The following is a 56,245-nucleotide window of genomic DNA, read 5'->3' on the forward strand; positions in this document are numbered from 1 at the left end:
TCGACTGCGTCGCGACCTCCCCCCTCAAGGGGGAGGTGGAAGAGCTACCACCCCCCGCCACCGCCACCGCCACCGCCGCCGCCCGAGAAGCCGCCGCCGCTGGAGAAGCCGGAGGAGGACGAGCTGGGGGGTGGGGGGAGAGATGAGGACATGGTGCTGGCCATGGAGCCGGCGAAACCGCCCATGCGATCGCCAAAGGAGCCGGCGGCGAAGCTGTTGCCGGAATACCAGGCGGGCTGGTAGGCGGCGGCACCGGCGGCAGCGGCCAGAAGCCAGCGGTCGAAGGTGTCCGACCAGGGTCTTTCGACGCCCAGCGCCACGGCATAGGGCAACAGCTTCTCGAAATGCTGCGGCGACATGTCAGGGGCGCCAGCCATATTCATCCGCTCTTTTTCCGCGAGCGTCAGATATTGCCGCAGACCATCGATGCCATCCATCATCTTTGCGCCGATCGGCGTCGGCGCGCCCATCAGATGGAAGAACAGCATGTTGACCAGCACGATACCGCCGACGCCGATCAGAAGCGGGATCTGATGGGCGCTCAGCGCCATGCTGATAACGACAGCAGAAACGCTGAGCGCGCCTGCGACGGCAAAGAATGTGAGAAAGGCCGCGGCAATCAGCGCGCCAATGCGGGTAAACAGGCTGCCGCGCTTGTTGAACAGGCGGCCGATGGCGAGTGCAAACAGCGAGATGATCACCGAGGCTACGACCGGCAGAAGCACCAGTGCGACCGTTGCGCCATCGACAAGGCCCGCGACGAAAATGGCGAGCAGAAACAGAGCCGAGATCGCGATGCCGCCGGCCACATAGGCGGTATTGGCGTGATAGTATCTGTTGCGATGTTCCTTTTCCATGGCAGTGCGGAACTCGGCTCCAGCCTTCTGCACGGCCGGGCCATTGTCCTTGTCGATCGCAAGCTTGCCGCCATTGCGCTGGACAGCCGCCAGAACCGCCGCCTCGCCGGTTGGTAGCGACGGCGGCTTCGGCTTGTCGGTGCGGGTGATCTCCAGCGCGTTCTTAAAGTCCTTGAGGACGACATAGCCTTCGACGGCGAGATTGAGGGCGGCGGCCGACAGCGCTGTCCAGCCCTGGCCGGAAAAACCCCTGTTGTCGATATAGTTGACCAGCGCCGGGGAGATCCCGTCGGGCGCATCCCAGCGCGGGACGATGACGCCGCGGGCCGGATCGCGGCCGACCTTCAGCCACATGCGGGAATAATAGAGCGCGGCGATTACGAAACCGGCGATGGCCAGGATCGCCGGCAGATGATCGTAGAACCACCAGGTCCGTTCCTGCGATACCGACGGCGGATCGATGCTGCCCTTTTGCATCTTGACCGCGATGGTCAGCCCCTCGTTGGCCTCCAGGCGGCGCGTCGTGGTAAAGACCAGCCGGTCGCCATCTTCCAGCGCGCGGGCGTTCTTGTCGGTCGCGCCCTGGCCGCCGGTGAAGATATCCAGCGCCTGCGCCTTCACGCCCGCAGGCAAGGCGACCGTGGCAGAGGCCTCCTCGATCGGAAACGCCCATTGATTGCCGGTCACATTCCAGTACAGCTCGTCATGATCGGGAAAGAAGCGGATCTGGCGGGCGGTCTCGTAGGTAAACTGGAACGTATGCTCGCCATCTTGCAGGAACACGTCCTTGTCGCCGGTATAGATGCGGATGCCACCACTGATATTTTCGGTGCGATAGGGCTCGGCCGCACCGTCGCGCTCAACGGAGATCAGCTTGAAATCCACCTTGACGACGCGGCCAGCCGCATCGGTGACGGTCAGCGGAAAATCGCGGTAGATGCCGCGCTTGATGCGGTCTCCCTCGACATTGGCGGTGATCGTTTCCGTGACGCTCAGCACGCCGCTTTTGGCAACGCCGATGACCGAGCGATAGGATTTAAAAACCTCCTCGGCGCGCGCCAGTCCTGCGGTGGACAACAGGATGGAGAGCAGGAAGAAGATCCGTGCCAGCGCCGCGAAAACACGTGTCATGCGATCGATCCCTCCCCGGCCGGAACAGCCTTATTCGCCTAAACCTTAAGGCCGGTCGCCCTCAAGCCCGACGCCCAGCGATGCAAGCTCATCCCAATAGCGCGGATAGGTCTTGGCGACGCAGCCGGGGTCGAGAATGGCGATGCCCTTGATCTTGAGGCCCGCCAAAGCAAAGCTCATGGCAATCCGGTGATCGGCGAATGTGTCGATATCGGCCGGCAGCGTCTGGCCGGCAAGCGCCGGATCGGAGGCAACCAGCAGATCATCGCCCTCCTCGATGCCGAGGCCTGGGCGGATATTCGAGAGGCCGGTGGACAGGGCGCGCACGCGGTCGCATTCCTTGACACGCAGGTTCTCGATCCCGACGAAACGCACTGGCGTCTCGTTGAAAGCGGCCAGCACGGCAAGTGTTGGAATGGCGTCCTGCATCTGCGAGCCGTCGATGACGGCAGGCATATGCGGGAACGAGGCAATGACCTCATAGGCCTTGGCATCGGGCTGCGAAAACGACGCGGCCGCAACGCCGAGATCGATCCGCCCGCCGGTCAAGACTTCCGCCGCCCAGAGATAGGTCGCAGCCGAGGCATCCGGCTCGATCAGATAATCGGTTGCATGATACCCGCTCGGGGCCACCTGCCAGATCGACGGGCTAACCTGGGTGACTTCGGCGCCAAAGGCGCGCATCGCGGCAACCGTCAGATCGATATAGCCGCGCGCGCCGATCTCCTCGCCGGCAAGCTCGATATTGATGGGGCGGGAGGCACCGGCAGCGGCCATCAACAGGGCGGATACATATTGGCTGGAAAGGCCGGCATCGATGGTGACATGGTCTTCGGCGAAATCGCCGGTGCCGGCGATCGTCACCGGCGGGCAGCCGGTTTCAGCGTCCACCGTCACACCGAGCGAACGCAGTGCCGTGACCAGCGGCGCGATCGGCCGCTTGCGCATATGCTGGTCGCCATCGACCACCACCGTGCCATCAACCAGGGCAGCAGCGGCCGTGAGAAAACGCGTCGCAGTGCCGGCATTGCCGAGGAAAAGCGGCTGTCGCGGCGCCAGAAGCTGGCCGGAACCGGTGACGATGAAGGTGGTATCGTCGGGCTCGGAAATATCCACGCCCATGGCGCGCAGGGCGTCCGCCATATACCGGGTGTCGTCGCTCTTCAAGGCGCCGGTCAGGCGGCTGGTGCCCTTGGCAAGGCCGGCCAGAAGCAGTGCCCGGTTGGTGATCGATTTTGAGCCTGGGGGGCTGACGCGGCCCTCAAGCGGATGGCCTGATGGAAGGATGGTGAGTTTCTGGTCTGCGGCGTTCATGCTCTCGTCTCTTCATGCCCAATGCACGGCCCCTGCGTGGCTGCGCCTGCTCTATCGATCGTGGATAGCCGTCTACGACGGAATGTCTTTTGCGGCTAGATCAAAATTTCACCACGGGGACTGCGCGGTCGGCCTCGTTGGTGATTTCGAAAAAGGCGGCCTTGGTAAATCCGAAGGGACCGGCAATCAGGTTTGACGGGAAGCTTTCCACCTTGACGTTAAGGTCGCGGGCGGCACCGTTATAATAGCGGCGGGCCATCTGTACTTCGCTTTCGATGCTTTCCAGCGACTGCTGCAGTTCGGAGAAGTTCTGATTGGCCTTAAGGTCCGGATAGGCCTCCGCCAGCGCAAACAGCTTGCCAAGCGCCTGGCTGAGCAGGCCCTCCGTTGCTGCGCGGCCGGCAACGTCACCCGCCGGCAAAGACTGCGCCCGGTTTCGAAGCGCGATGACCTCCTCCAGCGTGCCCTTTTCATGGGCGGCGTAACCTTTGACGGTCTCGATCAGATTGGGAATCAGGTCGGCGCGGCGTTTCAGCTGCACGTCGATACCCGACCATGCCTCCTCCTTCACCTGCCGCGCCTTGACCAGGCCGTTATAGACGAAAATCAGGTAGAGGATCACGACCGCAGCAATAGCGAGACCAATCATCAGGGGTTCCTTCCCGAAACCTATGTTTCGCGCAGCTTATGGATCGAATGCCGCCGGTGAAAGACAAATTTCAACCGACTGCCCCAGCCTCCGGCTTTTCTGTGTTTCAACAGGTGAGCCTGTTCCGCCGGGAACCGCGCAAAGGCGCCGTCTGATCGATAGTGCGGTCATCAGATCAACGCCGAACCCCGCAAAGTACCGCCCCCATGAAACCGCTCGCCACCTTCATCAACGTCATCGCCTTTTCAGCGCTGTTTTTCGCCTATGCTCATATCGGCGCGATGGAAAAACCGGCAGGTGTGCGGCGCGCCTTGCAGACCTATGCCGGTCAGCTGCCGACTGGCGCCTTTGCAACGTTGAAGCCTGTCTGGACGATTGGTGTCGAAGCGACCGATCTGATCTAAAGCTGGTCGTTGGAGGCTCTCGCTGGTCCCCATTGCATCTGGTCTTCCGGCGAGGGAACCGTTTCCAGGATCTGCCCGAAACAGACGACGGCCACCCGCTGCTCGCTGGTCTTGGCGATATACATATATTCGTCCGCCCTGCGCACGAAGGACGCGACGGTATCGTCCGGCTTCAGGAACGTCACCCCGACGGCAGCACCTGTATAGGTGACCTTTCCCTCGATGGCGATCGGCTTGAAAACCCGCTCCATCGCATCCTGGATATTCTGCTGTACGTCGGCCGCCAGCTTCAGGTCGATATCGAGCAGAACGACGAATTCATCGCCGCCAATGCGCGCAATGAAATCGGTGGCGCGGAAACTTTCGCGCAGGCGGCTGGCGATCGTTCGCAGCACCTCGTCCCCGGCAGCATGACCCAGGGTGTCGTTCACGGTCTTAAAATCATTGAGATCGACGAAGGCCAGCGCCAGCTTGCGATCGTTCTGCATGCTGCGCGCCACGGATTCGATGACGACTTCGTCAAAACAGGCCCGGTTCGGCAGGCCGGACAGAGCGTCGGTGCGCGCCGATGCCCGAAGCGCATTCTCGATTTCACGCTGCTGGCGGACACGCGCCGAAACATCGACGATGACCTCGACATCGAAGGAGACGCCGTCGACAACGGTTCGCTGCGCCGAGATCAGCGTCGGGATGATCGTGCCGTCGGCATAGACGAGATCGACCTCTTCCAGCTCGTAGGATCCCACTTCCGCAAGCAGGCGGTGGCGGCGATCGCGGGCGGGATTATCGATGGCAGCACCATCAGAGGTCAGCTTCTTGCCGCGGATGTTTTCCCATTTCAGGCCGGTCAGCTTCAGATAGGCATCGTTGACCTTGGCATAGCTCGACGTCCGGGTATCACTGGTTGTGATCGCCATCGCAATCGGTGCGAATTCGAACATCCGCATCAACATCGAAGCCAAAACTTCCGGGGGCAGAATATCCTCGTCGTCCATCATCCGTCCTGAACCTTGTCACTTGAACAAAGCTTAGAACAAACTCCTTAAAAGCTTCCTGAACGCCCCAATGGGCTCAAGCACTTGATTTCGCTTCTTTAAAGAGAGTCATGTGACAGCTCTCGCAAAGATTGCATTTTCGTGACAGATCGCGCGCGTTTATGTTGATTGTGCAGCCCGATCGTCAGGCAGCCGTTTTTGCCAGATTGATGCCGCCCGCGTCCGTCAGAAGGAACGCTTCGCCACAGGCGGTCGCCAGCGTGCGGACACGCAGGATATAGCTCTGGCGTTCCGTCACGGAGATGACGCCGCGTGCATCGAGCAGATTGAACACATGGCTGGCCTTGATGCACTGGTCATAGGCCGGGAAAACGCATTTGTGCAGGATGGCGTTGGCGCCGGTATCGGGCGCGCCGGCCGCCAGAAGTGCCAGGCATTCCCGTTCGGCATCGACGAAATGCTGCTGCAGCATCGCCGTGTTGGCATATTCGAAATTGTGCCTCGAATATTCCTGCTCTGCCTGCAGGAAGACATCGCCGTAGCTGATCTTCTCGTCGCCCTCGCGGCCGTTGAAATTCAGGTCGTAGACATTGTCGACGCCCTGCACATACATGGCGAGACGCTCGAGACCATAGGTCAGCTCTCCCGAAACCGGCGCGCATTCGATGCCGCAGACCTGCTGGAAATAGGTGAACTGCGAGACCTCCATGCCGTCGCACCAGCATTCCCAGCCGAGACCCCAGGCACCCAGCGTCGGGCTTGCCCAGTCATCTTCCACGAAGCGAATATCGTGCAGCAGCGGATCGAGACCGATCGCCTCCAGCGAACCGAGATAGAGTTCCTGCAGGTTCGGCGGATTGGGCTTCAGGATGACCTGATACTGGTAATAATGCTGCAGCCGGTTGGGATTTTCGCCGTAACGCCCGTCGGACGGGCGGCGCGATGGCTGCACATAGGCTGCCCGCCACGGCTTTGGCCCGAGCGCGCGCAAAGTCGTTGCCGGATGGAATGTGCCGGCGCCGACCTCCATATCATAGGGCTGCAGAACCGCGCATCCCTTGTCCGCCCAGTAGGCGTGCAGCGTCAGGATCAGCGCCTGAAACGAGCGCTTGGGGTTCATATGGTCCGGGAGAGCGGCGGCGGTCATGGCATCAGTCCAGGTTGGGATTATCTGGCTGTCTGGTGCCATGATGGGCGCAGAGGGTCAAGGGGCGGGCTTATGGGAACTCCCAGTGCGCGTTGCCTCGTTGCAGGCAATTCACCCGATGTGGTAAGCTAGACAAGAAACCAAGGGACCGGCACATGACCGTCAAAATCCATATCGAACTGGACGACACCCACCGGGAATTTGCAGAGAAAATGGTGGCGGATGGGATCTATCCCTCCGTATCCAGCGTCATCCAGGCCGGGATCGAGCATATGATGCACAATGACGCCGTCACGGCCGACCCATTGGCAGGCATGGCGGATGAAATAAATCGGCGGATGGAACTGCCGAAGGATCAGTGGATACCTTGGGATGGAGACACGCTTTTCCGTGAGATTCGAAGCAAAATCGCCGAAAAATACAAAAGGTAGCCGCAATGGTTTACCGCATCGTCAAGCACCCGCTCATTGATCGCGACATTTATGACATAGCCGATCTTGTCGCGAACTATGCGGGACCTGCCATCGGCGTGGCAAAGGCCAACGACATCGTTCGTGTCATTGATAATCTCGCAGACTTTCCACATATCGGTTCGACGCGGGACGACTTGCGGACGGGCCTACGTGCAATCCCCGCTGGAGAAAAAGGCGTGGTTTGTTTTACCGTCAATGAACGCGATCAAAGCGTTTTCATCATCTGCGTCACCTATGCCGGCGCCGACTGGATGGCGCGGGTCAAGGATCGCGAGGAATAAACTCATTCCGGCTTCTTCAGCCGGTATTCCCCCGTCACCGGGTCCTTGACCAGCGTTCCCTGCGTACCGTTTTCCTGCTGGCGGCGGGCTTCGTTTTGGCGGCGGGTCAGTTTTTCCGCGTCTGCCACGAATTTGCGGTAGCCGATCCAGGCGATGGCTGCAAACAGCAGCAGTATAATCAATTGCGGCATGCGCCTCCCCGTTTCAACTGGAGCTTCAAAGCCCGAAGCGGCCCCATAATGCCTTTTCCTCCGCCACCTCGGCAAGACCAGAAACGGCCGTTACAGCAAAACGCTCGGCCATTCCGCTTGCGATTGCTGCGCCAGGCTGGCGGCGTCCGAACAGGCCGCGCGAGGCGGACACCAGCTGCAACTCGGTCTTTGCGCCGAACCGCTTCTTCAATTCGCTGCGCATGTCGCCGAGGCTATCGACCAGCCCCAGTTCCTGACCGCGCTTGCCGGTCCAGAACAGGCCGGAGAAAATGTCGGGCGTATCAGCCAGCAGATGGCCGCGCCGCGCCTTGACCATGCCGATGAAAATCTCATGGATTTCGAGCTGCAGCCCTTTGAGGAACTCGATATCCTTTTCCTTTTCAGGCTGGAAGGGATCGAGCATCACCTTGTTGGAACCGGCGGTGTAGACACGCCGCTCGACGCCGATCTTCTTCAGAAGTTCCGGAAACCCGAAACCGCCCGACACCACGCCGATGGAGCCGACGATCGAGGTCGGATCGGCAATGATCTCGTCGCCGGCCAGCGCGATCATATAGCCGCCGGACGCGGCCACATCCTCGACGAAGATCAGCACGCGCTTCTTCTTTTCGTCCGCCAGATCACGGATACGCTGGTAGATCAGCCGCGACTGGACGGGGGAGCCGCCGGGAGAATTGATCGATATGGCGACGGCCGGCGCGTCCTTCATCGAGAAGGCCTTTTCGAGCACCGGCGCCACCGTCGCCAGATTGAGCGCCGGACGAAACTGGCTGCCGCCTGCCATGATCGCGCCTTGCAGGCGCACGACGGGGATCGTTAAACCTTGCTTGCGAAAACGTTTCGGCAACAGCTTCCTGAACAGTCCGGCCATCTGAACTCCCTGCATTCATTCCATCATTCTTCGTGTTGGCATGTATGTATTGACGCGGCAAACGCAATGGCCGGAGCGATCATTTCTCCTTCGCATCCCCGCCGCCACTGGAAAGCGCGTTGCGGCAAGCCATGCGGGATTGGCAAAAGATTTCACTTCAGGCCACAAGATTAAACGGCTTGGCCTGTGCTGAAATCGATAAAATTTGTAGATTTCAGACAGCAGTTCCAGCAGGAGACTTTCATGGCAGCCCAGACGGCAACGGTCATCGACTTGCAATCCTATCGGCAATCGCGCGCCAAGGCGGCCTCCTTGCCTGCTGTGGCGGTTCCACATGCCGTGCCGATGCAGCCGATGTTGGTCTGGGTGCCCTATTGGGGCTTCATGCCGGTCATGATGATGGGTCATGGCGCCTAGTCCGCTATTGCAGTTGGCGGAAGAGCTGAAGGTCGATCCCGCCGATGAAATAGCGCTTCTGACCGGACGCAATCTGCGTCGGCTGCGAACCCGGCGCGGGTATTCGCTCGACCGGCTGGCCAAGATTTCCGGTGTCAGCCGTGCCATGCTCGGCCAGATCGAAACCGGCAAGAGCAGTCCGACAATCAGTATTCTGTCCAAGATTGCGCTGGCCCTTGACGTTCCCTGCGGCTCGCTGATCGCCGAGCGCGATGAAACGACATTCTTCTCGCTGAGCCGGGCAAAATCGAAAATCCTGTCCTCGTCCGAAGGGAAATTCCAGACCCGCGCGCTGTTTCCCTTCGAGAGCGAACGACGGGTGGAATTCTACGAGCTGAGGATTGCACCGCATCACGCGGAAAGTGCCGAAGCGCATCAGCATGGCACGGTGGAGAACCTGATCGTCTCGAAAGGGACCGTGGAAATCATCGCCGGCAAGCATCCGCCGCAAATTCTCGGTGAAGGCGATGCGGTGCTGTTTGATGCCGACGTCGTCCATACCTATCGCAACATGACCGGCACCGAAGCCATCCTCTACCTCGTCATGACCTATGCCGAGCAGGTGGGCACCTGAAACACGGCGCCGATTGCGGCAAGATCGTAAACCTTATAGGGCAGACACAAAAAGGGCCCCCGTAACCGGAGGCCCTGAATGGCGTCAGCTTAGGGTGCCTTAGGCAGCCATCGTGCAGCACATCATCATGCCGCCGCACATCATCATCATCGGCATGCCGCCGGACATCATGGACATCATGCGCTTGCAGCATTCCATGAACATGTCCTTGTCCATGCCGTCCATCGGCTTCATTTCGCAGGTCATGCCGTCTGCCGTCATCGTGCAGGACATCATGCCCATCATCATCGCCATCATCATGCCGTTCATCATGGGCATGCCGCCCATCATCGGCATCATGCCGTTCATCATGGGCATGCCACCCATCATCGGCATCATCGGGTTCATCATTCCACCCATCATCGGGTTCATCGGCATCATGTTGTTCATCATCGGCATCATGTTCATGGCGGGGTTCATTGGGCTCTCTCCGGGTTGAATTCACGTCATTTCGTGTCTCAGTGATTTTTGAGATAGATCAACCAATTCAGCGCCACAATATAAAAAATAGTTCTATTATTCTTTCCTCCAATAGAACGGACGCCGCATCCAACAGGACTCCAATATCGCTTAGGATCGCGGATTTTCGTCTGTTATTGCGGAAGCTTCTGGTGCCGCACAGGCGCTTGCCGGCTATACCCGGCGCGGCCGTTGTTCATGTCATCGACGGCACCGGCGAATCTGTGCGTCTGCGCTTCATGCACGATGAGCGGCGCCCGCAAGGTCAGCCGCGCCCGGCTCTGCTTGATGGCGGTGACAAGGATACGGACGGCATTTTCGCCGTCGCGCGGATGCAAAGGCGTGATCTCGATGCCGCCGAAACGGCGGCTGCAGGCGGACATGATCTCGGCGATCGATTGCGGCCGGGCGATCAGCGACAGCTGCCCGCCCGGCCGTGCAATGGCACTGGCCGTGCGGATCCAGGTGTCGAACAGGCCATCGGTCATGGCATGCGCCTCCGCCTTAAGCGCATCCGGCGTCTTGCGGTCTGCTGCATCGTTGAAGGGCGGGTTCATGATCACATGGTCGAAACTGTTATCGGCCAGACCGGCGGCAGCCCTTGCCCTGCCCGTCAGCGAGACGTCGGCCTCCAGAACCGATATGCGCGTGGCCAGCCGGGTATTGGCTTCCAGCGCGAGGCTCCGCCTGGCAAACTGCGCCATCAACGCCGACCGTTCGACCAGGAGCACTTCGGCATGGTCCAGCCGTGAGGCAACCGCCATGCCGGCAGCACCGGCGCCTGCGCCGAGATCGGCGACGCGGCAGGGCCGTTTCGAAACGACCAGAGAGGCAAGCAACATCGCGTCCATGCCGGACCGGTGTCCCTGCCCCAGAGGCTGGATCACTTGAAATTGACCGCGGTGAAAGCTGTCGATGGTTTCGGTTGCCGCCGTCGTCATTCGTCCCGCAATTCCGCCTCAAGTCCAGCGTCGATCAGAAGCTGCCGGGCATCCTCCTCATCGTCCTCGCTGACCAGAAAACGCCGGGGCAACAGGCCCAGCGAACCTTCAAGGATGCTCATGCCCTGATCGGCGATGAAGCAGCCGATGCCGGCATCCTTCATCAGACTTTCGGCAAACGAGAGCACGACGGCGTCGTTGGTGCGGATCAATTCCTTCATTACGGGTCGTTTTCCTGCCTTATTTGGGCAAGCGGGACAATTCGCCTCTTGCCGCCACAAGCCCCCCTTTCTATTGTCCGAACTGGAATTTGAACAGGAGTCCCTTGTGTTGGGCGTAGTGATACCGCTGGAAGACAGCAAAAACAAACAGGCATCGGTCAAGCCGCTCGTCGACCTGACGAAGGCGGACATGGAGCGCGTCAATCAGCTGATCCTGTCCAAGGCGGGATCCGACGTCCAGATGATCCCGGAGGTGGCCAATCACCTGATTTCCTCCGGCGGCAAGCGCCTGCGCCCGATGCTGACGCTCGCGTCCGCCGCGATGTTCGGTTTCACCGGCGATGCCCATATCAAGCTGGCGACCGCCGTCGAATTCATGCACACGGCCACGCTTCTGCACGACGACGTGGTTGACGAGAGCGACCTGCGGCGCGGCAAATCGACGGCGCGGATGATCTGGGGCAACCAGGCCAGCGTGCTGGTCGGCGACTTCCTGCTCGGCCAGGCTTTCCGGATGATGGTCGATGTCGGTTCGCTCGATGCGCTCGACGTTCTGTCGACGGCGGCGTCCGTGATTGCCGAAGGGGAAGTCCTGCAGCTGTCGGTCGCCAAGAACATGGAGACGACGGAGGACGACTATCTGTCCGTCATCCGCGCCAAGACGGCAGCCCTGTTTGCGGCCGCCGCCGAAGTCGGCCCGATCGTTGCCAAGACCGACAAGGCCAGCCGCAATGCGCTGAAATCCTACGGCATGAACCTGGGCCTTGCCTTCCAGCTGGTGGACGACGTGCTCGACTATGGCGGCAAGGCCGCCGATCTCGGCAAGAACACCGGCGACGATTTCCGCGAAGGCAAGATCACGCTTCCGGTCATTCTCTCCTACCGCCGCGGAACCGCCGAGGAGCGCAGTTTCTGGCGCGCCGCCATCGAAGGCGGCGAAAGCAACGATCAGAACCTGGAAAAGGCATTGGGCCTGATCACCCGCTATGGCGGCCTGACGGACACTATCGCGCGGGCACAGCATTATGGCACGATTGCCCGCGATGCGTTGGCGCCGTTGCCGGCATCCCCTTGGAAAGATGCGCTGCTGGAAGTGATCGATTTCTGCATCGAACGGGTCAGCTGAGCCGCCGCTGCAGGGACGCGTTGCAACCTTGAGGAATTTCTTGCCGCACTGCGCCAAAAAAGCCATTCTGTCCTTCCATGCTGTGGCCGCCGGATAGTATCGCTCACGATCGGGTGAGCGAAAATTGACGGCGGTATGTCGAATTGCGTCTTGCCTTGCGTTCAAACCTTTTCCGGTTTGCCGGGTTTTGCGTTATTGATTTGGGACTGATTCCGCGCGAATCCGTGTCGGCGCCAAGGGGTGCCGCCCGTAACGAAAGGCTTGTCATGCGGCAAAAACACCTTCTTCGCCTGCTCAGCGGCGCTGCCTTCCTGGCCTTGGCGTCGCTTTCCGGCGCAGCACCCAGCTTTGCCGAGGAAAAAGCTGCGGTCGAAGAAAGCAAGCCATTCGACTTCAATTCGGTCAACAGCTTTTCGGGCGCGTTTCTCGCTGCCCGCACCGCCGATGTCGACCACGATCTCGACACGGCCACCAAGCTCTACCGCACGGCGCTCGAATTCGAACCCGACAATGTCGATGTCAAGCAGCGGCTGATGATCACCTCGCTGATGAATGGCGATTTCAACACCGGCGCCAAGATTGCCGAAGAGTTGAAGAACGACAGTTCCGTCGAGCGCATCACCACGATCACCCGCGCCGTCGAGGCGATCCGCAAGCGGGAATACCGCCACGCGCAGAAAATCCTCAATTACGAGGGCCCCAACGATCTCGACCGGCTGATGAACGGCCTGCTGCTCGGCTGGGCGAAGGCTGGCGAAGGCAAGCCGAAGGACGCAATCGCCGATATCCAGAAGATGGAAGGACCGGACTGGTTCCGCATCTTCAAATCCTACAACCAGGGCGCCATTGCGCTGGCTGCCGGCGACAAATCCACCGCCCGCTCGAAGCTGAATGATGCCGTGCTCGACCGCGAAGGCGGCGCTGCCGCCCCCGACACGTTCATGCGTGCCGTTATCGCGCTGGCAAAGCTTGAGGCCCGCGACGGCAACAAGCAGAAGGCGCTCGATGCGGTTTCGGTCGGCGAAGGCTTCATCAGCAACTATGCACCGCTGAAGGCCTTGCGCACCTCCATCGACGAGGGCAAACCGCAGGAGCAGCAGGTTCGCAGCGCAACGCAAGGGGCAGCTTCCGTGCTGTTTTCGATCGCTGCCGCGCTCAACCGCGAAGGCGCAGAAGACATCGTCTCGCTTTATCTGCAGACCGCACGGGCGCTCGATCCGGAAAGCGCCGATATCCTCGTCATGCTCGGCGGGATCGCCGAGAACCTGAAGAAGCCGGAACGGGCAATTGCGCTCTACAAGAGCGTGCCGGAAAATTCGCCGATGCGGCGCCTGTCGGAAATGCAACTGGGTCTCAGCCTCGCCTCGATCGGCAAGGTCGATGAGGCCAAGGAACATCTGAAGGAACTGATCGAGCTCGATCCGAAGGACGTTCGCAGCTATCTGGCCTATGGCAGCGTGCTGTCGGATGCCAAGGATTACAAGGAGATGGGGCTGATCTACGACCGTGCGGTCGAGCAGATCGGCCCGGTGCCGCAGCGCAGCGACTGGACGATCTTCTTCCAGCGCGGTATTGCCTATGAGCGCCAGAAAATGTGGGACAAGGCCGAGCCGAGCTTCAAGAAGGCGCTGGACCTCAATCCCGACCAGCCGCAGGTACTGAATTATCTCGGCTATTCTTGGGTCGATATGAATATCAATCTCGAAGAAGGCCTCGGCATGATCCGCAAGGCGGTCGATCTGAAGCCAGATGATGGCTATATCGTCGATTCGCTGGGCTGGGCCTATTTCCGGATGGGCCGTTTTGACGAGGCGGTTGGCGAACTGGAGCGCGCTGTCGAGCTGATGGCCGGCGATGCGACGATCAACGACCATCTGGGCGATGCCTATTGGCGCGTCGGCCGCAAGCTGGAAGCGGTATTCCAGTGGAACCAGGCCTTGGCTCTGAAGCCCGAGGAAGCGGAAATCCCGAAGATCAACGCCAAGATCGAAAGCGGCCTGCCGCCGGTCGAAGCCAAGGTTCCGGCCGCTGCCGAAGCGGGCGACACGCAGCCGAAGAAAGTGGCTCCGGACGTTGCCGGCAAGAAATCCTGATTTCGCCCACCCATGGCACATCAGGACGGCATTTCCGGATTTTCGCTGACGCGGATCGCGCCGGCGAAAATCAACCTGGCCCTGCATGTCGTTGGCCAGCGGGCTGACGGCTATCATCTTCTGGAAAGCCTTGTAACCTTTGCCGATGCGGGAGACCGCATCGGCTTTTCCACATCCGGTGAAGACCGCTTCACCCTGTCCGGCCGTTTTTCCGGCGCACTGCCGCCAACCGGCGACCCCGCTGGAAATCTGGTGCTGAAGGCGCGCGACCTGTTGCGGGCGCATCTCGGCGAAAAGGGCATTCAGGCAGCACCAGTGCATCTGCATCTCGAAAAAAACCTGCCGGTCGCCTCCGGCATCGGTGGCGGCTCGGCCGATGCGGCGGCGACGTTGCTTGGCTTGCTGGAGCTTTGGGGCGTTTCCACCCGGCTTGAAATCCTGCAGGCGATTGCGCTGAAACTGGGCGCCGATGTGCCGATGTGCCTTCGCGGCGAGCCGCTGGTCGCGCGCGGCATAGGGGACTATATCGAGCAGGTCGCAGATTTTCCGTCCTTTCCCATGCTGATCGTCAATCCGCTGAAAGCGGTCTCGACGCCGGTGATTTTCCGGCTTTTGACGAACAAGACCCAGCCGCCGCTGATCATGCCGCAGGACCGGCCGTCGCGCGACGGGTGGATCGACGTTCTCAAAACCCTGCGCAACGATCTGGAACCGCCGGCGCGCACGCTGGAGCCGCAGATCGGGTCGGTCTCGAATGCGCTTGGCCTGACCGGCGCGCATCTGGTGCGGATGTCCGGATCGGGCGCATCCTGCTTTGGGCTTTACGCGAGCCTTGAGGCTCGCGACGAGGCGGCGGCTCTGCTTTCCAGGCAGAACCCGGGATGGTACGTTCTGGCCTGTAACAGTGTTTCCAGCCACAGCTTTGACGGAGAGGAAGAGCACGATGACCGAGGTTAAGGATCAACGGCCCTTCGTTCCGGTCGGGATTGCGATTCTCACTGTTTCTGATACGCGCACGCCGGCCGATGACCGTTCCGGCGATACGCTCGTCGCCCGCATCACGGACGCCGGCCACAGATTGGAAGCCCGCGCCATCGTTGCCGACGACAAGGACAGCATTGCGGCGCAGGTGAAAGCCTGGACGCTGGATGAGGCGATCGACGTGGTGATCACCACCGGCGGAACGGGCTTTACCGGACGCGATGTGACGCCCGAGGCGCTGGAGCCGTTGTTTGAAAAGCGGATGGACGGCTTTTCCGAGGTCTTCCACCGGATTTCCTATGACAAGATCGGCACCTCGACAATCCAGTCGCGGGCCACCGGCGGTGTGGCAAACGCCACCTTCATCTTCGTCCTGCCGGGATCACCCGGCGCCTGCAAGGACGCCTGGGACGGCATTTTGAAGCAGCAGCTCGACTACCGCCACCTGCCCTGCAATTTCGTCGAGATCATGCCCAGGCTGGACGAGCATCTCAAACGCGGCTAACCGCCAAGGGTCGTCAACACCCAACCGTCCCTGTTCCATCCGTAACAGCGCATCACGATGCAGCATCGTAGAACTGTGCCTACCGGAGACGGACACGAGGCGGGCGAAGGACGGGATTACGGAACGCCTCAGTCTCTATCCCGGTCACGGCAGACACCAGGAAAGCGGCGGATTTCACCTCATGAAAGCCGCCACGGCAAGCGATACGACGCGACGGCTGGGTTTCACGCGGCAAGCCATTTTGACGGTCATTTTTTCAATGAAGACAGGGCAGGCTCGCAAGGGCCTGCTCTTTTTGCTGCCTGCCGCTATTCCGCATCCGGACGATTGGCGATTGCCACCCAGGCCGGCACGAGTTCGCTTCCAAGCTTGCGCACCGCCCGTCCATTGGCAAAATCGGCGAGCTGCATCGAGGATTTGGCAATCGCTGCGGCCTGTTGCTTGGAGAGCAGCAAGCCCAGCTCCAATGGCGCCGGCCGCTTGACGATACGCTGCAGGATGGGGCGGCGGTATTGCCGCGACGCAGAAAAGCGCGCCGGCATCTTGTTCAGCGACATATATTCCGCGACATCATCGATCCAGCGCCCTGCAGGCCTTGCACCCGCTTCAAGCAGAAGCAGCCAATCGCCGCGAGCCGAGCGCACGATATCGGTCATGTCCCAGCTGCTGCAGAACCGCGCACCGGCGGCATCCGCCACGCGGCTTGAACCATCCTGCGAGGCATGATCGAGGACGATAACATCGCTCACCAGACCTTCCACGGCACCCGCCACCAGCGCCGACAGCGTCTGCGCCAGTTCAGCCTCATTGTCGCGGGTTTCGGTGATGATCGTCAGCATCGCCGTCCATACCGCATTGCACACAGATTTTCCAGAAGCCCTTCCTATCGCGGTGATTAACTTTTGATTCATGATGAATGCTGGCGCCCTGGCGGCTTCGCGCAACGGCGTTTCGAATTTTTGTTCTTGCATTGTTCTCTTTTTCGCGATAGGAAAATAATCAGAGGATATCGGAAAGTCCGCAAGGACCAGTCCACCGGAGAAACCCATGAACGAGCTGTCTCAGATCAGGCAGGGTGCTTTGGCGCCTGCCAATACGGCAGATATGGCCGAGGCGATGATTGCGGGCTCCGGGCTGCGCATCGAGATCGACCGGCGGCGCGGCCGGGGCGCTGCGATCAATTCGTCCGGCCGGTTCGAGCCGCTGTCGCGCCAGCTGGAGGATGACGGCTGGAACTCGCTGGAGGACTTGCCGAACTTCAAGACCGAGGTTCAGGTCGAAAAGCCGCGCTCGATCATCAGCCGCAACGATTCGCCCGACATCCCGTTCGACCGCTCGGTCAACCCCTACCGGGGATGCGAGCATGGCTGCATCTATTGTTTCGCCCGGCCGACCCATGCCTATATGGGCCTGTCGCCGGGTCTCGATTTCGAGGCCAAGCTGTTTGCCAAGCCGGATGCGGCAAAGCTTCTGGAGCGGGAGCTAGCCAAGCCCGGCTACAAGGTTCGCCCGATCGCCATCGGCACCAATACCGATCCCTACCAGCCGATCGAGAAGGAATGGCGGATCATGCGCCAGGTCCTCGAAGTGCTCAAAGCTGCCGATCACCCGGTGATGATCGTCACCAAATCGGCGATGGTGATGCGCGATATCGATATCCTGGCGCCGATGGCCGAGAAGGGGCTGGCCAAGGTCGGCCTGTCGGTGACGACGCTCGACCGCAAGCTTGCCCGGTTGATGGAGCCGAGAGCATCGACGCCGTCGAAACGCCTGGAAGCGATCAAGGCGCTCGCCGATGCCGGAATTCCCGCAACGGTGATGATGGCCCCGGTCATTCCGGCGCTGAACGACCATGAGATCGAGCGGGTGCTGGACGCCGGCAAGGCGGCGGGTGCGATGAGCGCCAGCTATGTGCTCTTGCGCCTGCCGATCGAAGTCAGCCCGCTGTTTCGCGACTGGCTGCTGCGCAACTATCCCGATCGCTACCGCCATGTCATGTCGCTGGTCCGTTCGATGCGCGGCGGCAAGGATTACGATGCGGAGTTCGGCAAGCGCATGAAAGGGGCTGGGCCCTATGCCTGGCAGATCGGCCGCCGGTTCGAGCTTGCCGCCAAGCGGCTGGAACTGAACGTCACGCGGCGCCCGCTGAACTGCGAGCTGTTCGTGCCGCCGCTCGGTACCGGCGTGCAACTCTCGCTGCTCTGACGGCGGACAAGGATTGCTCCGGGACTGTCCCGGAGATCGAAATACCGGTGCTGCACACCCGCAGCAGCAGCGGTCATCCTCCGGCAATTGCCTCCTTGCCGAAGGACTTGCAGGGAATCGGGCTTGTGTGCGAGTTTCGCCGCATGTCACGACGCACACAGTCCGATTCCCCTTTTCTTTTCGAGACGATCGAAGGGCCCGATTTCAGCTTCGAACTCGCCGGGCGCCGCGATGGGCTCTGGCCGGTCGCTGGCACGGATGAAGCCGGACGCGGCCCGCACTTACCAGCTGGGAATATACGATTACTTTAAACTGTATGATCGCCACGCATTATGGCGTGGTATATATACCATTTGCCTGTACGATTAGGTTGCGCGAGAAATCACGCGTGCATCAAGCGAAATCTGTTGGTGAGCTTATCTTGCGTCACGACTCCCCGAATAAAATGCGTGGCACATGACAATTACATGGTCGTAGTACGGGACGACAGCGCTCAAACGGAGCAACATTACGAGTTGAGGAGGTCGCTTCGGGTTTCATCCTGACGCCTCGCTCCAGTTTCCAGGCGTTCCTCAAGAGTATTTCCAACGCCTAGCTTTCTCAGATGACAAGCGTGATGGGGTGGTGCGCTATCATTCTGCATTCTACGGGGAATAGTCACTTTTGGCATAGCCCTGCCGAGGCCTTGGTCTGCAGTCGGCCAAACAGGTCATCTGCTTGCTCTAATAGCGGCAGGCGCACGCCGTTCAAGGAAATAGCACTACGCCTGCGGCTCTCCAACCGACAATCCTATCGAGACTTCAAAACGGCATCCTTCGATGGTTTGGCACCTTCGACCAGGATCACGTTGGGAGATGCTGACGCTTCACCCGCATTGACGATCGCGCGTGTGGGGCTGGTTGCGGATGCCATCGCGGCCCCCTTGGCATCGGTCTTGAAGGCGACGATCGGTTCCGGCTGGCCTTCGAAGAGCAGCGTGTAAGTGGTGTCCGGCTTCAGCTTGGAAACGCTGACGTCGACGATATCGATCAAACCGAGATTGCGCGAAACGATCATGCCGCTGCCCTCCATATTCTCTGCGGGCTTGAGCCTGAGGGTGATGTTCTCGGGCATATCCTTTCGCGGCTCCAAGTTTTGACGGCCATCACCGCCCACAACTGCGTCGGGAACATAGATCAGGGCCTGCGGAGCTTGGCCGGAGGGGATGTGGGCGATCTTCGTCTGCTTTTCGGTGTCGATGACATCGATCGCATCGCCATTCTCCAGTCCGACATAGATACGGCTGCCGTCTCCGGAGCCCCAGATGCCATGCGGAAGCGCACCGACCGGTATGGTCGAGACCAGTTTGGCTTCATCATCGAGTGTGTAGACTTTCACGACATTCTCGCCGCCAATGGTCACGTAAGCGAGGGTGCCAGCGGGTGTCTTGGCAAAGGCCAGATGGTTTGTGATCGGGCCGGTATCGATAACACCCTTGACCTCGAGGGTTTTGGTATCGATCCGCGTTACCTTGCCGACGTCCTTGTGGGTCAGCCAGGCTTCCTTGCCGTTGGGCGTGACCTGTATGAACGGTGAGAAGGGCGACACGACCGGGATGGCAGCTAGCAGCTTTTTCGACGCCACGTCGAAGACCTGGACGACGGGGTTGAAGCTGTTTGCGACGAAGGCGCGCTTGCTGTCGGGCGCGAAGATCGTCATGCCGGGGCCACTCTCCGTCTTGATCCGATCGGTCTCCTTGAACGTCTTGGCGTCGATGACCGACAGGTAGTCTTCTCCACGCACCGTCACCCAGACATGCTTGCCATCGGGTGTGAAGAAGGCTTCGTGCGGGTTGCGGCCGATATAGGTCACACCCTTCACCTTGTTGGTCGCGGTATCGATGAAGGTCACCGAATTGGTAACGGTGGAGACAGCAACGATTGTTTTATGGTCCGGCGAGAAGCCGAGACCGTGAACATTGACCTCGCCCTTGTAGAGAGGGCTCAGGACGTTCGGCCTTGGATCACCCAGCTTGATCAGACCCAGAAGCGTGTTCGTCGAGGGATCGATGACGGAAACCGTGTTGCTGTTCTGGTCGGCGGCATAGACTCGATCCTTGGCGTCCGGAAGAGCCAGGGCGGGAGATGCTGCGAGTGCGGACATCAGAACCAGGATGGAACGTTTCATTTTACTGTCTCCGGAGTTGCGGCAGGTTGATTGCCCGACTTATCAAGCATCGCGTGCATCAGTTGAATCTCATAGGTCTGCTCGGTGATGATCGATTGAGCGAGGTTTCGAATTTGCGGGTCTTTCGTGCTGACCAGAACCGCCTTGGCCATATCGACAGCGCCCTGATGATGCGGGATCATTTGCGCCAGGAAGTCCCTGTCCGGATTTCCGCTCTCCGAAACCGACATCATGCCGGCATGCATCTTTTCCATTGCAGCCTTCATGCTTGCCGAGAACGCATCTGCTGTTTCATTCTTGCCCGCCGGTTCGGGCTGATGATGCTGGTGCTGCTGTTCTGACAAGGCGGGGCTGAGGGAACAGAGGCTTATGCCGACCGCCGTTGCGATAAGAACTGTGACTTTGGCGCGCATGAGGTCTTCCTTTCGACAATAATGGGTAAGAACCCCTGGAGGCGGGATTCATTCCCACGTGACGGACAATCCGTGCTCACGTTCCCGTGACTGGGCTCCGGGTGCTCTGCATCGGGCCTTTCTGATCAGCCGGCTTGTGCGGCGGCGACAGCATCGGAGACCTCGTCGAAACTGCGCTTCACTTCGACCCGCTCGCCGTTGACAAAGAACGATGGCGTGCCGGCCACACCGAACTTCTGACTGGCCTCGGTCGTCACGGCATTGAGCTTGTCCAGATAAGCCTGATCGGCAACAGCGCGATCGAAGCCCGCCCGGTCGATGCCCATGCTAGCGGCGATCTCGCGCAGCACATCCTCGGCGTTTGAGGCCGAAGCAATCTCATCGGACTTCGACATAAAGGTCGATACCGTCTCATCGAATCTGTCCTGGCCCCGCGTATTCGCCAGCATGAAGATGACGGCATCCGCCGAATTTCGCACGAAGGGCCGGTAGGCGATCTTCAGCTTGCCTGGTGCCACATACGTCTCCTGCAGCTTCGGCAAGACTTTTTCATGGAAGTCGATGCAGTGACTGCAAGTCGGGGAGGAATAGACGACCAGCGTGACCGGGGCCGTCCTCACTCCAACGATACTGTCCTGGAACACAGCCGGATTCATCAAGCCCTGCACGGGGTCGGCCTTGGCGGACCCTACACATCCCAACGCAATGCCGCCGACGATCACGGCCATAATACGAAGCGTCATATCTTCTCCTGCTCGGTTCGAGAAAACACTCCGACATGGGCAGACGCCGGAGTGTTTCGATCATCAGTCTGCCTTGAGGCAGGGCGCGATAAAGAGCGAGCGGTCGAGTGCACCCTTGATCGTCTTGGCCGCAACCAGCAGCCACATGCAGGCAAGGGCAGTGACCAGAACCTCTCCGAAAACTGCGATGGCCGACATTGGCACCATCGTCGACAGACGAAGCGTGGCCACGGAAAACACGCCGAGCGGGAAGGTGTAGCCCCACCAGCCGATGTTGAAGGGCAGGCCCTCGCGAAGGTAGCGCAGGGTGATCAAGACGGCAGTGGCCAGCCACCAGATGCCGTAGCCCCACAGAAGTATCGCGCCCAGGAAACTGGCTCCGCCGAAGGCGGGAGCAACGCTGGCCAATCCATTGGCCGCGAGCACAGCGGGGCCGGTCTGGCTCATCACGAGAAGGCCGAGGGCTCCGGTTCCGATCGGGCCAAGCGCCAGCCAGCTCGAGGCGGCCATGTTGACATGCGGAAGCTTGTGGACGGCCATGCGCAGGAACAGGATGACCAAGACGCTCATGGCGAGCGGGACCGAACAGGCCCACAGAACCAGGCTGGTCATCAGCACCGTCAACTGTGTCTGGGCGTCGGCGATATGGGGCAGAAGCAGACCACCGCTGACGGCCGCCACCTCGCTGGCCACGATCGGCAGCAGCCAGACTGCGGTCATCTGGTCGATCGAATGCGACTGGCGGGTGAACATCATGAACGGTATGGCGAGGCCGCAGGCAAGCGACATCGAGACGTCAATCCACCACAGCGTCGTTGCGATTGCTACCGCCGTGTCGCCGATATGCGGGATGCCGTAAATCAGAAAGCCATTGATGATCGTGGCGAGGCCCATAGGGATGCAGCCGAAGAACATCGATACGACCGAATGGGAAAAGACCCGGCTTGCCTCATGGAAATAGAGCGTCCACCTTGCAGCGTAGAGCGCCGTGCAGGTGGCGAACAGCAGGATGTTGAACAGCCAGAGCGCCTGGCCCATGGCGAACAGCCACGAATGCCCCGGGAACTGGGCGAGAGCGACAGACAGGATGCCGGTGCCCATCGTGGTGGCGAACCAGTTCGGGGTAAAGTTGCGGATGATATTGCCCTGCATAGGCACATCTGCGACGTGTGTGATGGGCTTAGTGGTGGCAACAACCCGTTGCATGGCTTCTCTCCTGATTATTGAGGAGAAAATACGCGACCACGTCAATCAGTTCCAACGCATAGTTCAGGATGTTTCAATCGACATTTTCGATTGATTGAGGATTGCGGACAACGTTTCGAAGGCCTCATGCAGACGGTGACGCTGCGTTATCGAGGTATTGATCAGCGTCGGGCTCGGATGAGGCGACAGGATCACCTTGATACCGAAACTCTCGAGCAGTTCCATCGCTGCACTCGCCACCGATCCCGCGAGAATGGCAACCTCGACGTCCGGCAGCAGCGGTAAGAGGCCAGAAAATTTCTCCTTGCCGTCGCGCCGCTCGCTGGCCGTGATCGACGTTCTCGTCGCACGGACCCACGGGACCGCATTCCACAGAACGATGTTATCTCTCGATATGCCGGTCTCAGCCAGCGCCTGTCGCAGGTTCTTCGCCGTGCCGGTCGGGTTATCGATTGAGACGAAGCGGCGGTGGCATTCGACCTCACTTGGCCCGGGTGTCTCGAGGAGGATCAGCAGTCTCGCGTGGACGCCGCCATCGAATGGATCGAAGTTCGGCACATCCCGGCCGGATGCAAGCTGAAGGCGGTCTCGGTAGTCATTCAGTGCTCGCGTATGCGGTCTGTCGAGTGCGGCCAACCGCTCGTCGCGACGGTGCTCGTGCCAGAGTGTCTCAGGCCCGCGATAGGTCATCAGACCTGCTCTGATAGCAGAGTCTCAAACGCATCGGCTGCCTTCGAGCGATATCGTTCCTTGTGCCGGATCAGGAAGAACGGACGTGGAAGCGGAGGATGGTTGGCCTCGACCAGCATGTTGCTGTTGAGTTCTGTCTGGGCGGCACTTCGCGAGGTCAGCGTTACCCCCATGCCCGCTTCGACTGCGCCGAGCACAGCCTCATTCCCCGGCAGAACAATCGCAACATCTAAGGCCTGAAGCTTCAGCTTCTCTTTGGCCATCATCGCCTCGAAGGCGAGACGCGTGCCCGACCCGGGTTCGCGCAGCACCCATGTCGCATCTGCAAAATCCGCCTTGCCCAGCTTTTTGCCTTTGGCCCAGGGATGGGTTGGTGAAACAACGATGATCATCTCGTCCGTGGCGATCACGCGTGAGGACAAGGTCGAGCGATCTATCACGCCCTCGGCCAAACCGAGCTCGACCCGCCCAGTCTCGACAGCATCCGCCACCGCCTCCGTATTGCCGATTGAGACATCAAGACCGAGACCCGGATAATACGCATGAAACCTCGCAAGCCGTGACGGCAGCCAATAGGCACCGACGGTCTGGCTGGCCATGACCGACAGATCACCGCGTAACAAACCCGTCAAATCCTTGAGCGCGGTTTCGGCCGCCTTCGCCTCCGCGAGCACCTGAAGCGCGTGTTCGCGAAAGATCGTTCCCGCCTGGTTGAGAACGATCGAGCGTCCGATCCTGTCGAACAGCGCTACGCCATGACGTTCCTCCAGCGCGATAATTGCCGCACTGACGGCCGACTGCGTCATGTGCATCGCCTTGGCGGCTTTGGTGATGTGCTGATGGCGGGCGACTTCGGCGAAGATGCGCAACTGGTCTAGGGTCATGGGGATCGCAGTCTTGAATTCGTCCAGTCCAACAATCGAATTTTCCGAATGTTCGGTATGACTTTAAGCGATGCAAGTGATGTTGCACAGTGCTGCTGAATGGCAATCGAGGGGGCATCGGTTCCTGTAATTTTGCCACTTCCCACCCCAGATGCCCGTCCTAAAAAACACCTAACGGATTACACGATAAGTCGGACCCGAGATGACCGCTATTGGCGCATTCTTACCATCAATGTCGTAGCGACATTTTTCGAAATGCCCAATCAACCTTGGTCAATGTGCGAGGAAAACACCGCTTACCGTGTTAATCGCCTTTTTCGCGCATCGCGAATTCGGTGAAAATATGGCTTGGGCCGCCGAAGCGCCCCTTGGCGACGAGGGCATCGAGCGCGCGCTCGCAATTCGAACTTCATCCGTTGTTTTGTTACGCGTGGCTTGGAGCGGGATGTTTTGGAACGCGGTTTCCACCCTACTTCATCAAGACCTGATCCACACGGAGGCGCGCCGTCATCTTGGCAGCCAATTCTCAGTCTTTCGTCCTTTTGACAAGGCAATATCTCCTGTCAGTCTTGCGGACTAGATCACGCCCCAGCGTCTCAGCGCTGCACCTACCTCCTTGCGAATGTCGTCCGCATGAACACTGAGCAACGCCCCCCAGGCAACTCGAACCGTGTCGTCCGGCCGATCGGCTTCCGATCCCAAGGCATCTATCCGCGCCGGGTGGGCCTTCAGGACATTTTGCACCTCAGTGACGTTCATAACTCGTGTCGCTACCAACGTTTTGGCGACTGCGTTGAGGGCATCATTCCTGAGGTCCAGAATAGTCTTTGCCCTCTTAGATTCTGTATCAAGAAGTGCGGTGACCGCCTTGCGAAGCCCGATGTCACCGGCACGCAGCCGTGCGAGATCGCGGTCGTCTACCAGATCGATCGCAAGTGTCCCTCCCATCCCGTAACACCCTTCGATCCTGGTCGCGAGCGCCGTGGCTCGAGCTAGGTCCGATCGCGGATCGCCCCCCATCTCAGTGAACTCGCCGAAAATCAAGGATTCCGATCCAAGACCTGCGAGATACATGCATATCTGATCGAGATAGTAAGATCGCGTATTGCTCGAGAACATTGGCGTTCTGAACGCCGCGCCGCCGAGGCTATCCACACCGGTCGCCAAGACCTTGTCGTTGATCGTTATGCCTTCAAGCTCCATTTTGAGTTCGAGACCGACGATCGCATGTCCCGCTTCATGATACGCGGCGCGCAGCATGTGCTCTGCAGGAAGGTCTACAAGTGGAGACGCGATCGAGGCTACATGTCCAAACTCAAATGGTTTTCCTTGGCGACGCGCAGTTCGACGACCATTGCGAACAAGTTGCGCCAGGTCAGCACCGGACATGCCCGTTGTCGAATGCGCGAACCCGTCCTCGTGATCGTCGGGCACAGGTAAGCCGGCATGGAACTGGAATATCTGCCGACGAGTAGCTGCGTCGGGAAGCGGTATGACAAAATGCTTGTCAAGACGTCCTGGGCGCAGGATCGCGGGATCAATATATTCCGGATGATTCGTTGCCCCGACGACCACGATGCCACTGCGGCGATCGAAGCCGTCGAGCAACTCCAGAAGTGCGTTGATAACCTGCCGTGTGTAGTCGGCGTTATGGCTATTGTTCATTGCCCGGCTGCCAACCGCGTCGAGTTCGTCGATGAAGAGCAACGCCGTCCCTTGTGATCGCGCCTCGCTGAAGCTCTCGCGCATAGCCCGCAACATATCGTTTAGGTAGCCATTGGCTTGCCACTGCGCCGCCGTCGATACGACGATCGGGATGCCGCAGGTTCTTGCGAGCGCTTCAGCGAAGAGCGTCTTGCCTGTCCCAGGAGGCCCGGAAATAAGGGCACCGACATCCACGTCGCTCCAAGGTATCAGGCCGGCCTTAAAGTCGTCGAGGTCGCGAGCAAGCTCAAGACCCCATTCCTTTGCCTCGCCGAGCCCAGTGAGGTCGGCCAGTGTCGGTCCAGTGGACGCCGGCGTGGCCTCCACTTGTGTACGATTTACTGACTCTCTCAGCCGGCGCAGGGCCGTTTTGACTGGGCGATTGGGTTGAAATGCATATACGAGCCGCGTCCATGTCTCCGACCTGATCATCTCCTCATCAGACGATGTAATCGCATGTCCGTATCGACGGAATGTCGCTATGATCTGATGCGACGTCGGCGTCGGGATCACCGCAATGACGTCTGCAAACAACCTCAGCTCCTCGTCTACGTCATCCAGGCTTGAACAAACCAGAATGCTTTTGCCCGCCTCAGCGGCACGACGCTGGATTTCCAATTCTGTCAGTCGGTCTCGTGTGGTGTTTTTCAGCGAACGAACGAATGGTTCAGTGTATCCATGTTGATCAAAAACCTGACGAAGGTAGAGGCGGCTGGCGGAGACGAAACTATCGACGGCGTCGGCAGCTTGCACCACGACGATGGCAAGGTTCGGTGATCCGGCGCCCGCGTGATGTCGTAGCGCGGCGACCACCTGGCAATAGGCCAGGTGGATCGGCACGGTTAGGTCGGACAGGTCGGCCGTGTTGTCCGGGGTCCACAAAGACCGACCTCGCATTCGTAGGACTTTACGCTTGGGCGAGTTCGGCAAGATCAATCACCAGGCTAGGATTGAAGGTTTTCCGCGATGGCTCGTCGGGATAGCCAAGCGGATTGCACACCACCCGTGTCCTTCCGATCCGGTAGTCGCTAGGGGAATGGATGTGACCATGCACCCACAGCAGCGGCTCATACTCAAGTATTCGGCGCTCGAACCGCGATGCAAAAGATGGCGTCAGACCATCTCGTAGAAACTGCCGCGGTACTGACATTAGACTCGGCGCATGATGGCTGACTATGACGGTCGGCGACTTTGGCTGCGACAGGTACACGTTGTCGATATCTACAGCAGCCACTCGGTGCAGGTGCTGGCTTTCCTGTGGTGTGAATTTTCTAAACGGGGTCTTTGAGAGCTTGATACGTTTGTAATCGTTCAACTCTTCCCGAGCGATGGCCATGGCCAGTCTCGGCTCGTCATACAAATCGAAGTCGGTCCATAGCGTCGCGCCGATGAAGCGATAGCCATCGATCAGCACGGCGTCTCCGTTTAGGATGAACAGGTTATCGCAGTTCTCCGCCAGACGATATCCGGCTGCCAATCCTTCCTTGATCGACCCGCGATAGTATTCATGATTTCCGGGAACGAAGAGGACCGGCATGAAGGGAGCGACATAATCGCGTAAAAACAGGAGGCTCGCAGTCACTCCGCCGTCAAAGATGTCGCCAGCACATAAGCAAACGTCCGCTTCGGGAATTGCCATCAATGGGAAGTTCGGGTCCATCTCGAGATGGAGATCGGAGAAAACCCAAGCTCTCATAGCGACCTCGGATAACGATGTTCCCAGTAATTCGGTGCCGCTTGATTGCCCAAGTCATACCAGCGCGAAAAAGTTCGAGCGATGTTGCGGCCGGGATCGAGGTAGTACAGTTCACTTGAGAAAAGCGGTTGGCCGTCAGCGATTGTGGGATGTGAAGTGGGCAGGCCGATAAGGCATGGAACAACTCGTCTAGCTACAGTCCACTGGTCAATACGTACTGGCGGTATGGTTTTCGAAATTGCCGATTGCTCCAAGTCGTCAGCTAACTTTCTTAGCCCCTCGATCAGTTGAACTCTTGTCATGCCAAACCAAGCGACTGATGAAGCGTCACTCATGTAAACTCTCCGGTTTAATACCCCTTGAACCGGGCCAACGATTCAGTTGCCGGTTTTTTATAGGCCGTCATGCCCGAATCAGCGACCGCGCCTATCCTGCATGACGTCCCCTTTCGACGTCATAAACACCTCTACAGTGATTCTATGACGTATTAAAAGACTTCATAGTAAAGAAAATTGACATTGGTTTCGGAAACCGGCCTTACGGTTTTCATGACGACACTTCTATCCGCCGACGCCCTGAGAGTCGCCCGTACGCTTGCTGGACTAAGCCAGCGAGAGGTGGCCTCGCAGGTTGCTATCACTCAGAAAGCGGTATGGATTGCTGAGAATACAGATCAACTCGCAAAGCCGACGAATGCTAAACTCCGAACGTATTACGAGACCTTGGGTATAGAATTTCTTGGTACGATTGATCTGAGGGCAGGCTTAACGACTGGGCTTGGAGCCCGCTGGCGAACACCATACCGGTTGCCTGTTGAACATTCAGAAGCCACGGACTATCATACCGAGCGAACCGGCATAGCGTTCGTGGCCGCAAGAGCCTTGCTCAACAGAAAGCAATCCGAGATCGCCAACGACTCGGGTATGGCTGAACGTAAAATTGGCCAGCTTGAGGCAGGATTATCTGCCGATCAGGAATCATCGCTCCGACTGCGATCGTTTTACGAGCGAGAGCGCATCGCGTTTCTCGGTTGGGGAGATGTAACTTCTGGGCTCTACTATGGCGTCGGTGTGAAATGGCAGGGAAGCAATTGACGCCGAACGAGAATTGCGGGGTGAAGTTCCTACGATCGGATACACGTACTGCTCTCAGCAGTTGGCTAAACCTCGTATAAACTACGGAGTCCGCCTATGGCGGACGCATTTTATTGATGTCCTCGCCCCTATCAATCAGCCTGCCATGACACCGATCCATGTCAATGGCCAAGGCCATTCCCCTTCGGTGACATAAATCGCCTTACATGGCCTGCTTGGCGTATCGGGACGGGGAACATCGGTGGCTTCGAACGTTCGATCCTCCGGAAGGATCGAACAGGGAACATCAACTATTAAGAATCAAGCGCTCTCGATAGCCTTTATCCCGCCTACCAAAATCTCACTCGTCGCCTGAAAGTCGAACGAGTACTGAGCGACTGGAGCATAAGAGCGACGGTGGTGCGCAGTGGCACCGTAATCTTTGATCGCTCCGAGATGATGCTTTGTCCCGTAACCCGCATTGCGCTCCCACGCATATGCCGGATACCTTGTAGCCAGCCTCGCCATGAGGCCATCCCGCACCGTCTTTGCGATGATAGACGCCGCCGCGATTTGGGGGACTATACTATCTCCCCTCACAACGGCGGTGCAATTCCCCGTTAAACCGGGTGGCACATCGATCCCATCAATCATTATCGGTGCATCGATCCGCAGTTTCACAACCGCTCGCCGCATCGCATCCAACGTCGCGTTCCGAATGTTCAGAGCATCGATCACGGCGACAGAATTGGCCGCAATTGCGATCACACAGTTCTTCCTTATCTGCGCGGTGAGCTCTAGCCGTTTAACAACGGACAGGTTCTTGCTGTCGTCGAGTGCGCTCAATAGCTTGCGCGGGATAACTTGCGGCTCAAACCACACCGCTGCGACCACCACAGGGCCCGAGAGCGCTCCTCTTCCGACCTCATCACAACCGATGACCACAGGGTATTTCGATCTGTCTCGTGCGGTGAAAGGCATCAGGTCTTAAACTTCTCAGATAGCTTCGTAAGCGCCTGCCCAAAACCAGGCGGAGCGACTTCGAAACTCTCGTTGTAAAGGAGTGCGCCTGAAGTCTCGTCGATGTTGCAGTGTATATCAATCAAATTTTCGCGAAACTGTTTCACCGCTTCGATCTCGATCTCGGTGAAGCCTACGAGTTCGCCTTCGCTACCGAAGTCGCTGGCCGGGGCACCGGCGCTAAGTAGCTTGACTGGCTCGAGTCTTTGGAATTCTGCATGCAACAGATCGAGCCGTCGCTTTAGACTACGATTTTCATTGAGTATCCATCGTACTTGAGCGGCAATCCGTAAATCCTCAATCCCATAAACAAAATTCTCGTCGTCACTTGTCTTTCCAGACTTTTTAGCACCGCTCAGGGTAACGTAAGTGTGGATGAGCTCCCTGAAGTCCTTTCCTTCGACATTTCTGATTGACTGGGCCTTCGGCACATCGAAGCCAAGTTCCTTGAGTGATCGCGCAATCGCGGCAACAGACGTTGCGTCCGACCCGACCGAAAGAAGATGCCGGAGGGTGCTGTACAGGTTACGGAGAGAGTTAAGCCGACGCGTGTTGTCGGTACGCGACACAAATTCATTATAAATCTCGTCGAGAGCGTCGCGTTTTTGCGCATCCAGCGGCACCTCGATTTCTGGTTTCCCCTTCACCATCAGTTCATCTCCTTCATCGAATTTAGGTGATGTCGAAGACCGACTTGCCGCCGATATGACATTGGGGGCGACGTAACGGCGTTCTCGAATACGGATCGATCGCCAATCAAGAAAACCTGCTTCTGCCCTCGACTTACCGCCGTTAGCAGCAACGTTCGATCCATCAGCCTAGACTGCGTGACAGGAACAATGACACGTTCGAATTGGCTGCCCTGGCTTTTGTGGCATGTAATCGCGTAAGCTAGGTCTATATTCTGAAGGTACTCTCGCGGGATCGTAATTTTTCGCCCACTGAAATCCGCCTCGAGCTCGCGCTCTTGTGTCTCACCCATGACAGTGCCGAGATCGCCATTCATGATGCCAATGTCGTAGTCGTTGCGTGTGGCTATAATCGGCTCCCCCATAAAGAACCTTCCGCAAAGGGGCATTTTTCCCCTCCCTGCTAAAGCCTGTAGTTGCCGATTGAATTCGAATATGCCTCCTACCCCACGTTTGACGGAGCCGATAATCTGCGCTTTGCCGATGCCACCCAATCGGCCGAGCGTGTCCATGACGTGATCAATAACCTCTTCTGGTTTGGCATTGATGAAGGTGACCCCTTCCCTATCATTCCATCCAGCGAGAAGTTCCGGCCGCCGCCCGGAGCGAATGGCCGCACAGACTTGCGGAATCCCGCTTTCAGCACTTTGCCGCATCACTGTTTTGAGTTCAGTTTTAGGAATGCTCGGATCATCGGCGAGCACGTGGAATGTCAGACCGAATCCAATGGGTGGCAGTTGTCCGGTGTCGCCTACCAGCAGCAGTCGGACACCTGGTTTAAATTGGGACGTCAACCGGTAGAGCGTTGCGAGATCGATCATCGAGCTCTCATCTAGGATCAGCAAGACGCCGTCGCCCAAATCAATCTCGCCTCGACCCACCTGGATCAAGAGCCCTGCGATCGTGAAAGCTGGACGGCCCGTGGCCTCCCTCATGCGCTGTGTCGCACGGCCAGATAACGCAGCCTGATGCACCACAATATCCATCTTTTCCGCGACTTGGTGAATGGCTTTGAGGACCGTAGTCTTACCAACCCCTGGGCCGCCGACCAGCAACGAGGCACGGTGTAAGAGTGCGGCGTGGACTGAAAGTCGCTGTTCCACGTTGAGAACATATCCCTCAGAATGTTCGAACTCGTCGAGATCAGCCTCGATCTCGCTGTCCGTCAGTTGGCGTCGAAAGCTGAGTTGAGGCGCTTGGAATTTGCCCCCGGCCATGGCCGATACTCGATCGGCGCAGAAGCGCTCCATGATATCGCAACCAGCTAAAGCATAGCCATCACCGACAGGAACGATTGCGCCAATACTGACAGCATCGACTACAGCAGTTCTTGCTACAGTAACATGGCTCTTCAGAAGACCTTTCGCGATTTTGACGAGCTCGTCCCCGGACGTCCATGTGTGATTGATTTGGAGCCGTTTTATCAGCGCGGCCTCGATCGCCCCGACACAACGCCGTTTATCATCTACACTGATCCCTATACGTTGAGCAGCTTGATCTACGGAATCCCAATTGGCGAACGCGAGCATACGATAGGGGTCACGCTGAAGATGCCAAACCGCGGCGCCAAATGATTTGGCTTCCTCTATAGACGCAGATGGCACTGGAAGGTCACTGTAGATGGCGATTATCTTTTCAGCGAGCGTAGGCGACAAATCGAGTGACGTAAGCCAGCGATAAGTATTTGCCTCTCCGTCGATAGCAAGCCATCCGGACACGAGCACCTCCGCGAGGTCAATACCCACAGCAGGTACAAACGGTGACGGATCACCAGCATCGAGCAGGTCATAGGTTCCGTGGGCATGTAGGTCCCAAAGCCGCTGAGCTTTCGCAATGCCGATACCCGGGAAGGCTTTGTGTCCGCTCAACGTCTGAATCAAGAGGCGTCCGGTGGGGCGTTTGGGCGCGGCCGCCCGGACGTAGACCTGACGCCCGTAAGAGGCGTGGACGCGCCAAGCGCCGGTTATTTCCCAGGTCTCACCGATGATGGGCGCGCGCCCAAGCACGCGCATTTCGTCTATAAAGCGGGTAGCTTTGCCGTCAATGGTCTGTCCCGAAAACACAATCGGCGGCTCAGATCGCAGAACATCAGTAATCACCACCGACTGGGTCATCTGGGAAGCAATCCGGTCGACGCGAGGTGGCTATCAATGTGTTCGTACCTCTGAAGTCGTTTCCGAAGCTCATGCACCTCGACGCGCGCCGCTATGAGTTGGTTCTCGAGTTGCAGGATACGTTGTGATGCCCATGCAGGAATTTCTGTCTGCGAGTTTTTGACCTGCGATGGCATTGAAAGGCCTTTAGTCTGCACGGCGCTCGCTATTTTTTCTTGCGCCTCTGGTCGATACAAAAATTGTCGATCAACCCCTGCAACAAGTGCCAGTGCCGAAAGGTTTACCTTGCCACCGCGACCAGGTATGTTTTCGCAAGAATCCAACCAACCTTGTAGCTTGGCTAAGTTCTGCAAACCGACCTCTTGCGTCGATAGGGTCATCCCGCCACCCTTTTTTCATAGCCGATAGCGGCAACATCGCCACCGTCCACACGCTGTTGAATGAACTCCTCGAACTGAGGGGCAATGCCGAGATCGTCCAATGCTAGGCGACCCGCAAGGACGTCTTCAAGTCTTGGGCTCCCAATCATGGAGCGCAATAGGTTGGCGGCCTCGTTACCGATCACGATCATCTGTTGATCGGTAAGCGTTGCAAACACAGATGGGCGGCCGTTCCGCTTGAACATCACATCAAACATCCGCGCCCTGCGGATTGCAGGTAGACGAGCATCGACGTTTGGGTAGAAGGTCGATGACTGACAAATACGATCCCACATTTCGAACTCGGTCGACTCCTCAAGAGAGATACTCAGGTCGCGGAGCTGGCCATTCAGGACGAGCGTGTTCTTACCGTTGTCGTTTGCGTGGGTTTCTATAATTTTCTCGATCTTTTGAATTAGCCTGAGCTGACTGACCCATGTCTGTGAGAAGATATCCAGCTTTGATTGGGTCGATTGCACTGCCTCATCCACCGTTGTCAGCTCAGCCGAAACCTTCCGATCCGTAGGGAGCGTACCGTGCTCGGCAATGATCGCCCGCCGTCTGGTTTGATTCTCCTCCAGAAATCCAAAGAGCTCACGGATTTGGCCACCAGTTTGGTTAAATGCAGCAACTAATCCGCCGAGAAATGCGGGGCCCGTCACGAAATAACGGCACAACGCACAGTTCTTCGATCCACCAGGTACGGGCGCGTAAACCTTTTTTCCCTCGTTAAGAAGTGGCCCGCCGACGTTGCATAAGGTGGCGCCGTTAGGACAAATCCCGCCAGCCATTGGAGACCAGAGAGAAGACTGGGTCGACTGTGCAGCGCGCAAGCCCTCATCACTATTGTACGCGGCGATCTCATGAATGAGCTCAGTAGGTTGGTTTTTCAGGAAGGCGGCCCAGTTTTGGCTCTCGTTTGTGCTCATCTCCTCTAAAGCGCTATCAAGCACCCTCGTGATCTCCGCAGCGCCTGGCTTATGATAATACAAGGTCATCAAGATCGTTGCGTGCCCGGCGACAAATTCGCTCAGGATGTGAATTGGTACACCGGCATCGATAAACGCAGTCAGTCCCGACACCCGAAGCGAGTGCATGTCGAAAATTGGAGTTTTCGGCACGCCGCTAGCCTTGTGCCTTCTGATGAGCTGTATCTTGCTACCGTCGCTATTCGTTTGCCCGGCCTCCTCAAGCCGTCGCTCGAGTTCGGCAATAAGCAATGCCCAGAAGCCGTGCAACCTGCCTTCGGTCGGAGGTTCATGTGGGAAGTCACGGTCAGCCGCGTCTCGAAAGAGGAAGTGCAGCCCATAAAGTCGCTTTGCGAGGTCCGCCGACACCACCAGCTTCTTATCGCTTTTGAGGTCGGCGCGAGATATGGCCCTCACGATGGGATTGTATCTCACCTGCCAGTCACGCAGCCTGCAGAACAGTTGAATAACGTCCGCGTTCTCCCATGGGATTTCGTAGCCATTCTCAGTGAAGAGCTCCTCTCGATCTTGTGTTTTGTTTGTCGTAATGAAGAGGCCGTTGAATGTGCGCCCGCTGTGGTGGTCCCATATACGGCGTATGAAGCCCAACTCTCGTTGGCCGGTCTTATCCGTAGGTGCCAGCGATCCGGTGTTAGGCTGCCAACCCTGTTCGGTTGACCATATCTCAGGATCACCTTCACCGCTGTCAAGCAGGCGCGTTTGAAGTGCCCGGATCGGCAGCAGTAGCCTCAGTAGGATGAACTCCGCCCGAACCGGACTCCAGACGCGTGTACGTTGCCCCGTCTTGGGGTCGGTGTATTCGAGGTAGTCGGACCTAATGGTTTTAGGCCACGCATAGTCGTCGCCCTCAATGATCTCGCGGATCATACGAAGGAATCGAAGCGGTATTGCATCGCGATCAGTCTGGCCCTTTGATGTAGCCTGCGGCGGAAGGTCGTCGATATCAATCGGATTCGCATACTCCCGGTAGGGAATGCCGTCCTCGTCCGAACCATATGTCGAGATCACCCAATCAAAGAACCTGGCTATGTTTCGAAGTGATCCAGACGCTCTGCGTTCGGAAATGTTACGAGTTTCCTCTTGGAAAGAACCAATTGAAACTGCGGCGGTATAGTCCCGCCGACAATAACGAAGGGGCTCGTCGGGAACATCTTGGGTGGCGATCACATAATCCAACACTAGGTTCAAATGCGAGATTTCGTACCGAAGACCCACGCGGTTTGGGAGCGACGCCACATAGTCTGCAAGTTGCTCTCGCCACTTCTCCACCCGCGAGCTGCCGCGACCGATTGCCCAACGAAACTCAGCGCTTGAGCGATCCTCCCCTTTCTGTCTGATGAATATTTCGCGATAAGACTGAGGTAGGGCTAACTCCGCTTCGCGGTTGCCGTGGTAGACCATTCTTTGGCGCGCATGGACTTGATCGGTTATGCCGTAAACGAGTGTTTGATGGTTGAGTTTCAGCGCAAAAGGTTCAAACAGTTTGAGAACGGCATAGTCGTAATCGCCGATTTCAAATGGTTTCGAGCACGCAAGGATGAACCGCAGCATGGCTCTGCCTTGGCCCGGATGTTTAAGAGGCAAAGTCAGACTGGTCATCACCTCGGCCATGTCGCCGAAATGTAGTTCAGAGATTTCTATGGCTCTTCCCAGCGGGATGTCTGACTCCCTAAATGCCCAGACCTGTGACGCAGGAAACGCGATGAGCCGATGCTTCCACAGAATGAACAGGAATTCGATAAAACGTAGCGATGAGACCTTAAATCCTTTCTCCTTTCTAGGAAGGACAGACACTCTGCGCATCTCGAGGAGGAAGGCTTCAAGCAACGGTAAGGCGCTGGTACCTTCGTCCGTTTCGAGTATCTCATTGATCAGATCGACAACTTGTTCACTGTATCCCTGCTTCGTTGGGTCGGGATTGCTAAGGGCAGTTTTCCCAAGCGAATAGGATTTCGCAGTCAGGCTGGCCACATGTTCGCGCCAAGTCACCGATGCGGATCGGATCGATTCAGAGTTCCATGTTGGAAGAACGCAATAGCGCGTCGAATCGTTTACGAAGATGTAGTTACTGGTAATCTTGGAGAGAACCCGTGACGGATTTGCGTGCCAGTTCTCTGTGTGCTCGACATCTATCATGCTGCAATCAGCCGGTTGAAGCCATCGTATTTTTCTCTCTCAGCGATCGCAATCCGCCCCGCTTCCAGAGCGACGTTTACCTCTGATGCATCGGGAAGCGTGTAGACACCCTGCGAGACGACGGATTTGTGGTGCATGCAGACCTGTGTAATCTTGTCCGAAATGCCGGCACACTCCAACGAGTGGCCATATGCATGCCGGAATCCATGTGACGATGTACCTTCTTCTTTGTTCACCCTAACCCCGATGCGATCCATCGCCGCAGCATGGTTGTCGTAGTAAGCCGACAAGGTATACATTGACCCTTTGCGCTTGCTGTTGCTCAGGTTGACCAGCAAGTAGGGATGATCAAGATTAGTGGGTAAAACCTCTCGAACGTACGCTTGATAAAGTTTCCAGAACAACAGGCCCCAATACGTTGGAAACCAACGAACGACCGCATAATAGTGCGGTGCGCCGACATCGAGCATCAATTCTTTCCATCCCGCCGCCTTTTTGTCGGTTCGCTGGTTACGGGGCTGGAGCCCATACCTTTCTCGCAGAAACTCCGTTCTCGTCGTATGGACGATTTCACCTGTCAGAGGGCTCATATAGCTGAACCGGCCTAACTCGGGATGATAAAGCCGCACCTCAGCTGAACCGGGAACCGATTTGCTTTCAAGCACGTCCGTTACGAAGAGGTGGAAAGGTTCGCTTGCGCGCAGTCCTCCGTACCTTTGCAAGATGCAGATCATCATGTCTCTGAGATGATAGCGATCAGAGAGACGCTTGCCTTTTCCAGCTTTTTTGTATCCTGACGACAAGAGGGCATCGAACGCCTCCGGCGGAAACCGCGGAGGCGCACGGTCGCTGACCTTTGGCGAATCAGGAGACACGACTGCTCTTGCCCGAGTGGCCTGTTTTCTTGCAACTTTAGAAACGCCAAGATGTTTTAGGAGCGAGTTCTGATTACGGATGTCGAGCTTCCGGTATGCAGCTAGCCGTTGTTGAAACGTATTTTCGACTATTGGGTTAAGAGCCTCAGCGCCGTACTTTCTGGCGCAAAAGTCAGAAAACACGTTAACGAAAGAAATGGTTTCAGAAACCCGCGACCAGCTCGCTGGAGGCCAGAAGAGACCGGAAGGGTCGTCTCCATCGTCCGCTACAGTGCCGGATAGAAGTGCCTGCACAAAATCGCTAAGGTAAGTGATTGGCGGGTCCGGACGATTAGCATCACGGACGGCATACAAGTAATCATATAGACAGCCAATTGCTCGACAGGCCTTTGTTTGCCAAGCCAGGCTCTTGTTTCGGTTCGCTTCCGTCAGAAAAAATTCTAACAGGGGGCACAGTGGACCGCCATCCGTCACAAGGATGCGCATGCCTCCGTGCCTACCGTGCGTGGGAAGAGTGACCGCATCATGAAATCTGGGAGTGATCAGCTTTCTCATTCAAACCCTCAATCGTATAAAACGTATAATGGTAAGCTGTGCAAAAAGGCTCACACTTATCCACTAATTGCAAGGCCTTTTTGCAATTTTTTTGAGGGTAATCGTATAGACACCTAACTGGTAATAAGGGCCACTCGCCGGTCCGGTCGTTGCCGCCGCCGTCATCCTCGATCCCGACAATATCCCCGAAGGCTTGAACGACAGCAAGCAGCTGTCGATTGCCCGCCGCGAGGAACTGTTCGATCTTATCCTCGCCTCTTCCATCGTCTCCATCGCCTCGTCCGGTGCCGGCCGGATCGACGGTACGGATATCCGCAAGGCGAGCCTGGATGCGATGCGCCGGGCGGTGCATGGCCTGTCCACCGCGCCTGCCCTGGTGCTCGCCGACGGCCGCGACATTCCGCCCGGCCTTGCCTGTCTCGGCAAGGCCGTCGTCAAGGGCGATGCCCGCTCGCTGTCAATTGCGGCGGCCTCGATCATTGCCAAAGTGTCACGCGACCGGATGATGACCCGCGCCCATCTGGTGTTCCCGGCCTATGGGTTTTCCACCCATGCCGGCTATGCCACGCAGCGCCACCGCAATGCCATCGACGATCACGGCCCCTGCCCGCTGCATAGAATGAGCTTCAGGCCGCTGCGCCAGGACGGCGTTGACATGCCGGACGAGGAACTGCAGGGCTGACGCTTGGGGAGATGCGGGCTGTATCCTGGAACATCCGCCCGTGCCAAACGTTTTTCCCATCGTCATTGACGTCAAAGACACAGGAGCGGTTTTTCTTGTGTGCGGCGTGCCCCAGGTAACAAACAGCCGGGCGGACGGGTTATAGAACGAGGAACGGCATGCACCCGCGATTCCCTTGAAAGGTTTTACACCGTGTTTTTTGGCTTGATCTTCCTTGCTGCGACGGCAGCGGCCAGCGCTCCCGCTGCACAGGAGCCGACCGCGGACGCCTTGCAATCGGATCTGCAGACGGCCTATAGCTGCCAGGATATTGACGGCCGCAAGGTTTGGAAAGGCGGGCTTGCCTATTATATCCAGTCCTACGTCTATGATGATGGGACGCCCGATGATGCCGGCAATATGGCGACCGACGCGGTCCTGCCCGAAGACAACAGCGCCGAGACCATGCAGGAATTCGAACAGGCCTGCCTGACCATGGCGCCGACGGCAAGCACCAGCAATTAGAGCCTCTGACTTTCAGGTTAACTGGCTTGAGGCCACGTGGCGTTGCCGGGGTGTGTCCAAGCGCGCGCCGCTGGTGCGCGAGCCGATGCCAGTCCTCGAAGCCCTCCGGCAGACATAAAAAAGGCCGGCGCGAGCCAGCCTTTTCAAATCCCGATCATGCGGTTGCTTAATTCAGGCGTGTCTTCACGTCGCTGATTGCCTTGGAAAACAGGGCGGCCTGGGTTGCGGCATCCGATTTTGCCGTGATGACGCTTTCGGCGGCGGCAATGGCGATATCGACGGCCGTGGCGCGAACCGAGTTGATGGCGTCGGTTTCGGCCTGCTTGATCTTCTGTTCCGACAAGGCCGTGCGGCGGGCGACGAATTCGTCGGTCTTCTGCTTGGCTTCGGCGGTCAGCATTTCAGCTTCGCGTTCGGCAGCGGCAACGATGTTGGCGGCTTCCGCTTCGGCTTCCTTGCGCTTGCGCTGGTATTCGACGAGCAGGGCCTGGGCTTCGGCGCGCAGGCGCTTGGCTTCGGCCAGTTCGTTGGTGATGCGGCCGGCGCGCTCGTCGAGCGATTTGGCCAGCATGCCCGGAACCTTGAGATAGACGATGAGCGCGAGGAAAAGCACCAAGCCGACTGTGGCCCAGAATGTGGCCAGTGAGGTCAAATCCATGATGCTCTCCTTACTTCGCCGATGCTTTGACCGCAGATGCGATCTCAGCCTTCGATACCTTGCCGCCGATCAACTGCTCGACGACGGCTGTCGCAGTGTCCTCGGCGATCGCGCCAACGTCGGCCAGGGCCTTCGTCTTGATATCGGCGATACGCGCTTCGGCAGCGGAAATCTTGTTGTTCAGGCTCTCTTCGACCGCGGTGCGATCGGCAGCAGCCTTTGCCTTTGCAGCTTCGCGCGCAGTCGATGCGATCGCGTTGCCCTTGGCTTTTGCGGCGGCCAGTTCCTGCTCATAGGCAGCAATGGCGGCGTCGGCCTCTGCCTTCGAGCGGGCTGCATCATCGAGGTCACGTGCGATCGTGTCGTTACGCGTTTCGAGAATGCCACCGATGCGCGGCATGACGACCTTCGACATCAGAAGGTAGAAAAGACCGAATGTGATCGCCAGCCACAGAAGCTGCGATGCAAATGTCGACGTATCGAAGGGCGGGAACACTCCCGAGCCATGTCCGCCTTCTTGGGCTACACCGGTTTCGGTGTGGACCTCGCCGGCAGCGGCGTCGTGGGTCACTGCGCCTTCGGTGGTGGTTGACTGGGCGTATGCCGCGGTCACAAACATGCTCACCTCCAGGTGCACTCAGAAAAGATGCGGGCCGCGACGTTGAAACCGCGGCCCTGCCTTCAAGCCGGTCTTAGACGGCGAAAAGGAGAAGCAGAGCTACGAGCAGCGAGAAGATGCCCAGAGCTTCCGTAACGGCGAAGCCGAATACGAGACGGCCGAACTGGCTGTCTGCTGCCGACGGGTTGCGCAGGGCGCCCGACAGGTAGCTACCGAAAATGTTGCCGAGGCCAAGAGCCGTGCCGGCCATACCGAGGCAAGCGAGACCTGCGCCGATGTACTTTGCTGCTTCCGCTTCCATGATTTTCTCCTTCGAAATGGTTGTTGCGGCTAACTTGGGCACTCCCACCGGTCAGGACCGAAGAACGATCCGGAGCGGGAAAGCCCCACGACTTTATTCCTTAGTGGCCACCCGGATGCACTGCGTCGTTGAGGTACATGCACGTCAGCACCGCAAAGACATAGGCCTGGAGGAAGGATACGAGGAATTCGAGACCCGTAAGGGCCACGGTCATGATGAGCGGAAGGATCGCACCACCAATGCCCAGCGCGCCGAGGGTTCCGAGCGAGGCGACGAAGCCTGCGAACACTTTCAGCGTGATATGGCCGGCCAGCATGTTCGCGAAGAGACGAACCGAAAGGCTGATCGGACGGGACAGGAAGGAGATCACTTCGATTGCAATAACCAAAGGCAGAAGGATACCGGGTACGCCAGAGGGCACGAACACATTGAGGAAGCCAAGGCCGTGCTTATAGAAACCGTAGAACAGGACAGTGCCGATGACGAAGAGCGCAAGCGCGAAGGTCACGACGATCTGGCTGGTAACGGTGAAAAAGTAGGGAACCATGCCGAGCATGTTTGCCGTCAGGATGAACATGAACAGCGAAAACACCATCGGGAAGAATTTCATGCCGTGGGAGCCTGCACCTTCGCGCAGCATCGAGGCGATGAATTCATAGGAGATTTCGGAGACGGACTGCATGCGGCCGGGAACCAGGCTGCGCGTCGACGTCGTGAAGTAGAGGAAACCGGTGGCAACGGCGAGCGTCGCGACCATGAACAGCGATGCATTGGTGAAAGAGAGATCAATACCGCCAATTTCGATCGGAATGATCTTGTTGACCACAAACTGGTGTACCGGATCTACCTTATCGCCTGCCACAGCCGCTCTTCCTCGTTACTCACCGCCAAGGGGCGGATATTTCAACCTGCGATGACAGCGCGTCTACGCGTCGTCGCTCTTGTTCTTGATGCCCTTGCCCAGCGTATCTGCCGGATGAGGCGCTGCCACCATGCCCGCCGAACGCAGGACATTCAGCACACCGGCACAAAAACCAAGCAGGAGAAGCACAATCATCCCCCACGGCCCTGTACCCGCAAAATGGTCCAAAAGATAGCCCAGAAGTGCACCGACAATGATCGCCGCCACAAATTCGCTCGAAAGCTTGATCGCGACCTGATAGCCCTTGCGGTTCTGCGCAGCGCGCGCTTCATCCGCAGCGTATTTCGGATCGTCCTTGCGCTTTTCAGACAATTCCGAACCGAGGCGTTTCAGCCGATCTTCCAGACCCTCTTTCCGGTTATCCGTCATGTGGCACTCCGCCTTTTGCTGCCTCTCATGGTGATAAACCATAAGCCTGGTCACACAAAGGCCGGATTTGAAGCCACCGTTCGGCCCGTTCTGAAGTCGGCCGCAACATAGTTTTCGGGGCCTGCATAGTCAAGGCACCAAACGGCCTTGTTAGGCCACAATATTATTTAATAAAAACATTATGTTACGCGATAAGCGTGCCGGTCTGGCGGGATTTTCGGGGAATCACCGGAGGCTTTGCCGGACCGTGACGGAAATAAGTCAGTCCGTCTGCTGCCCCCCAGCCTAAGTGAGTAGCCCAAGTAAGCAGGCCAAGTGATCAGGCTAGGCGATCAGCTCCATCCGCCGCCATAGGTGCGGTAGAAGATGTGCTTGCCGATCTTGGAGACCCGCTTCATCGTCGGACCCCAGTCCGGCTTCACATAGGTGGCGTGATAGTGCGTCGCGGAGCCGACTTCGGGAAACCAGATCTTGCCTGCGGTCACCGCAAGAGCAATTTCCTTGGCAGTTGCCCAAGCCGAGCGCGACCAGACGATATCGGGGATGCGGTCGCAGGCAAACGAGAACTGGCAACGGTTGTACCAGTTCTTGTTTTGATAGACGACGCCGCAGATGGTCGAGGGATAGGCGGGATTGCGGACGCGGTTGAGAATGACCTGGGCGACGGCCGCCTGGCCTTTCAGCGTTTCACCGCGCGATTCGAAATAGATGCCCGATGTCAGGCATTTCTGTTCAGCCTCGGAAAAAACCGAGGCCGGCAGCGGATTGGCAGCCCAGGCGTGATCCTCTGGCGCGATGTCGGGAATGAAGCGGCCGCCGGTCTTGTCTTCGCGCAGGATCGAATCAAATGGCGACTGGCGGGCATAATCCGGCTCGGCCGGTGCATAGGCGGTAGCAAGGATATCGGCCGACGCATTGGTCACGAGGCTCGCCAGCATCGGCGACATGGTTGCATCTGCCTTGGGCGCCTTCTTCTTGTAGAAGGCCGTGGCGATCTTGATTTCCTTGCCTTGGATCTGCGACTTCGAAAACACCATGCGTTCTGCCGCATCAAACAGGGGGTCGGTCAGCGAACTCGTGCGCTGCAGGATCGAGCCTGCGGTAAAATCCTTCGGCGGTGTCACCGGTGCGACGGCGATGATGCGGCCCTTCTTGTCCTTGCGGTTCACCCGGTCCTCGTCGGTACGCGGATCGGCCAGTTTCTGGCCGGCGGTGAGCGAGACCTTGCCGCCACCCGGCATGTCGATCCCTGCCCCGTCGCCGATCGCGCCGGTGATCACCGGATCGCTGAAGACCATCTCGACCTCGTGCAGCGAGCCTGCCGGCGAGCGGGTCATGTGCATGCGCCAGCGTTCGCCACCGCGATTGATGCCGGAGAGAAAGGTTGCAAGATCGGAATGAGCGACCACCGTGGGGAACCCGACGAGCAGGCCGATACCCAGCATCAGCGGGGCAGTCCAGCGCGCGGATGGCAAACCGGACGGAAAACGCAGCACTTTACCCTTACGCACCAACCGTACTCCACGCACTGACAGACGCGGGTTTCCATCCGGCAAAAATACCCGGACCGTCTTTTCCCGCGGAAGTGAATCGGACAAGCGGTGACGTCGCATTCAATGGCGCGTTTACCGCTTCAACTGCCCTGACAATGAAGCATTAACCTTGATGGTTGGTTAATAAGGCCGTCCCGGAATGGGTGGCTGGAACGAAAAACGCCCCCCGGCCGCACGGCGCAGGAGGCGCTTGTCGCTATAAGCGCAATCAAATGATGACGTGCGAGCCCAGTTCCACCACGCGGTTGGTCGGCAGGCGGAAATAGTCCGAGGGGTCGATGGCGGCATTGGCAAGGCCGATGAACAGGCGGTCCTGCCAGTGCGGCATGCCCGATTGCGCATCCGGCACCAGCTTCCGCCGTCCCAGATAGAAGGAGGTCGACATGATGTCGAACTTCAGGCCGGTCTTGCGGAAGAGGCCGAGCGCCTGCGAGACGTTCTGGGTCTCCATATAGCCGAAGCGCATTTCCAGGAGGCTGAAACGTTCCGACAGGCTGCTGGCCGTGACGCGCTGGTCCTTGGGAACGATCGGCGTGTTCAGCGTGCGGATCGTCAGGATGAAGTTTTGCGCGTGCAGCACGTGATTGTGCTTGATGTTGTGCAACAGCGCGGCCGGCGTCGATTCCGGATCGCTGGTGAGGAAGATCGCCGTTCCCGGCACGGAAACCGGGGCATGCTCGCTCTTGCGCTCGATCGACTTGACGAAGGAGGCCAGCGGGATATCGGTGTGCCGGGTCTTGTCATGCAGGATCTTGGTGCCGCGCCGCCACGTCCACATGATGACGATGATCGCTGCGGCAATCAGCACCGGCACATAGCCGCCATCGTGGATCTTCAGCATATTTGCGCCGAAGAAGATCATTTCGAGCATCAGCAATGGAAGAAGCGTCGCAATCGCCAGATAGAGCGGCCAGCGCCAGCGCACCCGTACGAACTCATAGGCCAGGAACGTATCGACCACCATCGCGCCGGTAACCGAGATGCCATAGGCGGTGGCCAGCGATTCGGACGAGCCGAAGACGAAGACCAGAAGCATGACGCCAAACATCAGGAGCATGTTGACATTGGGCAGGTAGATCTGGCCGGTCTGGGTCTCCGAGGTATGGAAAATCGCCATGCGCGGCAGGAAGCCAAGATGGATCGCCTGGCGCGTCAGTGAGAAGGCGCCGGTGATGACGGCCTGGGCGGCGATGATCGTGGCGCAGGTGGCCAGGATGACGACCGGCAGCAGCGCCCATTCCGGGAACATCAGGTAGAAGGGATCGGACATCGCCTCGGGATGCTTGAGAACGAGAGCCCCCTGCCCCAGATAATTGAGCGCGAGTGCCGGAAAGACGAGGCCGATCCAGGCCCACTGGATGGGCTTGCGGCCGAAATGGCCGAGGTCCGCATAGAGCGCCTCCGCACCGGTGACGGTCAGGAACACGGCGCCGAGCACGACGATCCCGACATAACCGGCGTGAATGAGGAAATGCACGGCATAATAGGGATTGAAGGCGGCCAGGATGCCGTAGTCATCGGTAATGTGGCTGACGCCGGCAACCGCCAGAACGATGAACCACACGGCCATGATCGGGCCGAAGAATTTCGAGACCGCCGCCGTGCCGCGCGATTGCACGGCAAAGAGCAGAAGCAGGATCACCACCGAGATCGGCACCACATAGGGCGAGAGCGTCGGCGTCACCAGCTTCAAACCTTCGACGGCCGAGAGAACCGACAAAGCCGGCGCGATGATCGCATCGCCGATGAACAGGGCGGCGCCGGCGATCCCGAGGAAAAACAGACGGTTGGCGCGCTTGCTGGAATATTTCATCAACAGCGCCAGCAGCGACAGCGTGCCGCCCTCGCCATTGTTGTCGGCGCGCAGCAGGAACAGCACGTATTTCAAGGTGACGATGATCGTCAGCGTCCAGATCATCAGCGAGATCAGGCCGATGATTTCCAGACGCGTCACGCCGTCAGCGGAGACCGGGCGCAGCGCTTCACGGAACGCGTAAAGCGGGCTGGTGCCGATATCGCCATAGACAACGCCGATCGAGCCAAGGGAGAGAGCCAGAAGCTTCCGTATTTCCTTGTCGCGCGTCCCGGGTTGAGCTGCAGAATGAGACATCTGAATATTTCGGGCTCCTAGAGCCAGCCTTTCCAGCGAAAGAAGTAGTAGGGGACGATGGCCGAAATCACCATGCCGATCACGGCCATGGGATAACCGAAGGTCCATTTCAATTCGGGCATGATCTCGAAGTTCATGCCGTAGAGCGAAGCGACGAGCGTCGGCGGCAGGAAGACGACGGCCGCAATCGAGAAAATCTTGATGATGGCGTTCTGTTCGACATTGATCAGGCCGAGCGACGCATCGAGCAGGAAGGTGATGTTTCCGGAGATGAAGGACGCATGCTCCGACAGCGACTGGATGTCGCGCGAAATTGTCCGACAGAGTTCCTTGGTCTCCCTGTTCTCCTGAACCGAGGGGACCGTGTAGAGAAATGTCAGCACGCGCGACAGCGAGGCGAGACTGTCACGGGTCTTGGCCACCAGCCGGTGATGCGACGCCACGTCCATCAGCTTGGCTTCGAGATAATGCGGCGGGCGGCGCTTGCCGACCGGCCGGTCGCCGAACACCTGCAGCGACAGGCCGTCGATGCGGGCAACCGCAATCTCGAGGATTTCGGCGGTGCGATCGACGATGGTTTCAAACAGCCGCGTCGCCAGAACCGTTCCGGTGGCGCAACCGCCGGGAATGCGGTGCATGGCGGCGGTGAACAGGGCGAACGCTTTCGGCTCGTCATAGCGGATGGTGATCAGCCGTCCCTTGCTCAAAACGAAGGCGACATCGGCCAGTTCCGGATGGCCGCTTTCGGCCTTGCAGACGAGCGACGCCGTCATGAAAACGGCGTCCTTGGCAGTGTAGAGACGGCTGGACGGTTCAATGTCCTTCAGGTCGTCGCGGGTCGGCACGTCGATGCCGAGAAGACCTTCAAGCAGAAGGTCCTCGGCCTTGTCCGGGCGCAGCATGTCGATCCAGACCACATCGGCCGGCAGGGACGCAGGCGGCTGCGCCGCGCTGATGACCACGGCTTCACCATTGTCGCGATAGGCAGTGATCATACGTGCGGCCTTATATGCGCAGCATCGGCGCGGGCGCTCGTTTCCTGCGCATCGCATGGACGGCGAAGGCTGACAGAAACCGGACCATGGCGAGCCGGAACCAGCCGGCCGGAGAAGTTAAAAGCTGCGCGCGGCAGATCCATATGGAAACTCTCGTCGTTTACGACAAACCCTCAAACGGTCATCACAGTCATGCGGAGCCCGACGGAGGGCAGCACCGCTGGTGCAGCCTTGCGGATGCGGGGAGGCATATGGAACAAGGCACGCTCAAAATCAATGCGGAAATTGGCAAAGCGCCACAATGCCGCCCAAAGACTTAACGACGCTCGCCGCCCGAATGTCAACAGCCCGCATTTGCCGGCCCGGTTTTCCAGGGCCGTGCGGCAGACACGAAGACCGGCTCGGTGGTGCTGTTGCGTTACTCGAACACGATGTTGGGCATGGTCCGGGCCTTGTCGCCCTGATGCGCGCCGACCTGTTCCCAGACCTTTTTGGCGATATCGCGATAGACGCGGGTGATCTCGCTGTCGGGTTCGGAGGCGACGACGGGCGTGCCGGCATCGGATGTTTCGCGGATGCCCATGGTCAGGGGCACTTCGCCCAGGAACGGCACGCCGATACGCTCGGCCTCCTTGCGGGCACCGCCATGGCCGAAAATATCGTAGCGATTGCCGGTATCAGGCGCGATGAAATAGCTCATGTTCTCGACAATGCCGAGCACCGGCACTTCGACCTTGCGGAACATCGCCAATCCCTTGCGGGCGTCGATCAAGGCCAGGTCCTGCGGCGTCGAGACGATGACGGCACCGGCCAGCGGCACCTGCTGGGCCATGGTCAACTGCGCGTCACCAGTGCCCGGCGGCATATCGACGACCAGGACGTCGAGATCGCCCCAGGCGACTTCGCGCAGCATCTGCAACAGCGCCGACTGGATCATCGGGCCGCGCCAGATCATCGCGACTTCCTCATCGACGAGGAAACCCATCGACATGACCTTCAAGCCGTAATTTTCCATCGGACGGATCATCCGCCCTTCGATCTGCTGCGGCCGCCCGGAAATCTTCAACAGGCGCGGCATGGACGGGCCGTAGATATCGGCGTCGAGTATGCCGACGCGCAGGCCGTTGGCCTTTAGCGCCAAAGCGAGGTTGACCGATGTGGTCGACTTGCCGACGCCGCCCTTGCCGGAGGCAACTGCGATGATGGCGCCGACGCCGGGAATGCCGGCTTTCGCCGCAGCCGTGGGGGTGCGCTGCGGTGCTGCTGCAGGTGCGTGACTATGGCCCGCATGGGAGTGACCGGCATGCGAATGACCGGATTGCGCGGGGGCTGCTGCGGGGCGCTGCACCGGCGCCGACGACGAGGCGCCCTTCTTGTCGGCGGTGAGCGCCACCATGGCGCCCTTGACGCCGGGGATATCCTTGACCACCCGCTCGGCTGCAGCCCGCAGGGGATCCAGTTCGCGGGCGCGCTCGGCAGGCACGGTGATGGAGAAATAGACTTTGGCATCGGAAATGAAGACATCCGAGACCAGACCCATATCGACGATATTGCCGTCCATATCCGGTCCGCGAACGCCCCTCAGCTTGTCGAGAACCTGTTCCTTGGTCACATCGGTCATGTCATTCACTCCTGCCGCCAGCGCGGCTGGTTTGCCCTGCTGTCCCGCCCTTGCATTATGCATGGACATATTTATCAGCGCCCGGCCAAGACCGGGGCTTTCCCTTAGATAATCGAGCCGAAGTGTTTCGCCAATGCGGCGGCCGAGAAAAAACCGGCGCAAAAGAAAGGCCGCTTTCTGCCGGTGGTGTCCGTACATCCGGGATCACCTGTGGCTGAAAGCGGCCTTATCTGTCGCGACCTTCTTGGGCGCAGTTTTTATTATAGTCCCCTCTGGACATGCATCTAACAAAGCAGGAACCGTGCCAGTTTGGAAAACCCTTTGGAAACCGGGGTTTCACGGACAATGCCAGTGCAGCGCAACATCAATTCCGATGATTAATTGTGCAATTGCGTTGCCCAAGGTTTGGCATTGCCGGATTTTGCAACAGGGGCGCCGGCGGGCGGCGCCCCCTTAGTCCTTAGAATTCGTCCCAGCCGTCATTGGCCGGGGCCGCTGCGGCGCCGCCATGTCCCTGGAACGCACCGGCGAGCTTGTTGCTGAGCGAGCGGGCGGGCGATTGCACGGCCGGTGTCGTGGCCGAAGCGGATCGGATGCCGGTTCTCGACAGCGGGGATGTGCGGGCCGCAGCAGGCGCTGCCCTGTGCGCAGAGGTGTCGCTTGACGCGCGATGCATGCTGGCCTGCGCGTGCATGGCCGCCTGCGAGGCTTCGCCAAGCTGGAAGTTCGACAGCAGCGTCGTCAGCGCCGAGGCTTCGGCTGCAAGCGTATGGCTGGCAGCGGTGGATTCCTCGACCATGGCGGCATTCTGCTGCGTGCCCTGGTCCATGACATTGACGGCGCGGTTGATGTCGTTGAGGCCGATCGACTGTTCGCGGGCCGCCTCGACGATGGACGAGACGCGCAGATTGATTTCATCGACCTCGTGCACGATGACCTCCAGCGCCTTGCCGGCCTGGCCGACCAGTTCGACACCGGTCTTGACCTGCTGGCCGGATTTCGAAATCAAAGCCTTGATTTCCTTTGCCGCATTGGCAGAGCGCTGGGCGAGTTCGCGCACTTCCTGGGCAACGACGGCAAAGCCCTTGCCCGCATCGCCGGCACGGGCCGCTTCGACGCCGGCGTTCAGGGCCAGCAGGTTGGTCTGGAAGGCGATCTCATCGATGACGCCGATAATGCTGGAGATTTCCTGCGACGACGTCTCGATCTGGCCGACGGCATCGATGGCGCTCTTGACGACGGCGCTGGATGTCTGCGCGCCGGATTTTGCCTTGGCGACCAGCTGGCCTGCCTCTTCGGCGCGCACGGTGGAATCGCGCACCGAGGCGGTGATCTCGTCAAGCGCTGCTGCCGTTTCCTCGACGGATGCCGCCTGCTGTTCGGTGCGCTTGGCCAGGTCGTCGGCCGAGGAGCGAATTTCGGCGGAGCCGGCCTGGATGCCGAGCGCGTTGTTGCCGACCGATTGCAGGGTCTGCTGCAGGGTGGACATCGAGCTGTTGAAGTCGTCACGCAACGCATCGAGCGAGCCGATGAACGGCGTCATCAGGCGGAACGTCACGTCGCCATCGGCCAGGCGCTGCAGGCCGGTGCCGAGTTCGGTGACGGCAAAGCGCATCTGGCGCTCGTTTTCCTGGGTCTCTGCGGCGCGGCGCTGGCGGTCTTCCTCGCTGAGCGTGCGGGTTTCTGCAGCCTCCGTCTCCAGGCGCTGCTTGGCAATCGTCGCGTCGCGCAGAATGGCAAGCGACCGGGCCATGTCGCCGATCTCATCCTTCCGCTCGGCATCGGCAATGGCGATGCTGGTATTGCCCCTGGCGATTTCGCCGGTGGCATTGACGATGGCTTCGAGGCGGCGGCGGAAACGGTTGGAGATCATCACGCCAAGCAGCACGAGCAGAACGGAGGCGACGGCGATGATAGCGACGGAAATCCAGGCCATATGGGTCAGGTAGGCGAACACGGTCGCCTTCGGGACGGAAACAATCGCATACCATGCGGTATCCGGCAGGAGTTGCACGGGGACCGCGACGGAGAGGAACTTGGTACCGTCCTCGCCGGTGACGTCGACCGGCTCGCCGGGGTTGTCGATCATCCTCTGCCAGGCGGCGGCATCGACGCTGCTGTCCTTGAACGCCTTGCCGAGATTGGCGGCGTTGACATGGCTGAGGAAATGTCCGCCCTGCGAAACGAGGGCGACATTGCCATCACCCAGCGGTTTCATATCGGCGAGTTTAGATGTCAGGCTGTCGAGCGCGATGTCGATGCCGGTGACGCCGAGCGGCTTGCCGTTGACGGTGACCGGCGCAACCAGCGAGGTCATCATCACATCCTTGCCATCGACCACATATTTATAGGGCTCGATCACGACCATCTTCTGCGCCTTGAAAGGCTGCTGGTAATAGTCGCCGGGGCCCGGCTTGTCGTAATCGACCAGCGGCGTCACGTCGATCTTGCCGCCGGCGCGCACCCAATAGGGCACGAAGCGGCCCGTCGCATCATGGCCGGGCTGGTTGACATAGTCGGCATCCTTGCCGTCGAAGGCGTTCGGCTCCCAGCCGCTCCAGACGCCCAGCGCGAAGGGGCTATCTTCCAGTGCCTTCTTCATCATCGCATCGGCGGAGGTGCGGTCGGCAGCGCCCGATGTTTGAAGCGCAGAAAAAACGCTCTGGAACGTGCTGACGAGCTGCAGGCCCTGCGACATCTGCGCTTTCAGGTCGGCAGCGGTCAAAGCGGCGGCCGCGTTCATTTCGCCGACGCTGCGGCGCTCGACTTCGGAATAGGAGATCCAGAACAGTGTGCCCGCCGTCACCACCGTGGCGAAGAGCCCGGTTGCCACAACAGAGAATATATTACGGGAGGTCGCAGTCTTGAACAGCATCTCGTATCCTCGCAAGCGCGACGGCAACGGGCGAATGCCTTCAATGTTGCTGCGTCACATGACTATCATTTGGACGATCATTTGGAAAAAGGTGCGGAGGATAGCGTTCGCCCGGCTTGCGTCCCTGAAGACGGACAAGACCGGCAACGTAAAAGCGTCTTACATCCCGCTTCGACCAAAGATCGAAGGCGGGCGTGTTTACGCACCCTCCCAGTGAAATCATTTCACCGGCAGTAAAGTGCGCCACAAAACTTAATGTTCATCTAAAATACCGGCAAGAATCGAAACGCCTTCTTGGGCGGCCCCGAACCTGGAGCGCTTCATCTCAAACGGAAGCGATCTAGCTGATATAGCCCTTCTTCATCGCCTTGACGACGGCCTGGGTGCGGTTGACCGCATCGAGCTTCTTGCTGACATGGTTGAGATAGTGGTTGACCGTATGCTCGGACAGACCAAGGATACCGGCGATCTCCGAGCTGGTCTTGCCGGCGGCCGTCCAGTTCAGACATTGGATCTCGCGCTCCGACAGGGCAACCGGGGCGCCCTTCCAGAACGAGCCGATTTCCGTCAGGCGATTATAGACATGGATGGCGATCATCTGCAGTTCCATCAGCGCGGACATTGGCAGGTCGGCGCGCTTGCCCATCCAGATGACGGTTGCCCGGCTGCCATCGGCATCGTGAACCGGGAAATAATTGGCCTGCAGAATCCCGTGCTCACGCAACTGGGTAATATAGCCATTGGTCTGTGGCAGGCGGCTGCTTTCCTTTTCCCAGTCCTCCAGCGTCAGCTGGAACGGTGTCGTGGTTTCCCGCAGACGGCGAATGCCGGTCGAATGCTTCAGCATCGAGATACTGTCATAGGTATTGACCAGATCGGCCGGCATATTGGACAGGATCGCCGCGCTGGACAGCTTTTCCGCATCGAAGGCCGGCACGACGCAGACAAGGAACGCCTGGAAGCCGAAGGCCTGGGTAATCTTCTTCATGTAACGGATGGCATCGAACTGGGTTTCCAGCGCTGCGATATCCGCAGCGAAATCTCCGCCACGCGACTGTTCTGCTTCGACCGGTTCTGCCATCAATGTATCGCGCATTCACAAACTCCACCGCACATCCGAGTGCGTTGCCGGTCAAGCGCTCTGAGGCTTGCCCGATATTTCACTCTACACATCATGCCGGTTTCCTGCTTGCATTCATAAACATTTCTCAATTGATCAACCCGGCCCGTATCGCTTTTGCCACGGTCTGGACGCGATTGACAGAATCAAGCTTGCGCGTGGCACGGCTCAGATAGTGATTGACGGTATATTCCGACAAATCGAGAATTTTCGCCATTTCCGTCGTCGTCTTGCCGGCAGCCGCCCAATGCAGGCATTCGACCTCGCGCCGCGACAGCACGGCGGGCATGGGCGCGCGAAGGCCCTTGATCTCGCTCAGCCGGCCAAACAGGTGGCCGGCCTTGTAGGTCAGTTCCTTTAGTTCCGCTGCGTTCACCACGGCGCGATTGCCGGCGAAAGCGACCGCACCGCAGGTGCCGTGTACATCATGAACGGGAATATAGACGCCGCGCCGCAGGTTGACCCGTTCGAACAGGGTGAGCACCTCGCGCCCCTTGCCATCCGAACGCCGGTCGGAATCAAGGGTCGTGTCATAGGTGAAGGGAATGGTGCTCTTGCGCAGACGCGCAATCACCGGGCTGCCCGCCATCAGGTTGGCGGCATCGTAATTGCTCAGGAAATCCGCCGGCCAGTTCGTCATGACGACCGTATCGGACAGGCTGCAGCAGGATTTGCCCGGCACGACCATCACCAAGAAACCGTGGAAGCCATAGATGCGCGAGACTTTTTCCAAGGCCTGGCGGATATCGGCTTCCCGCGTCATCTCCCCGATTTCCCGCGGGTCCGCGGCAACCGTCATGGGTGATAGATGTCCGCTGAAGTCCACCATTTCGTACCTCTTCCAGGCTCGCCGCCGATGAAACCCGGCATCACGAGACCCGTTCTGCCGCCTCCCCAGGCTTTCCTGCCGATTCACGTCCTGCATTCCCGTCTTTGCGGCGGGGCTTGAACGTCGGCAGGCACAGAATCTGATATATTAAAACTACAGCTCCGTTTTTCCCACGTCCAGTCGATAAACCTAATTAACTGTCCAGGCATCACCAAAGTCTAACGGCCAGGCCCGAGACGGATTTCGGCGTCTTCACTGATCGCCATCGCCACCTGCCGCACCGTCCCTGCCCAGCTTTCCAGCTGCTCCATCGTCACCCGATAGGCCGGCCCCGTCACCGAGATCCCGGCGACAAGATCGAACCCGGCATCATGGATGGGAGCAGCAACACAGCGGATGTCCGTTTCATGTTCCTCACGATCAAAGGCATATCCCCGCAAGCGAGCCTCGTCCAGATCACGCGTTAAAGACGCCACGGAAAGATGTGTATTGCCGGTGAAACGGTGGAATGTCAGCTTGGCGAGCGTATCGGCGAGCTTGGCCTGCGGCAAGACCGACAGCGCCGCTTTGCCAAGGCCGGTACAATAGACCGGAGAGGCATTGCCGATCTGCGATTCCATCCGCACCGTCTGGCGGCTTTCGACCTTGTCGACATAGATGATTTCGGTGCCGCGCAGGACGCCCAGATGAACCGTCTCGCCGGTTTCTTCGTGCAGCCGGCGCAAATGCGGGGCGGCCACGGCGCGGAACTGGTTTTTCGACCAGGAGCGATAGGCAAATTTCAGCAGGCGCAGACCGGGCTCGTAGCAGAGATCGCGCCCTTGAGTCAGCAGGCCCTCCTCGACCAGATGGGAAAGCTGCCTATGCAACGTACCGCGCGGCTGGCCCGTCAGAGCGAGGATATCGCTGAAACGCAGCGGCCGGTCGGATGTCACGACCGTTTCGAGCACGGAAAGAACCTTGCCCAGCGTGCCTGTGCCGCTATTGTGCGCAGGCTCAGGCAAAGACATATCCGGTTGATCCCGTTCCATCTTAATGTCCATTGGCCGCATGCGGATTTGCCCGGCGCATAGGCTCCGATCTTGACAAGCCGGTAGCAGCAGCGCGATAATTCCAAATAGCAAGAGTCAGTTCCGCATAATGGAACAACAAAAAAAGAAAAGCAAGCCGGCGCCGGTCGCTTGCATCCGGGAGACGACACCATCATGGCCTTGCCAGCCGCGCAATTTCACGACCTCAAAGGGCGTGGCGTCCTCGTTACCGGCGGCGGATCGGGGATTGGCGCTGCCCTCGTCGAAGGCTTTGCGCTCCAGGGCGCACGCGTTGCTTTCATTGACATTGCCAAAGCCGAGAGCCGGGCGCTGGTTGAACGGCTCGCTCCCCATGTCGAGCATGCCCCGGTTTTCATTCAGGCCGATCTGCGCGACATTGCGGCGATTAAGTCCGCCGTCGACCAGGCTGCAGGCAGGGTCGGTTCTCTCAGTATCCTCATCAACAATGCCGCGCGCGACGACCGGCAGCCGCTGGAAGAGGTGACCGAAGCGAGCTGGGACGAAAGCCAGGCCGTCAATCTGCGGCATGTGTTCTTCACCTGCCAGGCGGCGGCCCCGCATATGCGGCGGGCCGGTGGCGGCTCGATCATCAATTTCTCCTCGATTGCCTTCATGCTCAATATGGGAGAAATCCCGGCTTACGCGACGGCCAAGGCCGGCATCATCGGGCTGACCAAATCGCTTGCCGGCAAGCTCGGACCGGACAATATCCGCGTCAACGCGGTTCTGCCGGGCATGGTCGTTACCGAGCGGCAGAAGAAGCTGTGGATCAGCGATGCCGCGATTGCCGGCATGATCGAAAAACAATGCCTGAAACACATGCTCGTCGCAGACGACATGGTTGGCCCCTGTCTCTATCTCGCCTCCAATTGTTCGGCGCGGATGACGGCACAGGCCATGATCATCGACGGAGGAGTATTTTAATGACGGCAGCATCCTATGCGGCGGTAGACTGGGGGACCTCGAGCTTCCGTCTGTGGATCGTCAGCGAAAGCGGCGCGGTTCTTGCCGAGCGCCGCAGCGGCGAAGGCATGACGACCGCCGCAAAGTCCGGTTTTTCCGCCATTCTCGAATCCCACCTTTCCGCCGTTTCGGCGCCTGCGCATCTGCCGGTGATCGTCTGCGGCATGGCGGGCGCCCGTCAGGGCTGGGTCGAGGCAGGCTATCTCGATACGCCGGCACCGCTTAGCGCCATCGTCAAGGCCGCCGTGACCGTGCCCGACGCCAACCGCGATATCCGCATCCTGCCCGGCCTTGCGCAGCGCAGCGAGGAAGCGCCCGACGTGATCCGCGGCGAGGAAACCCAGTTGCTGGGCGCGATATCGCAGCTCGGCGGCGGCAGTCATCTCGTGTGCATGCCGGGCACGCACAGCAAATGGGTGCGCGTCACCGGCGGCATCGTCGATGGCTTTTCCACTTTCATGACCGGCGAACTGTTCGACGTTATTTGCAAGCATTCGATCCTCAGTCATGCCGTTGCCGATGCCACGCCTTTCGATAGCGGCGATCCCGTATTCCTCAAGGCCGTGGCCAAGGCTGCGAAAAACCCGGCGCTTGCCACCAATCTCGTCTTTACGGTGCGCAGCGGCCAGCTGCTGCACGGACTGCCGCCCGAGGCCGCCAAGGCGCGGCTTTCGGGAACATTGATCGGCCTTGAAATTGCCGGTGCGCTGGCCACGGCCAAGCCCGGAAGCAGCGTTTGCCTTGTGGCGTCCGGGGCGCTTGCCGGTCTCTACCAATCGGCCCTGTCGGCGCTCGACCTCACCCCAACGGCCATCGATGCCGATGAAGCCGTCCGCCACGGCCTTGCCGCTGCGGCCAACGCCATCTGGCCTGCCTGAAGCCCCATTTGAAGAAAGAACCATCATGAGCCGCATCCCTTTTCCACCGATGAAATATCCGCTGATCGCCATCCTGCGCGGGCTGAAGCCCGAGGAGACGCAGGGCGTCGTCGGCGCGCTGATCGAAGCGGGCTTTACCGCCATCGAAATCCCGCTCAATTCGCCGGATCCGTTCCGCTCGATCGAGATTGCCGTGAAGATGGCGCCGGCCGGCTGCCTGATTGGCGCAGGCACGGTCCTGACCACGCAGCAGGTCGAAACACTCGACAGCGTCGGCGGCAAGCTGATGGTGAGCCCGAATGTGGAGCCTGCGGTGATCTCGCTGGCGGCCGCGCGCGGCATGGTGACCATGCCGGGCGTTCTCACCCCGACCGAAGCACTGGCCGCCGCCCATGCGGGTGCCACCGGCCTCAAGTTCTTCCCCGCCAGCGTGCTTGGCCCGGCCGGCATCGCCGCCATCCGGACCATCCTGCCGACGGACCTCGAAATCGCAGCCGTCGGCGGCGTCTCCGACACCAATTTCGGCGATTATGCCAAGATCGGCATCAAGAGCTTCGGTTTGGGCTCCAGCCTGTACAAGGCCGGCATGAGCGCTGCCGATGTCGCGGAGCGGGCGCGGGTCACTATCAAAGCCTATGATGCAGTCTATGGAGCCGGAGCATGAGCGAGACCATTCCCTTTTCCGGCAAAGTGCTGAGCGACCTGCCGCTGGAACTCGGCGAAGGCCCGACCTTCGATCCGGCGACCGGCACCGCCTGGTGGTTCAACATCAAGGGCCGCGAGCTGCACGAGCTGCATCTGGAAACCGGCCGCAAGACCCTGCATGCCTTGCCCTTCATGGGCAGCGTGCTCGCCGTCATCGATCCTAAGCGCCAGTTGATCGCGTCC

Annotated in this window: 57 protein-coding genes and 3 pseudogenes (1 of these 60 cut by a window edge); 21 read left to right on the plus strand and 39 right to left on the minus strand. The window is 59.0% G+C overall.

Translation table 11 applies throughout. The annotated features are described in order from the left end of the window. Positions 1-44: 44 nt before the first annotated feature. The 3 genes from ASD32_RS03285 to ASD32_RS03295 all read right to left on the minus strand — a co-directional run bounded on the left by ASD32_RS03285 (position 45) and on the right by ASD32_RS03295 (position 3,951). Positions 45-1,988 carry a DUF2207 domain-containing protein gene (locus ASD32_RS03285; protein WP_060636469.1) on the minus strand — a complete coding sequence of 648 codons (1,944 nt, stop codon included), beginning with the start codon at positions 1,986-1,988 and terminating at the stop codon, positions 45-47. A 45-nt stretch (positions 1,989-2,033) separates the two neighbouring features. Next, complete coding sequence (locus tag ASD32_RS03290; RefSeq protein WP_060636470.1) at positions 2,034-3,302, minus strand: 3-phosphoshikimate 1-carboxyvinyltransferase; 1,269 nt, start codon at positions 3,300-3,302, stop codon at positions 2,034-2,036. Between the two features lie 100 nt (positions 3,303-3,402). Continuing rightward, on the minus strand, positions 3,403-3,951 hold the full coding sequence (locus ASD32_RS03295) for a LemA family protein (RefSeq protein WP_156383041.1): 549 nt from the start codon (positions 3,949-3,951) through the stop codon (positions 3,403-3,405). Between the two features lie 206 nt (positions 3,952-4,157). On the opposite strand from ASD32_RS03295, the gene ASD32_RS03300 reads away from it, so the two are divergent. Next, entirely contained in the window at positions 4,158-4,355 is a 198-nt protein-coding gene (locus ASD32_RS03300; protein WP_060636472.1) for a hypothetical protein, read from the plus strand. Here ASD32_RS03300 and ASD32_RS03305 read toward each other — a convergent pair. Beyond that, entirely contained in the window at positions 4,352-5,353 is a 1,002-nt protein-coding gene (locus ASD32_RS03305) for a sensor domain-containing diguanylate cyclase (RefSeq protein ID WP_244490089.1), read from the minus strand. The two genes, ASD32_RS03300 and ASD32_RS03305, sit on opposite strands and share 4 nt — an antisense overlap. 181 nt (positions 5,354-5,534) lie before the next feature. After that, entirely contained in the window at positions 5,535-6,497 is a 963-nt protein-coding gene (locus ASD32_RS03310) for a glycine--tRNA ligase subunit alpha (RefSeq protein WP_060636473.1), read from the minus strand. Between the two features lie 155 nt (positions 6,498-6,652). Here ASD32_RS03310 and ASD32_RS03315 point away from each other — a divergent pair, with 155 nt between their 5' ends. Both ASD32_RS03315 and ASD32_RS03320 read left to right on the plus strand, forming a co-directional pair. Then, positions 6,653-6,928, plus strand: coding sequence for a hypothetical protein (locus ASD32_RS03315; protein WP_060636474.1), 276 nt, complete (start codon positions 6,653-6,655; stop codon positions 6,926-6,928). 5 nt (positions 6,929-6,933) lie between these two features. Further along, complete coding sequence (locus ASD32_RS03320; protein ID WP_060636475.1) at positions 6,934-7,251, plus strand: type II toxin-antitoxin system RelE/ParE family toxin; 318 nt, start codon at positions 6,934-6,936, stop codon at positions 7,249-7,251. A gap of 2 nt (positions 7,252-7,253) precedes the next feature. On the opposite strand, the gene ASD32_RS03325 is transcribed toward ASD32_RS03320, so the two are convergent. Next, positions 7,254-7,442 carry a hypothetical protein gene (locus ASD32_RS03325; protein ID WP_060636476.1) on the minus strand — a complete coding sequence of 63 codons (189 nt, stop codon included), beginning with the start codon at positions 7,440-7,442 and terminating at the stop codon, positions 7,254-7,256. Positions 7,443-7,467: 25 nt separating this feature from the next. Next, the gene (locus ASD32_RS03330) at positions 7,468-8,334 is read right to left on the minus strand and encodes a S49 family peptidase (RefSeq protein WP_060636477.1); all 867 of its coding nucleotides are present in this window, start codon (positions 8,332-8,334) and stop codon (positions 7,468-7,470) included. A 243-nt stretch (positions 8,335-8,577) separates the two neighbouring features. Between ASD32_RS03330 and ASD32_RS30220 the strand changes: the two genes are divergently transcribed. Together ASD32_RS30220 and ASD32_RS03335 are read left to right on the plus strand one after the other, a co-directional pair. Further along, a complete protein-coding gene (locus ASD32_RS30220) occupies positions 8,578-8,751 on the plus strand; it encodes a hypothetical protein (RefSeq protein WP_200953551.1) in 174 nt (57 codons plus the stop codon). Further along, positions 8,741-9,364: an XRE family transcriptional regulator gene (locus ASD32_RS03335; protein ID WP_060636478.1), complete on the plus strand. Its 624-nt coding sequence runs from the start codon at positions 8,741-8,743 to the stop codon at positions 9,362-9,364. The genes ASD32_RS30220 and ASD32_RS03335 overlap by 11 nt, the downstream gene beginning before the upstream one ends. Before the next feature lie 99 nt (positions 9,365-9,463). Here the strand turns inward: ASD32_RS03335 and ASD32_RS29380 are convergent, their stop codons facing one another. The 3 genes from ASD32_RS29380 to ASD32_RS03350 all read right to left on the minus strand — a co-directional run bounded on the left by ASD32_RS29380 (position 9,464) and on the right by ASD32_RS03350 (position 11,024). Further along, positions 9,464-9,823: a hypothetical protein gene (locus tag ASD32_RS29380; RefSeq protein ID WP_156383042.1), complete on the minus strand. Its 360-nt coding sequence runs from the start codon at positions 9,821-9,823 to the stop codon at positions 9,464-9,466. A gap of 173 nt (positions 9,824-9,996) precedes the next feature. Further along, positions 9,997-10,803, minus strand: coding sequence for a methyltransferase (locus tag ASD32_RS03345; protein WP_060636479.1), 807 nt, complete (start codon positions 10,801-10,803; stop codon positions 9,997-9,999). Continuing rightward, positions 10,800-11,024 (minus strand): DUF2007 domain-containing protein, encoded by a 225-nt coding sequence (locus ASD32_RS03350; RefSeq protein ID WP_060636480.1) that lies wholly within the window; start codon positions 11,022-11,024, stop codon positions 10,800-10,802. Before ASD32_RS03350 ends, ASD32_RS03345 begins: the two co-directional genes overlap by 4 nt. A 109-nt stretch (positions 11,025-11,133) precedes the next feature. Between ASD32_RS03350 and ASD32_RS03355 the strand changes: the two genes are divergently transcribed. From ASD32_RS03355 to moaB, 4 genes are all read left to right on the plus strand, one after another. Further along, positions 11,134-12,150, plus strand: coding sequence for a polyprenyl synthetase family protein (locus ASD32_RS03355; protein ID WP_060636537.1), 1,017 nt, complete (start codon positions 11,134-11,136; stop codon positions 12,148-12,150). Positions 12,151-12,416: 266 nt separating this feature from the next. After that, positions 12,417-14,243, plus strand: a complete 1,827-nt coding sequence (locus tag ASD32_RS03360) for a tetratricopeptide repeat protein (protein ID WP_060636538.1) — start codon at positions 12,417-12,419, stop codon at positions 14,241-14,243. Between the two features lie 12 nt (positions 14,244-14,255). Beyond that, on the plus strand, positions 14,256-15,200 hold the full coding sequence (locus ASD32_RS03365) for a 4-(cytidine 5'-diphospho)-2-C-methyl-D-erythritol kinase (protein ID WP_060636481.1): 945 nt from the start codon (positions 14,256-14,258) through the stop codon (positions 15,198-15,200). Continuing rightward, positions 15,187-15,729: a molybdenum cofactor biosynthesis protein B gene (moaB, locus tag ASD32_RS03370; RefSeq protein ID WP_060636482.1), complete on the plus strand. Its 543-nt coding sequence runs from the start codon at positions 15,187-15,189 to the stop codon at positions 15,727-15,729. Before ASD32_RS03365 ends, moaB begins: the two co-directional genes overlap by 14 nt. Positions 15,730-16,037: 308 nt before the next feature. Here the strand turns inward: moaB and ASD32_RS03375 are convergent, their stop codons facing one another. After that, a complete protein-coding gene (locus ASD32_RS03375) occupies positions 16,038-16,568 on the minus strand; it encodes a hypothetical protein (protein WP_060636483.1) in 531 nt (176 codons plus the stop codon). 208 nt (positions 16,569-16,776) lie between these two features. Between ASD32_RS03375 and ASD32_RS03380 the strand changes: the two genes are divergently transcribed. From ASD32_RS03380 to ASD32_RS30570, 3 genes and pseudogenes are all read left to right on the plus strand, one after another. Beyond that, positions 16,777-17,934 (plus strand): PA0069 family radical SAM protein, encoded by a 1,158-nt coding sequence (locus ASD32_RS03380; protein ID WP_060636484.1) that lies wholly within the window; start codon positions 16,777-16,779, stop codon positions 17,932-17,934. A gap of 143 nt (positions 17,935-18,077) precedes the next feature. Beyond that, positions 18,078-18,212 (plus strand): annotated as a pseudogene (locus ASD32_RS30225) (ribonuclease HII); the annotation flags it as partial. Positions 18,213-18,456: 244 nt separating this feature from the next. Further along, positions 18,457-18,591 (plus strand): annotated as a pseudogene (locus ASD32_RS30570) (GNAT family N-acetyltransferase); the annotation flags it as partial. 132 nt (positions 18,592-18,723) lie between these two features. Here ASD32_RS30570 and ASD32_RS03385 read toward each other — a convergent pair. The 6 genes from ASD32_RS03385 to ASD32_RS03410 form a co-directional block, all read right to left on the minus strand. After that, a complete protein-coding gene (locus ASD32_RS03385) occupies positions 18,724-20,100 on the minus strand; it encodes a YncE family protein (RefSeq protein ID WP_060636485.1) in 1,377 nt (458 codons plus the stop codon). After that, positions 20,097-20,513 carry a DUF305 domain-containing protein gene (locus ASD32_RS03390; RefSeq protein ID WP_082506629.1) on the minus strand — a complete coding sequence of 139 codons (417 nt, stop codon included), beginning with the start codon at positions 20,511-20,513 and terminating at the stop codon, positions 20,097-20,099. The genes ASD32_RS03385 and ASD32_RS03390 overlap by 4 nt, the downstream gene beginning before the upstream one ends. Positions 20,514-20,638: 125 nt before the next feature. Beyond that, on the minus strand, positions 20,639-21,256 hold the full coding sequence (locus ASD32_RS03395) for a thioredoxin domain-containing protein (protein ID WP_062601136.1): 618 nt from the start codon (positions 21,254-21,256) through the stop codon (positions 20,639-20,641). A gap of 63 nt (positions 21,257-21,319) precedes the next feature. Continuing rightward, on the minus strand, positions 21,320-22,462 hold the full coding sequence (locus ASD32_RS03400; RefSeq protein WP_060636488.1) for a TDT family transporter: 1,143 nt from the start codon (positions 22,460-22,462) through the stop codon (positions 21,320-21,322). 63 nt (positions 22,463-22,525) lie between these two features. Continuing rightward, on the minus strand, positions 22,526-23,152 hold the full coding sequence (locus tag ASD32_RS03405; protein ID WP_060636489.1) for a uracil-DNA glycosylase: 627 nt from the start codon (positions 23,150-23,152) through the stop codon (positions 22,526-22,528). Further along, complete coding sequence (locus ASD32_RS03410) at positions 23,152-24,036, minus strand: LysR family transcriptional regulator (protein WP_060636490.1); 885 nt, start codon at positions 24,034-24,036, stop codon at positions 23,152-23,154. Before ASD32_RS03410 ends, ASD32_RS03405 begins: the two co-directional genes overlap by 1 nt. Positions 24,037-24,337: 301 nt before the next feature. Here ASD32_RS03410 and ASD32_RS30450 point away from each other — a divergent pair, with 301 nt between their 5' ends. After that, positions 24,338-24,616 (plus strand): hypothetical protein, encoded by a 279-nt coding sequence (locus ASD32_RS30450; protein ID WP_060636491.1) that lies wholly within the window; start codon positions 24,338-24,340, stop codon positions 24,614-24,616. Here ASD32_RS30450 and ASD32_RS03420 read toward each other — a convergent pair. The 3 genes from ASD32_RS03420 to ASD32_RS28845 are packed head-to-tail and all read right to left on the minus strand — an operon-like array spanning position 24,613 to position 27,771. Next, on the minus strand, positions 24,613-26,670 hold the full coding sequence (locus tag ASD32_RS03420) for an AAA family ATPase (RefSeq protein WP_060636492.1): 2,058 nt from the start codon (positions 26,668-26,670) through the stop codon (positions 24,613-24,615). The two genes, ASD32_RS30450 and ASD32_RS03420, sit on opposite strands and share 4 nt — an antisense overlap. Beyond that, the gene (locus tag ASD32_RS03425) at positions 26,648-27,379 is read right to left on the minus strand and encodes a metallophosphoesterase (protein ID WP_244490090.1); all 732 of its coding nucleotides are present in this window, start codon (positions 27,377-27,379) and stop codon (positions 26,648-26,650) included. The genes ASD32_RS03420 and ASD32_RS03425 overlap by 23 nt, the downstream gene beginning before the upstream one ends. Positions 27,380-27,432: 53 nt before the next feature. Next, complete coding sequence (locus ASD32_RS28845; RefSeq protein ID WP_082506628.1) at positions 27,433-27,771, minus strand: hypothetical protein; 339 nt, start codon at positions 27,769-27,771, stop codon at positions 27,433-27,435. Positions 27,772-27,954: 183 nt separating this feature from the next. Between ASD32_RS28845 and ASD32_RS03430 the strand changes: the two genes are divergently transcribed. Then, positions 27,955-28,530: an XRE family transcriptional regulator gene (locus tag ASD32_RS03430; protein ID WP_162759500.1), complete on the plus strand. Its 576-nt coding sequence runs from the start codon at positions 27,955-27,957 to the stop codon at positions 28,528-28,530. 300 nt (positions 28,531-28,830) lie between these two features. On the opposite strand, the gene ASD32_RS03435 is transcribed toward ASD32_RS03430, so the two are convergent. From ASD32_RS03435 to gmtY, 6 genes are read right to left on the minus strand one after another with little or no spacing between them, the layout of a single operon-like run. Beyond that, positions 28,831-29,490, minus strand: coding sequence for a ribonuclease HII (locus ASD32_RS03435; RefSeq protein WP_082506627.1), 660 nt, complete (start codon positions 29,488-29,490; stop codon positions 28,831-28,833). Next, complete coding sequence (gene gmtX / locus ASD32_RS03440) at positions 29,490-30,179, minus strand: gamma-mobile-trio protein GmtX (protein WP_060636495.1); 690 nt, start codon at positions 30,177-30,179, stop codon at positions 29,490-29,492. Before gmtX ends, ASD32_RS03435 begins: the two co-directional genes overlap by 1 nt. Continuing rightward, positions 30,179-32,332, minus strand: coding sequence for an AAA family ATPase (locus tag ASD32_RS03445; protein WP_060636496.1), 2,154 nt, complete (start codon positions 32,330-32,332; stop codon positions 30,179-30,181). Before ASD32_RS03445 ends, gmtX begins: the two co-directional genes overlap by 1 nt. Beyond that, positions 32,329-32,712 (minus strand): DUF6262 family protein, encoded by a 384-nt coding sequence (locus tag ASD32_RS03450; RefSeq protein ID WP_060636497.1) that lies wholly within the window; start codon positions 32,710-32,712, stop codon positions 32,329-32,331. The genes ASD32_RS03445 and ASD32_RS03450 overlap by 4 nt, the downstream gene beginning before the upstream one ends. Further along, positions 32,709-35,876, minus strand: coding sequence for a VPA1269 family protein (locus tag ASD32_RS03455; protein WP_060636498.1), 3,168 nt, complete (start codon positions 35,874-35,876; stop codon positions 32,709-32,711). Before ASD32_RS03455 ends, ASD32_RS03450 begins: the two co-directional genes overlap by 4 nt. After that, entirely contained in the window at positions 35,873-37,237 is a 1,365-nt protein-coding gene (gmtY, locus tag ASD32_RS03460) for a gamma-mobile-trio recombinase GmtY (protein ID WP_156379829.1), read from the minus strand. The genes ASD32_RS03455 and gmtY overlap by 4 nt, the downstream gene beginning before the upstream one ends. Before the next feature lie 196 nt (positions 37,238-37,433). Between gmtY and ASD32_RS03465 the strand changes: the two are divergent. Continuing rightward, positions 37,434-37,988 (plus strand): annotated as a pseudogene (locus ASD32_RS03465) (ribonuclease HII); the annotation flags it as partial. Between the two features lie 192 nt (positions 37,989-38,180). Then, the gene (locus tag ASD32_RS03470) at positions 38,181-38,492 is read left to right on the plus strand and encodes a hypothetical protein (RefSeq protein WP_082546623.1); all 312 of its coding nucleotides are present in this window, start codon (positions 38,181-38,183) and stop codon (positions 38,490-38,492) included. A 166-nt stretch (positions 38,493-38,658) separates the two neighbouring features. On the opposite strand, the gene ASD32_RS03475 is transcribed toward ASD32_RS03470, so the two are convergent. From ASD32_RS03475 to ASD32_RS03510, 8 genes are all read right to left on the minus strand, one after another. Beyond that, entirely contained in the window at positions 38,659-39,144 is a 486-nt protein-coding gene (locus ASD32_RS03475) for a F0F1 ATP synthase subunit B (RefSeq protein WP_200953555.1), read from the minus strand. Positions 39,145-39,160: 16 nt separating this feature from the next. After that, the gene (locus tag ASD32_RS03480) at positions 39,161-39,769 is read right to left on the minus strand and encodes a F0F1 ATP synthase subunit B (RefSeq protein ID WP_060636501.1); all 609 of its coding nucleotides are present in this window, start codon (positions 39,767-39,769) and stop codon (positions 39,161-39,163) included. A 73-nt stretch (positions 39,770-39,842) separates the two neighbouring features. Continuing rightward, positions 39,843-40,070 (minus strand): F0F1 ATP synthase subunit C, encoded by a 228-nt coding sequence (locus ASD32_RS03485; RefSeq protein WP_056332699.1) that lies wholly within the window; start codon positions 40,068-40,070, stop codon positions 39,843-39,845. A 100-nt stretch (positions 40,071-40,170) separates the two neighbouring features. After that, positions 40,171-40,932, minus strand: a complete 762-nt coding sequence (locus tag ASD32_RS03490) for a F0F1 ATP synthase subunit A (protein WP_060636502.1) — start codon at positions 40,930-40,932, stop codon at positions 40,171-40,173. 63 nt (positions 40,933-40,995) lie between these two features. Beyond that, the gene (locus ASD32_RS03495) at positions 40,996-41,361 is read right to left on the minus strand and encodes an AtpZ/AtpI family protein (protein ID WP_060636503.1); all 366 of its coding nucleotides are present in this window, start codon (positions 41,359-41,361) and stop codon (positions 40,996-40,998) included. A 332-nt stretch (positions 41,362-41,693) separates the two neighbouring features. After that, positions 41,694-42,872, minus strand: a complete 1,179-nt coding sequence (locus ASD32_RS03500) for a cell wall hydrolase (RefSeq protein ID WP_162252632.1) — start codon at positions 42,870-42,872, stop codon at positions 41,694-41,696. A gap of 250 nt (positions 42,873-43,122) precedes the next feature. Further along, entirely contained in the window at positions 43,123-45,024 is a 1,902-nt protein-coding gene (locus ASD32_RS03505; RefSeq protein ID WP_060636505.1) for a potassium transporter Kup, read from the minus strand. Between the two features lie 17 nt (positions 45,025-45,041). Continuing rightward, on the minus strand, positions 45,042-46,019 hold the full coding sequence (locus tag ASD32_RS03510) for a magnesium transporter CorA family protein (RefSeq protein WP_060636506.1): 978 nt from the start codon (positions 46,017-46,019) through the stop codon (positions 45,042-45,044). A gap of 14 nt (positions 46,020-46,033) precedes the next feature. On the opposite strand from ASD32_RS03510, the gene ASD32_RS29385 reads away from it, so the two are divergent. Beyond that, positions 46,034-46,339, plus strand: a complete 306-nt coding sequence (locus ASD32_RS29385; protein ID WP_156383043.1) for a hypothetical protein — start codon at positions 46,034-46,036, stop codon at positions 46,337-46,339. A gap of 98 nt (positions 46,340-46,437) precedes the next feature. On the opposite strand, the gene apbC is transcribed toward ASD32_RS29385, so the two are convergent. The 5 genes from apbC to ASD32_RS03535 form a co-directional block, all read right to left on the minus strand. Further along, positions 46,438-47,640, minus strand: a complete 1,203-nt coding sequence (apbC, locus tag ASD32_RS03515; protein WP_060636540.1) for an iron-sulfur cluster carrier protein ApbC — start codon at positions 47,638-47,640, stop codon at positions 46,438-46,440. A 460-nt stretch (positions 47,641-48,100) separates the two neighbouring features. Next, positions 48,101-50,515, minus strand: coding sequence for a methyl-accepting chemotaxis protein (locus tag ASD32_RS03520; RefSeq protein ID WP_060636507.1), 2,415 nt, complete (start codon positions 50,513-50,515; stop codon positions 48,101-48,103). 340 nt (positions 50,516-50,855) lie between these two features. Continuing rightward, a complete protein-coding gene (locus tag ASD32_RS03525; RefSeq protein ID WP_060636508.1) occupies positions 50,856-51,611 on the minus strand; it encodes a LuxR family transcriptional regulator in 756 nt (251 codons plus the stop codon). 112 nt (positions 51,612-51,723) lie between these two features. Beyond that, positions 51,724-52,434, minus strand: a complete 711-nt coding sequence (locus ASD32_RS03530; protein ID WP_244490091.1) for a LuxR family transcriptional regulator — start codon at positions 52,432-52,434, stop codon at positions 51,724-51,726. 248 nt (positions 52,435-52,682) lie between these two features. Next, positions 52,683-53,495 (minus strand): IclR family transcriptional regulator, encoded by an 813-nt coding sequence (locus ASD32_RS03535; protein WP_156383044.1) that lies wholly within the window; start codon positions 53,493-53,495, stop codon positions 52,683-52,685. A gap of 174 nt (positions 53,496-53,669) precedes the next feature. Between ASD32_RS03535 and ASD32_RS03540 the strand changes: the two genes are divergently transcribed. The 4 genes in view from ASD32_RS03540 to ASD32_RS03555 are tightly spaced (at most 25 nt apart) and all read left to right on the plus strand, a layout consistent with a single transcriptional unit that may run on beyond the window. Then, a complete protein-coding gene (locus tag ASD32_RS03540) occupies positions 53,670-54,440 on the plus strand; it encodes an SDR family oxidoreductase (protein WP_060636510.1) in 771 nt (256 codons plus the stop codon). Then, positions 54,440-55,357 carry a 2-dehydro-3-deoxygalactonokinase gene (locus tag ASD32_RS03545; protein WP_060636511.1) on the plus strand — a complete coding sequence of 306 codons (918 nt, stop codon included), beginning with the start codon at positions 54,440-54,442 and terminating at the stop codon, positions 55,355-55,357. The genes ASD32_RS03540 and ASD32_RS03545 overlap by 1 nt, the downstream gene beginning before the upstream one ends. A gap of 25 nt (positions 55,358-55,382) precedes the next feature. Then, the gene (locus ASD32_RS03550; RefSeq protein ID WP_060636512.1) at positions 55,383-56,021 is read left to right on the plus strand and encodes a 2-dehydro-3-deoxy-6-phosphogalactonate aldolase; all 639 of its coding nucleotides are present in this window, start codon (positions 55,383-55,385) and stop codon (positions 56,019-56,021) included. After that, positions 56,018-56,245, plus strand: partial view of an SMP-30/gluconolactonase/LRE family protein gene (locus tag ASD32_RS03555; RefSeq protein ID WP_060636513.1) — the 5' portion only. It continues 657 nt past the right edge of the window; the window shows 228 of its 885 coding nt (coding positions 1-228); its start codon is at positions 56,018-56,020; its stop codon lies off the right edge, out of view. The genes ASD32_RS03550 and ASD32_RS03555 overlap by 4 nt, the downstream gene beginning before the upstream one ends.

Origin of the sequence: Rhizobium sp. Root483D2, assembly GCF_001426685.1 — a bacterium.
Taxonomy (GTDB): Bacteria; Pseudomonadota; Alphaproteobacteria; order Rhizobiales; family Rhizobiaceae; genus Pararhizobium; species Pararhizobium qamdonense.

Coding starts and splice junctions, on each gene's coding strand:
- ASD32_RS03495 (WP_060636503.1), bottom strand. CDS start 41,361: ATGACGGATAACCGGAAAGAGGGTCTGGAAGATCGGCTGAAACGCCTC.
- ASD32_RS03320 (WP_060636475.1), top strand. CDS start 6,934: ATGGTTTACCGCATCGTCAAGCACCCGCTCATTGATCGCGACATTTAT.
- ASD32_RS03400 (WP_060636488.1), bottom strand. CDS start 22,462: ATGCAACGGGTTGTTGCCACCACTAAGCCCATCACACACGTCGCAGAT.
- ASD32_RS03395 (WP_062601136.1), bottom strand. CDS start 21,256: ATGACGCTTCGTATTATGGCCGTGATCGTCGGCGGCATTGCGTTGGGA.
- moaB (WP_060636482.1), top strand. CDS start 15,187: ATGACCGAGGTTAAGGATCAACGGCCCTTCGTTCCGGTCGGGATTGCG.
- ASD32_RS03480 (WP_060636501.1), bottom strand. CDS start 39,769: ATGTTTGTGACCGCGGCATACGCCCAGTCAACCACCACCGAAGGCGCA.
- ASD32_RS03545 (WP_060636511.1), top strand. CDS start 54,440: ATGACGGCAGCATCCTATGCGGCGGTAGACTGGGGGACCTCGAGCTTC.
- ASD32_RS03485 (WP_056332699.1), bottom strand. CDS start 40,070: ATGGAAGCGGAAGCAGCAAAGTACATCGGCGCAGGTCTCGCTTGCCTC.
- ASD32_RS03510 (WP_060636506.1), bottom strand. CDS start 46,019: ATGATCACTGCCTATCGCGACAATGGTGAAGCCGTGGTCATCAGCGCG.
- gmtX (WP_060636495.1), bottom strand. CDS start 30,179: ATGGTGAAGGGGAAACCAGAAATCGAGGTGCCGCTGGATGCGCAAAAA.
- ASD32_RS03505 (WP_060636505.1), bottom strand. CDS start 45,024: ATGTCTCATTCTGCAGCTCAACCCGGGACGCGCGACAAGGAAATACGG.
- ASD32_RS03450 (WP_060636497.1), bottom strand. CDS start 32,712: ATGACCCTATCGACGCAAGAGGTCGGTTTGCAGAACTTAGCCAAGCTA.
- ASD32_RS03520 (WP_060636507.1), bottom strand. CDS start 50,515: ATGCTGTTCAAGACTGCGACCTCCCGTAATATATTCTCTGTTGTGGCA.
- ASD32_RS03350 (WP_060636480.1), bottom strand. CDS start 11,024: ATGAAGGAATTGATCCGCACCAACGACGCCGTCGTGCTCTCGTTTGCC.
- ASD32_RS03405 (WP_060636489.1), bottom strand. CDS start 23,152: ATGACCTATCGCGGGCCTGAGACACTCTGGCACGAGCACCGTCGCGAC.
- ASD32_RS03550 (WP_060636512.1), top strand. CDS start 55,383: ATGAGCCGCATCCCTTTTCCACCGATGAAATATCCGCTGATCGCCATC.
- ASD32_RS03335 (WP_060636478.1), top strand. CDS start 8,741: ATGGCGCCTAGTCCGCTATTGCAGTTGGCGGAAGAGCTGAAGGTCGAT.
- apbC (WP_060636540.1), bottom strand. CDS start 47,640: ATGACCGATGTGACCAAGGAACAGGTTCTCGACAAGCTGAGGGGCGTT.
- ASD32_RS03315 (WP_060636474.1), top strand. CDS start 6,653: ATGACCGTCAAAATCCATATCGAACTGGACGACACCCACCGGGAATTT.
- ASD32_RS03540 (WP_060636510.1), top strand. CDS start 53,670: ATGGCCTTGCCAGCCGCGCAATTTCACGACCTCAAAGGGCGTGGCGTC.
- ASD32_RS03360 (WP_060636538.1), top strand. CDS start 12,417: ATGCGGCAAAAACACCTTCTTCGCCTGCTCAGCGGCGCTGCCTTCCTG.
- ASD32_RS03365 (WP_060636481.1), top strand. CDS start 14,256: ATGGCACATCAGGACGGCATTTCCGGATTTTCGCTGACGCGGATCGCG.
- ASD32_RS03310 (WP_060636473.1), bottom strand. CDS start 6,497: ATGACCGCCGCCGCTCTCCCGGACCATATGAACCCCAAGCGCTCGTTT.
- ASD32_RS03530 (WP_244490091.1), bottom strand. CDS start 52,434: ATGACGGTTGCCGCGGACCCGCGGGAAATCGGGGAGATGACGCGGGAA.
- ASD32_RS03305 (WP_244490089.1), bottom strand. CDS start 5,353: ATGATGGACGACGAGGATATTCTGCCCCCGGAAGTTTTGGCTTCGATG.
- ASD32_RS03295 (WP_156383041.1), bottom strand. CDS start 3,951: ATGATTGGTCTCGCTATTGCTGCGGTCGTGATCCTCTACCTGATTTTC.
- ASD32_RS03445 (WP_060636496.1), bottom strand. CDS start 32,332: ATGACCCAGTCGGTGGTGATTACTGATGTTCTGCGATCTGAGCCGCCG.
- ASD32_RS03410 (WP_060636490.1), bottom strand. CDS start 24,036: ATGACCCTAGACCAGTTGCGCATCTTCGCCGAAGTCGCCCGCCATCAG.
- ASD32_RS03380 (WP_060636484.1), top strand. CDS start 16,777: ATGAACGAGCTGTCTCAGATCAGGCAGGGTGCTTTGGCGCCTGCCAAT.
- ASD32_RS03285 (WP_060636469.1), bottom strand. CDS start 1,988: ATGACACGTGTTTTCGCGGCGCTGGCACGGATCTTCTTCCTGCTCTCC.
- ASD32_RS03385 (WP_060636485.1), bottom strand. CDS start 20,100: ATGAAACGTTCCATCCTGGTTCTGATGTCCGCACTCGCAGCATCTCCC.
- ASD32_RS03455 (WP_060636498.1), bottom strand. CDS start 35,876: ATGATAGATGTCGAGCACACAGAGAACTGGCACGCAAATCCGTCACGG.
- ASD32_RS30220 (WP_200953551.1), top strand. CDS start 8,578: ATGGCAGCCCAGACGGCAACGGTCATCGACTTGCAATCCTATCGGCAA.
- ASD32_RS29385 (WP_156383043.1), top strand. CDS start 46,034: ATGCGCAGCATCGGCGCGGGCGCTCGTTTCCTGCGCATCGCATGGACG.
- ASD32_RS03535 (WP_156383044.1), bottom strand. CDS start 53,495: ATGGAACGGGATCAACCGGATATGTCTTTGCCTGAGCCTGCGCACAAT.
- ASD32_RS03330 (WP_060636477.1), bottom strand. CDS start 8,334: ATGGCCGGACTGTTCAGGAAGCTGTTGCCGAAACGTTTTCGCAAGCAA.
- ASD32_RS03300 (WP_060636472.1), top strand. CDS start 4,158: ATGAAACCGCTCGCCACCTTCATCAACGTCATCGCCTTTTCAGCGCTG.
- ASD32_RS03375 (WP_060636483.1), bottom strand. CDS start 16,568: ATGCTGACGATCATCACCGAAACCCGCGACAATGAGGCTGAACTGGCG.
- ASD32_RS28845 (WP_082506628.1), bottom strand. CDS start 27,771: ATGAGTGACGCTTCATCAGTCGCTTGGTTTGGCATGACAAGAGTTCAA.
- ASD32_RS03345 (WP_060636479.1), bottom strand. CDS start 10,803: ATGACGACGGCGGCAACCGAAACCATCGACAGCTTTCACCGCGGTCAA.
- ASD32_RS03425 (WP_244490090.1), bottom strand. CDS start 27,379: ATGGCAATTCCCGAAGCGGACGTTTGCTTATGTGCTGGCGACATCTTT.
- gmtY (WP_156379829.1), bottom strand. CDS start 37,237: ATGCGCATCCTTGTGACGGATGGCGGTCCACTGTGCCCCCTGTTAGAA.
- ASD32_RS03525 (WP_060636508.1), bottom strand. CDS start 51,611: ATGCGCGATACATTGATGGCAGAACCGGTCGAAGCAGAACAGTCGCGT.
- ASD32_RS03390 (WP_082506629.1), bottom strand. CDS start 20,513: ATGCGCGCCAAAGTCACAGTTCTTATCGCAACGGCGGTCGGCATAAGC.
- ASD32_RS03325 (WP_060636476.1), bottom strand. CDS start 7,442: ATGCCGCAATTGATTATACTGCTGCTGTTTGCAGCCATCGCCTGGATC.
- ASD32_RS03290 (WP_060636470.1), bottom strand. CDS start 3,302: ATGAACGCCGCAGACCAGAAACTCACCATCCTTCCATCAGGCCATCCG.
- ASD32_RS03435 (WP_082506627.1), bottom strand. CDS start 29,490: ATGCCTTTCACCGCACGAGACAGATCGAAATACCCTGTGGTCATCGGT.
- ASD32_RS29380 (WP_156383042.1), bottom strand. CDS start 9,823: ATGAACCCCGCCATGAACATGATGCCGATGATGAACAACATGATGCCG.